Here is a 57,671-nt window from a genome sequence, read left to right as displayed (position 1 = left end):
TCGGCGCCCGGGGCCGACGCGGCCGCCTCGACCAGCGCCTGGGCGTACTCGTGCAGCACCACCTCGTGCGGCCACGTCCTGGCCGGCCGCTTCTCCGCCGCCAGCTCGGCCAGCGCCTGGACCGCTTCGGCCGGACGCCCGAGCTCGCGGGCGGCGCGGGCCTTCGTCAGCCGCTGCACCGCGAATTGCAGCGAACCGGCGGGCGCCGGCTCGAGAGCCAGCCGCGCCAGCGCGGCCTCGGGCTCGCCACGCGCGAGCAAGGCGGCCGCGGAGACCTCCGCAGGGGCCTGGGTCAGCGCGGCGGCGGGCGGTGGCGCCTGGGTGGCGGCCGCCGGCGGGCGAGCGGTGAGCGGGATCTGGTTCACGCCCCGATGCACGCGCTCGGCCTCGGGGGTGAGCGCCGCGGGGCGACAGGCGAGCAGCGCCCCGGTCGCCATGCACAGCGTCAGGGCAGACATCCGCTTCGTCCGGCTCGCCAGCGCCATGGTCCTCTCAAACTAGCACAGCCGCCGAGATGCGCCGAGAAACCGGTCCGCCGCCGCGGCGGCGAGATGCCTGTCCCCAGAGACCGGTCTGCTCGCGGCTCGGTGCGTCGGTTGCGAGGACGAGGCGCATGCCCGCGGTCGCGGCGACCTCCCCGTGCGCGCCGGCGTGAAGGAGATCGATCGCCCGGCGCCCGAGGATGATGACGAGGGCGTCACCCGCCATGTCCCGTTCGCGCCGAGGCGAGAGCGGCCGATCGCGCCGGCGCAGCGAGGCCGCCCCGCGGTCGCGGCCTCTTCGCGCCGGCGCCGGCGCGGCCGATCGCGCCGGCGAAGCGGAGGCGCCCGCGGTCGCGGCGGCCTCCCCGTTCGCGGCCGCGTGAATCCCCCGCGCGACGGCCGGCGCGCGGGCGATGGGCGCGATCATGGCCCGCCTCGGGCCGATCACGAGCGCGCCGCTCTGGGGCCACGCGGCGCGCGGGCAAGTGACAGTGGACGCGCGCGACATGACCCTACAGACATGTCCGAAGGGCTCCCACGCAATCGCATCAGGCCGGCCCGCCGGCGATTCACCGTAGTGGACGCGGTTGCGGTCGAATTCGTCGCGCGCGGGGGCCTCGGGCGAAAACGTGGGGCGTCCGCGTGCGGACCCGAAAATGCACGGAGCGATAATGTTGCGACTGCTGTGCTCGCTTTTTCGGTTTGACAAGCACCGGCGACACGGACAAGAATGGAAGCGTCGGTCGGTCCTCCTCTCTGCACCCCGGTGCACGGCTGCCGGCCGCGATTCAAGCCCGAGCATCTCGGTCTTGATAAGCCGGCAGTCTTCGGTCCTTCGCGGCTGAAGGGTCCACCGTGGTGAGAGGAGGCCCGATCGAATTCGAGGTGTGTGTTGTTGAGGCGTGAGCGGGCACGGATGAGGACCGTGCCCGCTTTTTTTCGTGCTCGCGGTGGTTGTGCCTACATCATGACTCGCGGTTTCGGCCGGCTGTCACGTGGAGACCGCCCCCTGCCGTGCGAGGCCGGGCGGCGGCGGTCTGCCCGGAGGCCGACCGCCGCGGGCGGGCGCGCTCACGGGGCCTTGAGCGTCACCGTGTAGTCGCCCGCGCCGCTGGCCGACACGACCTGCCAGGTGTAGTAGCCGGCGGTGCCCTGATAGCTGACCGACTCGCTGTTGGTCGGGCCCTCCGACTTGGCGACCTTGGCCCAGGCCGAGCCGTTCCACTTGTAGAGGTAGAGGTCGAAGTCCGCTCCGGCCGGGCCGACGAGACAGCCGGTGTGCGTCCCGCTCGACTTCGCGGCGTAGTACGAGCCGTTCGGCTGGAACTGCTCCTCACCGCTGCCGCTCAGGTTGCCGGTGAAGGGCGTCCCCGAGCAGGTCTGCTCGCCGCCGTCGCCCTCCCCGCCGCCATTGGGGGCACCCGGGACGCCGACCGCCGTCCAGGCCGCGTGGACCGCCGTGGCCGCGTCGGCGCCGTAAAGCTCGGCGGCCGCCTGAGCCGTCGCGTTGCGGGCGTCCTGGAAGGTCGCGTTGGAGTTGAGGTAGTTCGTCAGCGCGCGGTAGAAGATCTGCGCCGCCTTGTCGATGCCGAGCGCCGGCACCACCGTGTTGGTCTTGTTGCGCGGGTGCTTGCCGCCCTGCGACAGCAGGTAGAACGCCAGGTTGGCGATGCCCGAATTGATGTGGACGCCGCCGTTGTCCTGCTGCCCGGTGTAGCGCTCCGGGTAGTAATCGTACGACTGCCCGTCCTGGGTCGGATTGGCCATGTAGCGCATGGCGTCATTGGCCACACCCGGGGTCCAACAGGTCTCGGCGAGCAGCCAGGTCTTCGCCGACACGCCGTTCTTGTAGGCGTCGGCGGCCGCCGCCATGATGTCCGACATCGCCTCGTTGAGCGCGCCCGACTGGTTCTGGTAGACGAGGCTGGCCTCGTACTGCGTGACCGCGTGCGTCAGCTCGTGGGCGACGACGTCGAGGTCCTGCGCGAACGGGCTGGCGTAGTAGCCGTCGCCGTCGCCGTAGACCATCTGCTGGCCGTTCCAGAACGCGTTGACGTAGTTCTTCGAGTAGTGGACGGTCGAGTGGATGGTCGCGCCGGCGCCGTTGAAGCTGTCGCGGCCGAACTGCGACGCGTAGAAGTCGTAGGTCACGCCGGACAGGTCGTAGGCGGCCTGGGCCACCTTGTCGCCCGTCGAGCCGCCCTCGCTGACGACCACGCTGCCCGGCAGCTTGGTGCCCGAGTTGGCGCTGTAGACCTTGCGGTTCTTGACGCGGTGGATCTGCGGGTGGCGGGCCACCAGCTCGCCGCTGACGGCGTCGGCGAACACGACGTCGCGCTGCGGCCCCTCCTCGTCCGCGTACTCGACGGCCGCCTGCCAGGCCAGGCGCGGGCCGGCCTCGGTCAGCACGTACACGAGCTCGGGCGCGTCGGCGCTGACCCACTCGTCGGCGAGGCCGTCGGCCACCGCCTTGATCGCGTCGTCGGGATCGAGCGTCGGCGCCAGCGGCAGCGCCTCGTCGGGGACGACGCGGCCGGTGACCGCCTGGACCTGGCCGCTGGCGGCGTCGGCGTGGACCGTCAGCTCGCCGCCGACCACCGGCAGGTCGTGGAGGTACTGCTGGAAGCGGACGTGGACCTTGCCGAGCGAATCGGTGGTGTGGCGGACGGCCTCGAGGTCGGCCTCGTCGCCGAGGCGGAACACCGGCGCCATGTCGGCCAGCCAGCCGCGGGCGCTCTCCCGCACGTTGCCGCCGCCGGTCAGGGTCCCGAGGTCGCCGGCGATGAAGCGCGGCACGCCGGCCTCGTCGGCCTCGACCCGGTCGACCCGCGGCATGCGGCCGATCGCCTGGCTCTGCGACCACACGAACGTCGCCACCCGGCCCGCCGCGCCCGCGGCCTTGACCATGCCCTCGTCGAGCTCGAAGGCGAAGTCCGCGGCCGCTCCGGCGGTCTGCACGCCCCAGCGCTCGCCGTGGCGGACCAGCAGGTCCTGCACGAGCGCCGGGCGCTGGTCGCCGCTGCGCACCGATACCCGACTGAAATCGATCGGACCGTCGGCCAACGCGAAGCGCACTGCCCCTTCGGACAGGTCGAGCTCGAGGACCTCGCCTGGGCCGAGCGCCGCCAGGTCGTCGGCGGTGACGGTGCGAAGCTCGGGTTCGGCGGCAGTTCCCCCCTCGTGACAGGCGGACAGCAGACAGGCAGAGACGGCAGAGACGATGACGCGACGCGCGGACATGAGACCCCCTTGGGCCACCGGACAGGATCTAAAGACCCTGGCCGAACGACCATGGTGAAAAGAACATTGCCGGAGAGGCAGCCTCAGGTCAGTTCACCTGAGACCGCACCACCATACTTGTCGCGCGCTGCGCAGCGCAACCACTCGCGTCCGCCCGGATCACGACTTTCTTCGACGAGACGCCGAGCACACGGACGCCGCTCGGACGAACTCCACGCCGACGGACACGAAAGCCAAATTACAAATTTTTCGCGCCTGGACAGGTTGTAGCGGGGGCTACGACGATCACAGGATCGGCGTCCGCGGCGCCGACAAGAAAATTGTAGATCAAATTACATATTCTTTCTCTATTGATTAGAGGCGCACCTCACCGCAATGCATGATCAACAAACCATGCTCACAGGTCTGAACGCAGAGGAGATCTCCTCTACGCACGCGCGGCGGGGTTCTCGCCGCGGTCTTCAGCGGTCGGCGCTCTCCGCGACCACAACCAGTAGACAGGCACGCCGGACAGCACCACGGCGCAGTCGACGACGAACTCCCGCGGCTGCGACCACGCGTAATTGCCGAGCAGGAACACCGAGGCGGCCAGGAACAGCAGCGGCACCCACGGGTAGCCGAGGGTGCGGTACGGCCGCGGCAGCTCGGGGCGCCGCCGCCGCAGGACGAACACGGCGGCCACGCTGAGCGCGTAGAACGGCCAGATCCCGATCACGAATTGCCCCGCCAGCTCGGCGAAGCTGCGCACCGAGACGAACACGATCCCCAGCGCGGCGCCGAGGACGATGCTGGCCGAGGGCGTGCCGTGGCGCGGGTGGACCTGGGCCAGCCGGCGGAAGAACAGCCGGTCCTCCGCCATCGCGTAGAACACCCGCGGCCCGGTCATCATCGACCCGTTGAGCGTGCCGAAGGTGCTGATCATGACCGCCGCGGCGACCAGCGTGGTCCCGATCGGGCCGATCAGCGCGGCGGCGACATCGGCGGCGACCAGCGGGGCCCCGGCCATCTGCTCCAGCGGGATGACCCGCAGGTACACGAAGTTCGCCGCGAGGTAGAGCGCCACCACCGCCGCGGTCCCGAGGATGAACACGCGAGGCAGCGCGCGCTGCGGATCGCGGACCTCGCCGCTGACGAAGCCGACGTCGCACCAGCCGTCGTAGGCCCAGAGGATCGCGACCATCGCCAGCACGAACGCCCCGTCGGCCGCCGGCGGCGCAACCGCGGGCGCTGCGGTCGCCGGCTCCGGGGCCAGCAGGAGACCGAGCGCGACCAGCCCGAGCAGCGCCGCGACCTTCAGCGCGGTGCTGATGTTCTGCACGATCGCCCCGAACTCGACGCCGCGCCGGTTGACCGCGGCGACGGTGGCGATCATGGCGACGGCCACCACCTGCGCGCGCGACAGCGGTCCGAGCAGCGGCGCCGCCCCGTCGACCTTGAGCGTGCGCAGCAGGTATTCGGCCGAGGTCACCGCGATCGCGCCGTACGCGGCCGGGCGCAGGATGAGCAGCTCGGCCCAGCCGAACAGGAAGGCCGGCAGCTTGCCGAAGGCCTCGCGCAGGTAGACGTAGATGCCGCCGCTGCGCGGATAAAGGATGGCCAGCTCGGCGACGGTGAGCGCGCCGGCCAGCGCGACCGCGCCGCCGGCGACCCACGCGAGGACGAACAGGGTCAGGTCGTCGATGTGGCCGGCGATCTCCGCCGGCGTCCGAAAGATGCCGCTGCCGATCGTCGACCCGACCAGCACGGCGACGGTGCTGGCGAGCCCGAGCTTGCGAGGCAGCCGCTCGCCCCAGGGGTCAGGGGCCTGCATGGGCGACTGATAGCGCAGTTCGCCGCGGCGCAGAAGTTCCTCGCGCGGGCCTCCCGGGGCGCGCAGCCGCGTTCGCGGCCGGGCTGTCTCTCGGGTCATGTGGAATCCGACAGGGACGCGGCGTGGTCCGCACGGAGAGGTCGAGCAGCCGCCGCGCATCGCCAGGCCGGGCTCGGGCAGCATTCGCGCGCAGTCGCGCAGCGGAGTCTGCCTGTCTATCCGGACATGTCTCGCCTTCCACCACTCCGTGACCGTCAGGCGGGTCGACCGCCGGCTGTGCCGGCGCGACTGCTCGAGCGGCGACGGCACGGGCGCTGTGCGGCGAGCAGTCGCCTCGGCGCCGACGAGCGCGGCTTTCCCGGCACCTGCGAGCTCGCATCGACGACGATCGACGACTCGCGGCCGCGAGCGCGAGCCCTCCCGGCACCGACCGCGACGAGCGGCGGCCGCACGCGAGAAAGCGCCGAAGGCCCGGCGCGTGCCTGGCCTCCTGGCCTTTGAGACAGGCTGTCCCTCGGGACAGCCGACCGATCAACCCGGCTCGAGGACGAACGGGTACGAGACGATGACCGAGCCGCCGCCTTCCGGCTTGGGGAAGGTCCAGCGCTTGACCGCCTGGGCGATGCAGGAGCCGACGGCCGGGTCCTTCATCGTGCTCTCCTGGACCACCGCGGTGGGCACCTTGCCGGTGCCGCCGATGGTGAACTGGACGGCGACGCGGCCCTTGGCGTTGGGGTCGCGGGCGAGGGCCTGGTTGTAGCAGTAGCGGACCTCGTTGATGTGCGCGCGGACGATGCGGCGGATGATGTCCTTGTCGAGCGCGCCCTGGACCTCGGCCTTGGCCTGACGGACCGTGGGGACGCGGGTGCCGCGGCCGCCGAAGCCGGCGCCTGCGCCACGACCGTAGCCGGAGCCCGTGCCGCCGCCGCCGCCCTTGCCGATCAGGCCCGTGTTGCCGAGGCCGATCGTGCCCTCGCCGGTGCCACCGCCGCCGCGGCCGGTGCCGACCAGGCCGAGGCCGCCGACGCCGTACGCCTCGCCGATCTCGGTGCCGGTGAGGCCGCCCCACACGTCCGCGTCGTCGTTGCCGACCGCGAACGCGCCGCCGTACGGCGAGGCGAGGAAGTGGCCGCTCTCGGCGCTCATCACCCCGAGGATGCCGGCCTGGCGCGCGGCCATGTCGGGGTCGAAGTTACGGGCCATCTGCGGGATGGCGTCCTTCGGACCCTTCATGGCGTAGAGGCCCGACTTGTTCTTCGAGGTGGGCTTGCCCATCTTGCCCTCCTCGCCCTTGTGCCGCTGACCGGTGCCGCCGGCCTCGTCGTCGGAGTTCTCCATGTCCTCCGGCGGCGGCTCCTCCTCCTCCGGCGGCTTGTCGGGCTGGTTGAGGTAACCGACGAAGCGGTTCTCCTCCATCATCTCGTCGAGGCTGAGGTTGCCGGCCTCGTTGGGGATCAGGTGCGTGAGCACCAGCAGGCTGCCGATGACCACGAACGACGCGCCGTTGTAGATCCAGAACGGCTTGTCGGTCTCGCTGCCGCCCTTGATCACCGCGCCCGGGGCGACCGAGTTCACGTAGAAGGTGACGTCCTGGTACTTGACCCGCGCCGTCGCTCCGGGCGGCAGCGGGAAGCTGAACGACGAGCCCTGCGAGCCCGCGCGACCGGTGGCGACCAGCTGCTGCAGCGTGATCGTCTGGCCGTCGAAGGTGACCTCGCCGCTCATGTTCTGCGTGAAGTTGAGCGCGAACTCGTGGTCGCTGCCGCGGACCAGCGGGAAGCCGTTGGGCTCGGGCAGGCCGGCCGGCGGCACGTGGAACGACGCGCCGTGGCCCTCGCCGATCGTGAAGTTCTTGTTGACGTAGTCGCCGGTGCGGATGAGGCCCATGCTGAACGGCACGAGGCCCGCGATCGCCAGCAGCATGCCGATCGCCGCCAGACCGTTCCCGGGCGGGGTCGGCCGCGGCGTGCCCTGCTCGATCGACTCCTGGACCTTCTTGCCGTAGCCGGCCCAGTCCTGGTTCACGTCGCTGAAGAACACCGCCGCGCCGGCGACCAGCATCGCCCCGCCGATGGCGAGGAAGATCGGCGCCTGCGACTTGCGGTTCTTCAGCTGGCCGACGTGCTGCACGTCGAGCACCGTCGTGCCGTACATCGCCACGACCTCGGCCACCCGCGAGCCGCTCTGATTCTCGACCTCGCTGAGGTCGATCTGGATCGGTGCCCGCGTCGCCATCGGCGCCGCAGCGATCGGCGCCGCCGCCGCCGCGGCCGCCGCCACGGCCACCGGCGCGACCGGCTGCGCCGGCGCCGGCGCGGCCGCGACCTGCTGCTTCACGAAGCCGACCTCGAGCCGGTACGGCCCGAAGTTCAAGGCGTCGCCGTCGTGCAGCACCGCGTTCTTGTCGATTCGCTGGCCGTTCAGCACGGTGCCCGCCGCGCTCCCGAGATCGATCACCCGCACCTCTTCGCCGGACACCTCGATCACGGCGTGCATGCGGGCCACGGCCTCGTCATCCAGGCAAACGTGGCTGCTCTTCAGTTTTCCGATCTTGATAACGTCTTGCGTCAGCGTCTGCGTATCGACGAGCTGATCGCCGTAAAACACTTTGATGGCGAGCGTCTTGGTCGTTGACATCGTCCTTGCCCCGGTCGTGTGGCGCCTCGGACACGGCGCCCCGGAGCTTGTTCCCGAGGCCCGCGAGCTTTTTTCGCGCTCACGCGGGCCGTCTGCGCCGGCGCACGTCCGCGCGCGGCCCCGACCCTCGGCGCGCCCCCGCGTCCGCGGCTCGCGGCCGGCCGCGGCGGCTTCGTGATACCGTGGTCCGCGGCGCCGATCGTGCCCGGATCCGGGCGAGGCGCGCCTGCGGCCTCCCTCACGCCTTCGCCCCGGCATGACCTCCGAACCCGCGCCTCCCTCACCTCCCGGCCCGAGCCCGATCCTCACCCTCCGGATCAGCGTCCGCGGGCTATATGACAGCTGGACCCATTGCCAGCGGCTCGCCGATTACATCGCGCGCTTCGTCGCCTCCGATCGCTTCGATCCCGAGCAGCTGACCACGCGCCTCTCCACCTATCTCAACGAGGTGCTCGAGTACGTGTTCCGGGCCCGGCCGAGCGAGGGCGAGATCGTGGTCGAGGTCGGGCGCACCGACGAGCACGTGATCGCCGAGCTGACCATACCGACCGACGTGGCGCTGGCGCAGCGGCTGCGCGACGACCTCGGGCGGGTCGCGCCGGCGGACGCGCGCGCGCGCTACGAGGCCGAGTTCGAGTCGATGCTCCTGCGTCCGCCGGCCGAGGTCGGGCTGCTCGAGTTGGTCGCGCTCCACGGCGTCGGGCTCGCGCTCCGCGAGGGCGACGGCACCGGCGTCATCGTCCTGACTGTCCCGCACGAGTGAGCCGACCTGGGTATGGAGAACGAGCAACCGTTTTCGATCCGCTTCAGCGAGAACGACCAGGAGGTCGCGCTCGAGGGGGCGCTGCGCCCGGCCGGGGCCGAGGACTTCGCGCCGGTGCGTTCCCGCCTCGACCACGCCGCCGACGCCGTGCGCGGCGTCCTCTACCTCAACTTCAAGCGCCTGCGGTACCTCAACCACACCGGCTTCGCCGAGCTCGCGCGCTTCATCGCCGCCTGCGCCGAGCGCCACCCGAGCCTCAAGCTCAAGCTCGTCGTCTCGAGCGTCGTCCCGTGGGCACCGCTGCGGTTCGGCTTCCTCGGCGCCAAGTTCGGCAACACCATCGTCGAGCAGTACGACAAGGCGTTTTACCCCGGCCAGGGCGTGATCGAGAACGATCGATTGGTCCCGGTGCTGCGGACCCAGACCAACATCGTGTGGTCGCACGAACGCGAGCTGCTGCGCCGCCACGGCCTCGGCAAGCGCATGCGGATCGCCGACATCTGCTGCGGGATCGGCGACTTCGCGGTGCTCGTCTACAAGGAGTTCGAGCCCGAGTACATCGTCGGCGTCGACCACTCGCGGCCGTTCCTCCAATACGCGCAGCAGATCGCCCGCGAGTTCGGCATCACCGACATCGAGTATCAGTTCGGCGACGCGACCCACCTGTTCTTGCCGTCGAACAGCTTCGAATTCGTCACCTCGCGCCTGGCGCTGCAGATCTTTAACGACCCGTCGAGCATCTTGCGCGAGCTGATGCGGATCTGTAGACCCGGCGGTCGGGTCTACCTGACGAACGAGATGACGGCGCACAACTACGGCTACCCGCGCCACGAGTCGGTCACGTGGACCTACCAGCAGGCCGTGAAGATCGCCCAGAGCCTCGGCATGGACATGAACTTCGGGCCCAAGATGTTCTCGCTGCTGACCGACATGGGCTTCGAGGACGTGCGGATGGAGCAGATCCCGATCACCAACAACAACACCGCGATCGACGACTTCGCGCGGGTGATCGAGAGCTGGGAGGAGTACGTCACCGGCGAGCTGTCGACCGCCACGCAGCAGCCGCCGGAGGTGGTCGAGCGCCTGCGCATGGGCTTCCGCGATCACGTGTACGCGATCCGCAGCCGCCGCGGCTTCGCCACCTGGCCGATCTACGTCGCCTCCGGCCGCAAACCGGGGCGCTGACGGCCCTCGCCCTCGACCGCATGGCCACCACGGGCTCCAGGTTCCGCACCAAGTTCGTCCTCGTCGCCGGGGTCGGGCTGGTGATCGGGCTGACGCTCGCCGCCCTCGCCTCGCTGCAGGGCATCCGCGTGCTCGGCGGCGACGCGTCGGAGGAGATCCGCAAGGGCCTCGAGCGCGCCAGTCGCGAGTACCTCACCAACCACATCGAGGACACCGCGCAGCGCGTCGGATTCCTGCGCGGGCGGGCGCGGGCCGAGCTCGGCGTGCTGGCGGCCGTGACCCAGACGCTCATCGATCAGCAGGCCGCGCTCGCGCCGCTGACCGCCGCCGCCGCCGCCGCCGGGCCGCTGCGCGACGCCCTCGTCTACGACCCGCGCGGCGACTGGTCGCAGACCGAGGCCGGCGAGCCGTCGGCCGTCGCCGTGTGGGGCTACCTGCACGCGCCGGCCGACCCGAACCGACCTGGCCTTCGGGACATCAGGCCCGAGGTCCGCGCCGCCGTCGAGCAGACCGCCCTGCTCGACCTGCTGCTGCCGGCGCTGCTGCAGTACGGGGCCGAGAAGCAGGCCATGTACTTCATCGGCCCCGAGGGCGCCGAGTACCTGCGGATCGCCCCCTACGCCGACGCGGCCGGCCACGCCGATCAACTCTATCCGGGCCACAACAACAGCCCGTTCTGGAGCTTCTACTTCCCCGGCATCGTCGACGGCTGGCGGCGCTGGCTCGCCGACCCCGCGCGCATGCGCGACCCGGCGGCGCAGGTCACCGGCACCGCGCCGTACACCGACGCGGGCGGCAACGGGGCCATCATGACCCTGTTCCAGCCGCTGTGGGACGCCTCGCGCGCGCGGTTCGCCGGCGCCGTCGGCGTCGACGTCACGCTCGGTCAACTGATCCGCTACGTCCAGGATCTGCGGCTCGCCGGCTCCGGCTTCGCCTTCCTCGCCCAGGAGAACGGCAACGTGTTCGCCGTCCACGACGACGGCAAGGAGGTCCTCGGGCTGCAGCAGGTCCGCGGCTCGTCGGGCGCCGGCGTCGACATCTTCCAGCAGTTCCTGCATCAGTCGCGCGACCCGGCGATCCGGGCGCTCGCGCTGCCGGGCGGCGACGCCGTCGATTACCGCGACCCGGTCGCGATCGGCGGCCGGGACTACGTCGTCGTGCTCAAGCGGCTCGAGCCGTTCAACGTCTGGTCGGGCTCGGCCGACATCGTGCCCGAGCGCTGGACCCTCGGCTTCGTCGTCCCGGCCGCCGAGATCTACGCCTCGCTGCTCAAGGCGCAGGACACGATCGCCGCCAGCAGCCGCGGGATCCTCAGCTCGCAGATCGTCATCACCCTGGTGGCGCTCGCGGTGGTGATGCTCGGGATCCTCCTGGTCTCGCGGCGCATGACCGGCGCGCTGGTCGACCTCGCCGCCGGCGCCGGCAAGATCGCCCAGAAGGACTACGACGTCCGCGTCGACGTGCGCAGCGACGACGAGTTCGGCGCGCTCGGCCGCGCCTTCAACCAGATGGCCGCCGAGATCCGCGCGCATACGCACAACCTCGAGAGCCTGGTCGAGCAACGCACCGCCGAGCTGCAGCGGGCCTCCCGGGAGATCATGGCGCTCAACGAGCGGCTCAAGCAGGAGAACCTGCGGCTCGGCGCCGAGCTCGACGTCGCCCGCCGGCTGCAGCTGATGGTGCTGCCGCCGGAGCGCGAGCTGGCCGAGCTCGAGGGCCTCGACGTCGCCGGCTACATGCGGCCCGCGGACGAGGTCGGCGGCGACTACTACGACGTCCTGCGCGACGGCGGCGGCGTCAAGATCGGCATCGGCGACGTCACCGGCCACGGGCTCGAGAGCGGCGTGCTGATGCTGATGATCCAGACGGCGGTGCGTACGCTGCAGGCCGCCGAGGAGCGCGACGCGGAGCGCTTCCTCAACATCGTCAACAAGGTCCTCTACCAGAACATCCAGCGCGTCGGCCTCGACCGCACCGCGACGCTCGTCCTGCTCGACTACTCGCAGGGGGTGCTCCGCCTCACCGGGCAGCACGAGGAGGCGGTGGTGGTCCGGCGGGGCGGCTCGATCGAGCGCATCGACACGGTCGACCTCGGCATGCCGGTCGGGCTCGAGGTCGACATCGCCGCGTTCATCGCCCGCACCGAGCTGCGGCTGTCGCCGGGCGATGTCGTCGTCCTGTACACTGACGGCATTACCGAGGCGGAGGACATCCACGGCGAGCAGTACGGCATCGACCGCCTGTGCGAGGTCGTGCGCCGGGCCCACGAGCGGTCGTCGGCGGAGATCAAGCAGGCGATCATCGACGACGTCATGCGCTTCATCGGCGCGCAGAAGGTCTTCGACGACATCACGACGGTGGTGATCAAGCGGCGCTGAGGCGCCCGAGGCGGACGGAGTGTATGGACGGCATCATCGGCGAGTACAGAGAGCCCACCGACGCTGGACCGCGCGTCACGCTGGTGTTCTACCCCGGGGCGTTCCCGGTCAAGTGGAACCAGTGCAGCGTGGCGGCCGAATTCTTCGCCGAGTACTTCGCCGACGTCGGCGAGGGCGGGCTCACCGAGGAGGCCGAGCGGCGCGACTTCGTCGGCAGCGTCGGCTACGTGCTCAACGAGCTGATCGAGAACGCGGTCAAGTTCTGCGCCGGCGGCACCGTCGTCATCGACGCGGGCGTCGACGCGGGCGAGTTCGTGATGGTCGTCAGCAACCAGGTCTGCGCCGACGCGGTCGACGGCCTGCGGGTCAAGTTCGCCGAGCTGCTCGACGGCGATCCCGCCGAGCTCTTGATGCAGCGGGTCGAGGAGAACGCCGCCAACCCCGACCTCACGACCTCCGGCCTGGGGTTTCTCACCATGCTGTCGGACTACAAGGCCCGGCTCGGCTGGCGCTTCGACCCCGCCCCTGGCAATCCTGACAACGCGCTCCTCAAGACCGCCGCCCGGCTACAGGTAAAATCGTCATGACGGACACAACTACGCGACCCTCCGGGTCGGACACCGACATCAAAGGCCCCGGCTATCGCGTGTGGTTCGACGCGCCCGCGCGCACGGTCCACTTCGAGGGCGTGCTCCGCCTCAGCACCAGCGAGTACAAGCCGATCGAGGACCTGCTCGACCGCGTCCTGCTGGACCATCCGGCGCTCGGCCTGCGCATGACCGAGCTGCAGTTCCTGAACAGCTCGGGCATCAACATGCTCTACAAGTTCGCCATCGCCGCGCGCAAGAAGGGCGACATCGAGGTCAAGGTCCACGGCTCGTCGACCATCCCGTGGCAGGGCAAGTCGCTGCCCAACCTCAAGAAGTTCCTGCCGACGATCGTCATCGCGCTCGACTGAGCGCCGGCCGCCCGCATGCTCACGGAAGACCCGCGCTGGCGGCGAGTGCTCGCCGACCCCGACGCCGCGGCCGAGCTCCTGGCCGACCCGGCGGCGCGCGCCGAATTCGTGGCCGCCGTCGCCGCGCTGCAGGCCGAGCACGACGATCTGGTGCTGCTGCACGACTCGACGCTCGAGCACGCCAACGAGATCGAGGAGCAGCTCGCCGTCAAGATCGAGCAGGTCGAGGCCCTGGTGGTCGAGCTCGAGCTGCGCAACGCCTTCATCCGCCAGGTGTTCGGCCGCCACGTCACCGACGAGGTCGTCAACACGTTGCTCGCCTCGCCGGAGGGCCGCCAGCTCGGCGGCGAGCGGCGCACGCTGACGATCCTGATCTCCGACCTGCGCGGCTTCTCGACGCTCTGCGAGGGCCTGGGCCCCGAGCAGGTGGTGGCGATCCTCAACATCTACCTCGGCGCGATGGCCGAGGTGATCGGCGAGTACCGCGGCTCGATCAACGAGTTCATCGGCGACGCCATCCTCGCGGTGTTCGGCGCCCCGGTGCCGCAGGAGGACCACCCCGAGCGCGCGGTCGCCTGCGCGATCGCCATGCAGCGCGCGATGGGCCGCGTCAACGCCGAGCTGGCCGAGCACGGCCTGCCCGCGCTCGAGATGGGCATCGGCGTGCACACCGGCGAGGTCGTGGTCGGCAACATCGGCTCCAACAAGCGCGCCAAGTACGGCGTGGTCGGCCGCCACGTCAACCTGACGTCGCGCATCGAGAGCTACACCGTGGGCGGCCAGGTGCTGATCTCCGAGTCGGCCGCGCGGGCCCTCGGCGACCGCCTCCGCACCCGCGGCTGCTTCGAGGTCCGGCCCAAGGGCGTGCGCGAGCCGATCACGATCCACGACGTCACCGGCGTCGACGGCCCGTTCGCCATCCACATGACCGAAGAGCCGGCCGAGTGGCGCGTCCTGGCCGAGCCGCAGCCGCTGGTGTTCACCGCGCTCGAGGGCAAGGACACCGGCGGCCAGGAGGTCCCGGCGCTGCTGGTCGCGCACGACGACCGCCACAACGCCGAGCTGCAGGTCGCCGCCCCGCTGCCGCTGCGCGCCGACCTCAAGCTCGTGCTCGCCGCCCTGCCCGGCGTCGACGCCTACGCCAAGGTCGTCGCCGCCGCCCCCGGCCGCGCTACGGTCCGCTTCACCGCCCTGCCCCGCGCGCTGCAAGAGCTGCTCGACGGCCTGCCCGCGCGGGCGTGAGGCGCGAGCGAGCGCCGAGCCGGGGCGGTCCGTCCCGCGCAGGCGCCGAGGACATGTTCTCATCGACATGTCCTGCTCGACATGTCCTCTTCACCATGCCGCGAAAGGCATGTCCCTGGAGTCATGCCCCTGCGGCCACCCCCCTGCCGCGCCTCAGTCGCGCCGGGCCAGCAGCGTCGCGTGCATGTCGCTGCCGTCCAGGCCCTCGTCGAGCGGCTCGTCGATGTCGATGATCACGCTCTCGCCGCCGGAGGCGGTCGGCGGCGGGCTCGGCGGGGCGGAGCGCGGCGGGGCGGAGATCGGCGCCCGCTCGACGGCGGCGCTCGTCCGCGGCGCGCGGCTCTCGACGCCGGCGAAGCGGGCCGCCAGGGTGCGCACGAACGCGCCCATCCACGGCTTCATCGACGTCAGCTCCTCCTCGATGAGATCGCTGGTGATCTTGGTGAGCGTCGCGTCCTCGACCACCAGCACGCTGGCGGTCCGACGCGAGGCGGCGAAGATCGACGTCTCGCCGAACACGTCGCCGGGCCCGAGCCAGCGCAGCGACACGTGGTGCCCGGCCTCGAGCTTGTACACCTCGAGCTTGCCGGCCAGCACGATGTAGGCCGCGTCGCCGATCTCGCCCTCGCGGATCACGTGGTCGCCGGCGGCGAAGCGGACCGTCTGGAAGCTGCCGCTGCCGCGCAGCAGACGGACGATGTCGGCCTGCAGCGCCGCCACGCTCGGGTAGCGGTCGTCGGGGTCGCGGCGTAGCGCCCGGGTCACGATGCGCACCAGCTCGCGCGGGAACGGCACCGCGACGTGCGCGTCGGGCGGGGCGAATTTGGCCTCGCGGGCGAGGATCAGCGCGTCCATGGCCGTCCGCGCCTGGTACGGCGGCTTGCCCACCATCACCTCGTAAAGGAGCGCTCCCATCGAGAACACGTCGGCGCGCTCGTCGAGCGGCTGGCTGTTGGCCTGCTCCGGCGACATGTACGACGGCGTGCCGAACACCAGCCCGTCGGTCTCTGACGGCGGCAACGGCGGCAGGGCGTCGCGGACCCACTGCTCCTCGGCGGCGCCTGGCCGAACGGGCAGGAGCTGGGCCCCGCCCCAGTCCATCAGGTAGACCTGGCCGTAGGCGCCGACCATCACGTTGGCCGACTTGATGTCGCAGTGGATCACCCCGCGGCTGTGGGCGAACGACAGCGCGTCGCACACCTTGACGAAGATCTCGAGGCGGTGGAAGAGGCGCTCGTGGTCGGTCGCCGGCTCGCCGCCGATCAGCGCCTTGAGGCTCTGGCCCTCGACCAGCTTCATCGTGAAGTAAAGCTGACCCTGGTCGTCGCGGCCGAGCTCGTGGATCGGCACGATGTTGGGGTGGTCGAGCTGCCCGGTCACCTGGGCCTCGCGCAAGAACCCGTGCACGAGGATCAGGTGCTCGTACGTCTTGGCGTGCATGGTCTTGGCGGCCATCCGCCGCTGCAGCACCTCGTCGAACGCGAGCCGCACCGAGCCCATCCCGCCGCGGGCCAGCTCGGCGCCGAACGACAGCCGCGGCACCTGCTCCGGCAGCGCCGCGCGGATGAGGGCCTCGAGCCGCTCCTCATAAGAGAGCGGGGAGTCGCGGTCGAACAGCCGCTCGAGCGCGACGCTGGGGGACGAGCCTCCGGGGCGACGACCTGGCATGCGGGGCCACGATACAATGGCGCCTCGGCGGTGGTACACCGTGACGGCCGGCATGGACCTGCGCACCGCCCTCGTCACGCTCCGCCTGCGCCACCCGTTCGGCCTGTCGCGCGGCACCGTGAGTGAACTGCCGAGCTTGCTCGTGCGCCTCGACCCGGGCGACCCGGACGGCGCGGCAGCGGACGGCCCCGATCGCCGCGGCCTCGGCGAGGCCGCGCCCGTGCGCTACCTCGGTCAGTCGGCGGCCGCCGCCGCGCCGCTGGCGGTCGCGATCGCGGCCGAGCTGGCCCCCGAGATCCTCACCGACCCGCGCGCGATCACGGCCGCCGGCGCGCGCATGCGCGAGCTCGCCCCCGCCCACTCCGCGGCCCGCTGCGCCGTCGACACCGCCCTGTGGGACGCGGCCGCGCGCGCCCGCGGCCTCCCGCTGGCCGAGCTGCTGGCCGACCCCGACGTGCTCGATCGAGCAGGTCTCGATCGCCATGTCCTTTCGGCCACCTCGGGGGCGGCAGTCACCTCCTACACGATCGCGCTCGACGAGCTGCCGGCGATGGCCGCCCGCGCGGCCGCGGCCGCGCATCTGCCGGTGCTCAAGATCAAGCTCGGAAAAGACCGCGATTTCGACCGCGCGGCCGCGCGTGCGGTCGCCGCCGCCGCCCCGCGAGCCCGGCTGCGGGTCGACGCCAACGGCGGCTGGACCCCGGACGACGTGCGCGACCTGCTCCCGCTCCTGGTCGATCTCGGGGTCGAGCAGCTCGAGCAGCCGCTGCCTGCGGGTCGGCCCGACCTCCTCGCGGCGCTCGCGCGCGACTGCCCGCTGCCGATCTACGCCGACGAGGACGTGCAGGGGCCGGCCGACGTGGCGGCGCTGCGGGGCCGGGTCGCCGGGATCAACGTCAAGCTGATGAAGTGCGGCGGGATCTCGCCGGCGCTGGCGATGATCGCCGCGGCCCGGGAAAACGGCCTGCGGGTGCTCGTCGGCTGCATGATCGAGAGCCGCGTCGGGCTCGCCGCCGGCGCCGCCCTGGCCCGCCTCGCCGACGAGGCCGACCTCGACGCCCACATGCTCACGCGGGCCGACCCGATGCCCCCGGGGAGCCAAGAGCGGCTCGCGCCCGACCTCCCGCGGCTTTGCGGCCCCGGCCTCGGCGTCCCGCCGGGGGCGTTGCCCGCGGACGGCGACCCGGAGCCCGCGCGCGTGGCATAATCCGCACTCCGCCCTTGAAGCCCGACGAGCCCCAGGCCCGCGCCTCGCTGCCGGTGACGCCACCTGTCCCTGAGGACATCCTGCCGCGACCGCTCGGCCGCTACGAGCTGGTGCGTCGGGTCGGCTCCGGCAGCATGGGCGTCGTCTACGCCGCGATCGACCGCGACAGCGGCCGCACCATCGCGCTCAAGACCCTGCACCAGCTCGACCCCGGCGCGCTGTTCCGCCTGAAGAACGAGTTCCGCAGCGCCGCCGGCCTGTCGCACCCGAACCTCGTCAGCCTCCACCAGCTCGTCTCGCACGACGACGAGTGGTTCATCACCATGGAGTTCGTCGAGGGCGTCAGCTTCGTCGACCATGTCCGTCAGGGCATGTCCGACAGGCCAGGCGCCGCGCCGCCGCCGGAGCGCCTGCGCCCCGCCCTGCTGCAGCTCGCCGCCGGCGTCAGCGCCCTGCACGCCGCCGGCAAGCTGCACCGCGACCTCAAGTCGTCGAACGTGCTGGTGACCGCCGACGGCCGGGTCGTCGTCCTCGACTTCGGGCTCGCCGCCGACGACGTCGCCGAGGGCGGCGAGGACGGCCTGCTCGGCACGCCGGCGACGATGGCGCCCGAGCAGGCCGCGGGCAACCCGGCCTCGCCCGCGAGCGACTGGTACGCGATCGGCGTCATGCTCTACGAGGCGCTCACCGGCCGCCTGCCGTTCACCGGCCCGCCGCTGGCGATCCTCCACGCCAAGCAGCACGAAGATCCGCCGCCGCCGCAGGAGCTCGCGCCCGGCGTCGACCCCGAGCTGGCGGCGCTGTGCATGGGCCTCTTGCTGCGCGACCCCGCCGCGCGGCTCGGCGGCGCCGACATCCGCGAGGCGCTCGGCGAGGCCCCGCTCGGCCCGACCGAGTCCGGCGCCCGCTTCGTCGGTCGCGACGATCTGCTGTCGGCCATGCGCGACGCCTTCCAGCTCGCGCTCGCCGGCTCGCCGGTGTGCGTGTACGTCCGCGGCCGCTCCGGCATCGGCAAGACCGCCCTCATCGACCGCTTCATCGCCGAGCTGCGCCGCAGCGACCGCGCCTTCGTCCTCCAGGGCCGCTGCTACGAGCGCGAGAGCGTGCCCTACAAGGCCTTCGACAGCGTCCTCGACGCGCTCGCGCAGCACCTCCGCCACCTCCCGCAAGAGGAGGCCGCGGCCCTGTTGCCGCGCGAGATCCACGAGCTCACGCGGCTGTTCCCCGTCCTCGCGCGCGCGCCCGTGGTCGCCGATCTGCCGCAGCGCAACTTCGTCGCCCCCGACCCGCAGGAGGCCCGTCGTCGGGCGTTCCGCGGGCTCAAGGAGCTGCTGGCGCGGATCGCCGATCGCCGCCCGCTGGTGCTGCGGATCGCCGACCTGCAGTGGGGCGACGAGGACAGCGCGCGCCTGCTCGCCGAGCTGCTGTCGCCGCCCGATCCGCCGGCGATGCTGTTCATCGGCTCGTACCGCATCGACGAGGACGACGCGCCGATGCTCCGCGAGCTGCGGCGGCTCGGCGCGCGGCCCGAGCTCAAGGCGCTGGTGCGCGACCTGCTGGTCGAGCCGCTCTCGCCCGATCAGGCCGAGGAGCTCGCGCTGGCGCGGCTCGGCCGCGACAGCGACAGCGCCCGCGCCGATGCGCGCCGGATCGCCGCCGAGTCGGGCGGCAACCCGCTGTTCGTCGAGGAGCTCGCGCGCCACATCGCCGGACACCGCGGCGCCGCGCCGGCCGAGGTCTCGCTCGACGCCGTCGTGCGCACCCGCCTCGCCGGCCTGCGCCCCGCGGCGCGGCGGCTGCTCGACATCGTCGCCGTGGCCGGGCGGCCGATCCCGCCGAGCCTCGCGTTCACGGCCTCGGGCGTCACCGATCGCTCGGTCCTCGGCGAGCTGCAGGCGCAGCACCTGCTGCGCACGCTGGCCTCGCGCAGCGGCGACACCGTCGAGTGCTACCACGACCGGATCCGCGACACCGTGCTCGCGCAGCTCGGCGGCGAGCGCCTGGCCCAGCTGCACCGCACCCTCGCCGACGCGCTCGCGCAGTCGGCCGACGACCCCGAGCTGCTGGCCCACCACCTCCACGCCGCCGGCGCCCTGAAGGAGGCCCACGCCGCCGCCGTCGCCGCCGCCGAGCGAGCCGCCGCCGCGCTCGCGTTCTACCGCGCCGCGCAGCTGTACGGCCGCGCCCTCGCGTGGGCCCCCGACCTGCCCGACGACGAGCGGCGCGCCCTCCTCCGCCGCCGCGCCGACGCGCTCGCGCTCGCCGGTCGCAGCGCCGAGGCGGCCCCGGTCTACGCCAGCGCCGCCGAGGGCGCCGCCCCGGCCGAGTCGCTCGAGCTGCGCCGCCGCGCCGGCGAGCAGTTCCTCGTCAGCGGCAACATCGATCAGGGCGTACAGATGCTGCGCCCCGCGCTGGTCGAGGTCGACCTCGGCTATCCCGCCACACCTGGCCGGGCGAACATGTCCATCATTACACGTTCGACGCAGCTCAGCCTGCGCGGGCTCGGGTTCGCCGCCGTGCGCGAGGACCAGGTCCCGCCGGCCGACCTGCTGCGCCTCGACGTGTGCCTGTCGGCGGCCGTCGGCCTCGCCTTCGTCGACCCGATCCGCGGCTACAGCTTCTACCAGCGCGGCCTGCTCCTGGCCCTTCAGACAGGTGAGCCGCAGCGGATCGCCCGCGCCCTCGCCGGCGTCGGCGCGATGGTGATGAGCCGCGGCACCGCCAACGCCGTCGGCCGCGGCACCACCCTGCTCAAGGAGGCGCGCCGGCTGGCCGAGCAGCTGTCGGACCCGCGCCTGCTCGGCCTGTGCGAGATCGTCGACGCCATCGCCGCCGTCTCGCTCGGCCGCTGGCGTCGCGCGCTCGAGCACAACGAGCAGGGCGCCCAGATCTTGCTCGACCGCTGCGTCGGCGTCGGCTGGGAGCTGGACATCGCCCGCATGAGCACGATGCGCGGCCTGTTCATGCTCGGCGAGCTGGCCGAGCTCGGCCACCGCGCCCACGCCTGGCTGCGCGAGGCGGAGGACGCCGGCGATCTGTGCGGCGAGGTCTGGTCGGCGCTGTACAGCGCCTACGCGCTCCTCGGCGCCGACGACATCACCAGCGCCCGCGACCGCGTGCGCGGGGCGATGCGCCGCTGGTCGAAGGACGGCTTCCACTTCCAGCACATGCTGGCGCTGATCCTCGAGACCTCGTGCGACCTGTACCAGGGGCAAGGCGGCTCGGCCTGGCAGCGCCTGGCGGAGAACTGGGTCGCCGTCGAGAACTCGTACATCCTCGGCTGGCAGGGCCAGCGGATCCTCTTCCTCCACGCGCGGGGCCTCGCCGCCATCGCGGCCGCGCGCGAGCAGCCGCACAACGCCGGCGTCCTCCTCGCCGCCGCCGAACGCGACGCCGCCCAGCTCGAGGAGGACCGCGCCCTGCGCCACGACTCCGTCGCCATGGCCGCGCTGATCCGGGCCGGCATCGCCGCGCAGAACGGCGACATCCAGCAGGCGCTGGTCCGCCTCGAGGCCGCCGCGGCCAGCTTCGACACCGCCGACATGCCGGTCCACGCCGCCTGCGCCCGGCGCCGCCGCGGCGAGCTGCTCGGCTCCAGCGGCGCGACCCTGATCGCCCAGGCCGATCAGTACCTCGCCTCGCGGGCGATCCTCCGCCCCGCGCAGTGGAGCGCCATGTACAACGGCAGCGCGCCCACCTGAAGCGTCCGCGGGTTCATCGGCCGTCGCCTCGTGTGGCTCCGCTTCGTCGCGGCTTCCGTCGCGTCCGCGAGCGCGTGTCGCCGCGGCGCTCGCTCGCCTGGGAAGTTCCACCGCGGCTCGGTTCGCTCGCGGTGGGCGGGTCGGCGGCCGCGACCGACCGGCGTGAGCTCCGCACGCCGACGGGCGTGAGCCCCGCATCTCCCGCGGATCCGCCCGCGCGAGGGCCCGGCCGACGCGTGTGACCTCGCGCCCGCGGCGCCCGCCTTGCCGCGCGCGACAGTGCGCCACTATCCTGCGCGCGCTCGCCATGGATCTCACGCTCGGCACTCCCCTGTCTCCCTCGTCCACGCGGCTGCTCCTGCTCGGTTCGGGCGAACTCGGCCGCGAGGTTGCGATCGAAGCCATGCGCCTCGGCGTCGAGGTCATCGCGTGCGACCGCTACGCCAACGCCCCGGCGATGCAGGTCGCGCACCGCAGCCACGTGTTCGACATGCAGGACCGCGACGCCGTGCGGGCCGTCGTCGCCCGCGAGAAGCCGCACTACATCGTCCCCGAGATCGAGGCCATCGCCACCGACGCCCTGGTCGAGCTCGAGAGCGAGGGCTGGAGCGTCGTCCCGACCGCGCGCGCCGCCCGGCTCACCATGGACCGCGAGGGCATCCGCCGCCTCGCCGCCGAGCAGCTCGGCCTGCCGACCAGCCCCTACGCCTTCGCCGACACCCGCGAGGAGGTCGAGGCCGCGGTCGAGCGCCTCGGCCTCCCGTGCGTGATCAAGCCCGTCATGTCGAGCTCGGGCAAGGGTCAGAGCACCGTGCGCACCGCCGCCGAGGTCGCGACCGCGTGGGAGTACGCGCTGTCGGGCGCCCGCGGCCGCTCGGCCCGCGTCATCGTCGAGGGCTTCGTCCCGTTCGACTACGAGATCACGCTGCTCACGATCCGCACGCGCCACGAGGGCACCCTGTTCTGCCCGCCGATCGGCCACCGGCAGGAGCGCGGCGATTACATGGAGTCGTGGCAGCCGCACGCGATGGCGCCGAAGGCCCTCGCGCGCGGGCAGGAGATCGCCGCCGCCGTCACCGAGGCGCTCGGCGGCGCCGGTCTGTTCGGCGTCGAGCTGTTCGTCGTCGGCGACGACGTCATCTTCAGCGAGGTCAGCCCGCGCCCGCACGACACCGGCATGGTCACCATGATCACGCAGGACCAGAGCGAGTTCGAGCTGCACGTGCGCGCGATCCTCGGCCTGCCGATCCGCGAGGTCCTCCTCCGCGCCCCCGGGGCCTCGGCCGTGGTCCTGGCCGATCGGCCCGGCACCAACCCGCGCTTCACCGGCGTCGGCAAGGCGCTCGCCGACCCGCGCACCAAGGTCCGCCTGTTCAGCAAGCCCGACACCCGCAAGTACCGGCGCATGGGCGTCGTGCTGGCCTACGGCGACGACGTCGCCGAGTGCCGCGCCCGCGCCGAGGCGGCCGCCGCCGAGATCCGGGTGGTCGTCGACGCCGGATGAGCGCCGGCCTCGGAGGACATGTCCAAACGGGCATGTCCCCTGCAGCATGTCCCTCACGTCATGCCCGAGCGGCCACCTGCCCGGGCGCCGCCGCTCACGCCGCCGCGCGTGCGCGGGCGTGGGCGAGGGCGCGGAAGCTCGGGTCGTCGCGGCGGAACGCCAGCGTCGCCAGCAGCGCCAGCGCCCACAGCACCGCGATGTGGAGGAACATCGTCTCGCCGCCGTAGTGCTTGAACAGGAAGCCCGACACCAGCGGGCCCGCGAGCGTGCCGAGCCCGTACGAGCCGTTGAGCAGCGCGTTGCTGCGGCTGAAGTCGCGCGGGTCGACGATGAGGCTCTGCAGCGCCAGGCTCATCGGCCAGATCGGCGCGAGCGAAGCGCCTGCCAGCAGCACCGCCACCGCGACCAGCCCGAGCGTCGGCAGGTAGACCAGCGACGCCGTCAACACCACCCCGAGCCCGACCAGCGAGCGCACCGTCTTGAGGTGGCCGTAGCGATCGCCGAGGCGGCCGACGAACACCACGCTGGCGGCCATCCCGATCGAGAAGCTCGCCACCAGCAGGCTGGTGTCCTCCTTCGGCACTTCCCGAGCCTCGATGAGGAACAGCGGCAGGAACAGCACCAGCGACGCCTGGAAATAGCCGTAGCAGAACGTCGGGATGCAGGCCGTCTTGATCTTCCAGTAGAGCGAGAAGATCGGCGGCCGGACGTCCTCCGCCGCCGGCTTGACGGGCTGCGCACCGGGCTCGTGGCCGTGATCGCCGCCGTGGTCGCTGCCGGCGACGGGCTGGATGTCGCGGTCGAGGAACACGTAGGCGATCAGCGCCGCCAGCGACGCGAACATCCCCGCGGCCACGAACACCATCTGCATCGGATAGAGCAGCATCACCGCCCAGCCGAACACCGCCCCGAGGCCGTAACCGGTGGCCATCGAGATGGTGTAGAGGCTGGTGATGAGGCCGCGGTGCGCCGTGGTCGTGCGCATCAGCAGGATCGTCTCGAGGCTGACCCACACGCCGACCGAGAACGCGCCGTCGATCCCGCGCGCCGTCGCCAGCCCGCCGAAGCTGAGCAGGAACGGGAAGATCGCGGTCGCCCCCGCGTACACCAGCAGCGCCGCCGCCAGCATCGTCCGCGGCGACAGCTTCTTGATCAGCAGCCCCATCGGCACGCTGAACGCCGCGATGCCGAGCGAGAAGAAGATCGCCAGCTCGCCGATCGTGAGCTCGTCGACCCCGCGGACCTTGTTCAGGTAGACCGCGACGACCGCCGTCACCATCCCGTACGCCGTTCCGGTCATCGCGCACACCACGTACGCCGCGCGGATGTTCGAGTCGCGCAGCTCGGTGTGCCACAGCTGCTGCAGCTCGTTGCGGACCTTGGACCACTGCCCGGCGGGCGTCGGGGGCGAGACCGTCGTCGTCATCGTGGGGGGCCGTGATGATCGGGCCCGGACCGGCGAAAAACCAGTCCCCTCACGCGTGCTCTCCCGTGATTCTGCGCGGCATCGCGCTCATTCCATGTCGCGGACCGTCTGGCGCATGCAGTTCTTGGTCACGTCGAGGGGGAGCACTGCTGGATCGGCGAGGCGCACCGCGGCGAACGTCGAGCCCTTGAGGGTGGACATGAGGGGGCTCATCAAATCACCCTCGATCTCGCCGCAGTAGAATTCCTCGTCGACGATGGTGCCGATCATCTTCAGCGTCGCCACGATCTCGCCGCCGGTCACCGGGTTGGCCATGCCGGTCACCATCACCACGCCGGCGTCGATCTCCAACGTGCCGTCGACGATCGGGATGTCCTCGTAACACAGCGGGTCGCCGATCGGCTCGCGCGGCACGTTGACCTTGCCCTGCATGAGGCTGAGCGGCTGCAGGCAGGCGGTGAGGAGCGTGTTGCCCATCTCGTCGGTGGTCACCGTATTGGTGGCGATGAACTGCAGCGGCAGGTCGGGCGCGATGTTCGTCGACACTGCCAGCAGGAAGTCGCCGCTGATGTCCGCCTGGGCCGGCATCACGTCCGGGGGCGGCGGCGGCATGAAGTCGCGGTCGTCCTTGGTGTTGTCGAGGAATTCGTTGAACTTGGCCTCGGAGTCGGGGCACCCGGCCATGAGCGGGACCAGCAGCGACAGACCGAGCACCGAGCCGGGGACCCGAGGACAGGGCACGCGGCGGACAGAAAACGATCGGGACATCCTGCGCATCACTCTGCCGTGCATTTTGTCCGCCGTAAAGAAGCGACCTCGGTGTAAAGTGGCGCCGGTTTGTCGCCGTACGAGGTCTCCTTCATGTCGCTCGCTCGTCATGCGTCTCGCTCGCGCACCCTCTTCGCCTGTGGCCTGTTGACCGCCGCGCTCGCTGGCGTGAACGAGGCCCGGGCATCCGGCCTCAGCACCGCGCGATTCGGCGGCGAGCACGGCCACGTGACCACCGACAACCCGACCGCGATCTACTACAACCCCGCGGGTATCGCGCTGAAGCCGGGCACGCGAATCTTCGTCGACGGCAGCTTCGCCGCCCGCTGGGTCAGCTACGACCGACCGGAGTCGGCCATCAACAGCGAGACCGGCACGCCCGAGGGGGCCACCGACGCCAACGCGGGCGTCGCCAAGCTGGCCAACTTCATCGCCGGCCCGTTCGCCGGCGCGAGCTCCGACTTCGGCACCAAGTTCTTCTCGGCCGGCGCCGCGGTCTACTTCCCGTTCGGCGGCCAGTCGACGTGGAAGCCCAACGAGAAGTACCGCGGCAGCCAGGACTACCCGGGCGCGATCGACGGCGTGCAGCGGTGGCACACCATCGACGGCAAGCTGCGCTCGATGTACATCACCGGCGCGGTCGCCTTCAACATCGCCAAGATCGGCCTGTCGATCGGTCTGTCGGGCAGCGCCATCCGCAGCGAGATCGACACCATCCGCGCCCGCAATGCCGACGGTACCGACGATCTGGTGCTGTCCGATGGCACCCTCAAGGAGGGCCGCAGCTGGCTCAAGGCCTCGGGCTGGCAGGGCAGCTTCGGCGTCGGCGCGATCTGGAACTGGCGCGACAAGCTGTGGATCGGCGCGTCGTACACCAGCCGGCCCAACATCACTGGCAACATGACCCTGAAGGGCGACCTGAGCAACGCCTTCGGCACCGCGCCCGTGTCCCCCGCCACCCCCATCGAGCTGACGCAGCGCCTGCCCGACATCGTCCGCTTCGGCTTCCGCGTCCGCCCCGTCCCCAAGCTCGAGCTGCGCCTGTTCGGCGACTTCACCAACTGGAAGGTGATGGACAAGCAGTGTGTCCTCGACGCCAGCGTCGCCGATCGCCAGTGCGACTTCGCCAACGCCGACACCGCCCTCACCAACCCCGAAGCGTTCGGCGGCGACACCCCCGACGACAACGTCAAGGGCGTCACCCAGCACATCCCGCGCTTCTGGAAGCCGGCCGGCGGCGTCCGCTTCGGCGCCAGCTACTGGGTGATCGAGGCCGTCGAGCTGTACGCCGGCGTCGGCTTCGACTCGACCGCCGTCCCGGTCCAGACCATCGAGCCCGCCCTGCTCGACTCCAACAAGATGACCTTCTCCCTCGGCGGTCGGTTCCGCCTGCACCAGCGGCTCCACCTCGGCTTGACGTTCACCGACATCGCCTACTTCAAGGTCGACACCAAGGGCCAAAACGTCCTCAACAGGTTCCAGGCGCCGACGCGGGCCGCCAGCGCCGACGGCATCTACAAGCAGAACATCTTCTTGACGAACCTGTACCTCGACGTGAACTTCTGAGGCTGGCGCTCGGGACATGTCCCTCGGGTCAGGCTGTGCGCTGAGGGCCTTCGCGGACGAGCTTTGGCCCGGTGAAGGACGCAGGCGGAGTGTAGCGCGCCCGGTGATGATCGCGGGCGAGGCTTGGCGCTCGCCGGGCGATGGTCGCGGTGTGGCGCTTGGGAACGAGTCGGCAGTAGCCGCCGCTGCTTCCTCTCGCGCAGATCATAGGTGTCCTTCGAGACATGCGCCGACGTGCGCCTGGCCCTGCGGCTCGGTGCTCCGCGCTAGCGAGAGACTTCAATGCGCCGCGCGTCGCTCTCCGCCGCTGCGGAACAGCTTGCGGTAGGTCATCGGCGAGGTGCCCATGACGCGGGCGAAGCGGTTGCGCAGGGTCGAGGCGGCGGCGAAGCCGACGTGGCCGGCGATCTCCTCGAGCGACAGCGAGGTCGACTCGAGCAATTGCTGGGCGCGGGCGATCCGGGCGGTGAGGATCCACTTCAGCGGGGTGGTCCCGGTCTGCTCGCGGAAGCGTCGACTGAGGGTCCGCGTGCTCATTCGGGCCCGGCGCGCCAGCGTGGGCAGCGTCAGGTCGTCGCGCAGGTGCCGGAGCATCCAGTCGAGCAGCGGGGCCAGGCTGCTGGTCGACGTCGGCGGCTCGTGGACGATGTACTGCGCTTGCCCGCCGCTGCGCTCGAGCGGCACGACGGCGAGCCGCGAGGCGTGGGCGGCCACCGCGGCGCCGTGGTCGCAGCGCAGCATGTGCAGGCACAGATCCATGCCGGCGGCCCCGCCCGCCGAGGTCAAGATCCGCCCGTTGTCGACGAACAGCACGTTGGGATCGACGGTCAGCGACGGGTAGCGCTGGGCGAGCAGACCCGCGGCGACCCAGTGCGTCGTCACCCGCAGCCCGTCGAGCAGCCCGGCCTCCGCGAGCACGAAGGCGCCGCTGCAGATCGACGCGACCCGGGCCCGCCGCCGCGCCGCAGCCCGTAAGGCGTCGAGCACGGCCGGCGAGATCGGCCGCGACGGGTCCATCACGCCGGGTACGACCACCGTGTGGGCCCGCGCCAGATCGGTCAGCCCCCACCGCAGCGCCAGGCGGAACGCCCCTGCGTCGACGCTCCGCGTCTCGCCGCACACGCGCACCTCGTAGGGCCGCGCGCCGCCGGGCACCTCGGCGCGCCCGAACACCTCGCACGGCATCGTCAAGTCGAACGCGACCACCCCCGGCAAGGCCAGCACCGCGACCACGTGCGGACGCACCGTCATGCCCCCACGCTCGCATCCCGGCCACACGCCGACAAGTGGCGAAAACGCCAAAGGGTGCTCACTTCTCGCCATCGTCGCCTTCGAGCGGCAACCGGCCGCGCCGCGAAACGCCGCACGGCGCTCACTTCTCGCCAGCCTCGCCGCCTTCGAAAGGCAACCCGGCGAGCGGCGAAACGCCGCACGGGGCTCACTTCTCGCCAGCCTCGCCGCCTTCGAAAGGCAACCGGCGAGCGGCGAAACGCGGCAGGTGCTCTCCTCGCCACCCTCCCCCGCAACCCGGCCCGCGGCAGACGTGGCCGCTCGGGTGCGGCGAGGATCGCCTCACACGCGAGACGAAGGTCACCGGCATCCGCCCTCACTCGACGGCAGCGCGGCTCGCCCGGGCCTCCCAGCGGACCGAGCCGGCGCCCCAGCGCCGCCCACCCGCGCCTGGCGCCCTCGCGTTTCGCCGCGCGCGGGCTTAGCCTTGGCGCATGGACCCACTCGACGAACTCGCGGCGCTGTTGCGCCCTGCCGGCGGCGGGCTCTTCCTCGTGTCGACCGGACGGGCGGAGCAGCTGGCGATGCAGCGTCGGCTCTACGGCGCCAGCGACGAGGCCGGGGTCGACGCGGCGTTTCGCCGCAACCTCGCCGCGATCGCCGACGCGCGCGTCGTCATCCTCGGCTGCCCCTCCGACGTCGGCGCCGGCTTCCTGCGCGGGGCCAACGTCGGTCCGCAGGCGATCCGCAGCGGTCTCCTCGCCGGCGACCCCGACTGGCCGGCCCGGGCAGCGGCCGCCGGGGTGCTCGACATCGGCGACGTGTTCGTCATCCCGCAGCTGCTCCACGACGACATGCTGAGCGCCGGGCAGCTCGCCGCCAGCCGGCGCGCGCTCTACGGCCACCTGCCCGAAGAGACAGCCTCGACCTTGCCGGTCTCGCCGCTGTCGATCGCCGAGCGCGCGCTCGACCTCGTCTACCAGCTCAACCCCGCCGTCGTGCCCGTCATCCTCGGCGGCGACCACTCCAACGCCTGGCCCGTGGCCGCGAGCCTGGCCCGCCACCGCCGCGATCGCTGGGCGATCGTCCAGCCCGACGCGCACACCGATCTGCTGGCCGAGCGGCTCGGCATCAAGATCTGCTTCGCCACCTGGTCCTACCACGCCAACGAGCTGCTCGGCCGCGACGGCCGGCTCGTGCAGGTCGGCGTGCGGGCGTCACGACACGATCGCGGCCACTGGGAGCAGGGCCTCGGCGTGCGCCAATTTTGGGCCGAGGAGGTCAAGGCCGACCCTGCCGGCACGATCGCCGCGATCGTCGCGCACCTCAAGGGCCTCGGCGTCACCTCGGTCTACTTCTCCAACGACATCGACGGCACCGACTCGCACTGGGCCGACGCCGCCGGCACCCCCGAACCGGACGGCCTCGAGCCCGACTTCGTGGTCGAGCTGATCCGCGCCCTCGGCCGCGAGATCGGCCTGTGCGCCGCCGACGTCGTCGAGGTCGCCCCGCCGCTCGCCCGCGACGGCGGCGAGCAGACCGTCGCGCTCGCCGTCCGTTACCTGCGCGAGAGCCTGGCCGCCGTCGTCGGCCCCAGCCTCGCCCCGTGAGGCACCGGCTGTCCGCGAGGACAGCCGGCCCTCACCTGTCCGCGAGGCCAGCCGGCCGCCCTCCTCACCCATGAGCGCGAGGGCGCCCCGGCCCCAGCGCGCGCATGTGTCCCCGAGGCCCTATCGCCTCCTTCGCGGTACATGTCCGCGAGGACAGCCAGGCGCCGACCGCCCTGCGAGCAGCATCGCCCCTCGCCGCGCGGCCGGCCGCACCTGTCCTTTAGGCCAGCTTCAGCCCGCGCGGCCCTGCTGCAGCTCGGCGATCCGCTTCTTCGCCACGTTGTTGCTGAAGTCCGAGCAGCAGTCCATGCGGATGTAGGTCGACCACTCGTCGATCGCCTTCTGCGTCTCGCCCTTGGCCTCGTAGACCTGGGCGGCGCCGGCGTGGGCCGTCTTGTCGCCCTGGTACTTGATCATCGCCTTGGCGTAGGTCGTCAGCGCCTCGTCGAGCTTGCCCTGCTCGCGGAGCACGTCGCCGAGCTCGCTGTACACGAACTTGACCGCCTCGTCGTTCTTGATGACCTCGCGGAACACCGCCTCGGCCTGCTCGTACTGCTTGGCGCGGCGCAGCGCCTGGCCCTGGTGGAGCCCGTAGTTGCCGTTGTCGGGGTCGAGCTGCGACGCCTTGCCCCACGACGCCGCGGCGTCGGCGTCCTTGCCGCTCTTCTCGAGCGCCGAGGCGCGGGTCGCGTGGTAGTCGGCCACGTCGCCCTTGCCGGCGATGGCCCTGTCGATCAGCTCGAGCGCCTTGCCGGCGTCCTTGTCGCCGAACAGCCGCACCTTCGCCATCAGCGCCAGCGCCTCCGGGTTGCTCGGCTCGGCCTCGAGCACGCGCGTCAGCATGCCCTCGGCCTCCTTCCACTTCTCGTCGTTGACGCGCGCGGCCGCGTTGGCGAGGTCCTTCTTGATCTGGGCCGCCTGCTCGGCGGGGTCGACCGCGGGCGTGGAGTTGCACGCCGGCGCGAGGGCCGAGGCGGCAGTCAGGACGACGGTCAGGGCGCAGGCGGCGAAACGGGGCACGAAGAGACCTCCAGCGACTTCGGTATCACGCGGCGGGCCGCCGGCACAAGGGCGCCCCGCGCCGGCCTTGTGGGTGCGGCGGCGTGAACGGCCGCGCCTTCGTCGAGCGCTCGCGGGCTCGATCTCCCCGGTGGCCGTTTTGGCGCGCGGATGATACGCTGGCCGCCTTCCGAGGCCGATGTCCGGACGCGACTCCCACTCCGAAGACCCGCGCGGGCCCCGGCCGCTGCACCCGCACGTCGGCCTCGCCGAGCCGGCCGACGACCACGGCGGCGGCCTCGAGTTGGGCGCCGCGGCCGCCGATCCCGGCCTGTCGGGGCTCCTCCGCCGCGGGGTCAAGGCCGCGATCGCGCGCTGGGCGGTGCTGCGGCGGCCTGCCGCCGAGTGGCCGCGCCCGCAGGACGAGGCCCGCCACGCGTGGGACGGACGGCCGCACTTCGCCGAGGAGTTCGTGTTCGCCGCCGTGCAGTCCGAGCTCGGCGTGCTCGCGCGGCTCGAGTGGTTGCCGGGCCGCGACGCGCACCGCGTCTGGCTCACCCTCTTCACCCCCACCGCGGTCTACTGCCTCCCCGGCGGCCAGGCCCTGCTGCGCGGCGACGGCGAGCGCGGCTGGTCGGTCGGCGGCCTCACCTTCGACTGCGTCGAGCCGCTGCGCACCTGGACCCTGCGCTACCGCGGCGCCCTCGACGTCCACGACCCGCGCGGCCGCCCCGTGCGTCCCGCCGGCGACGCCCCCGCCGAGTCGATCGAGGCCCGCCTCGACCTCACCTTCCTCGCCGGCCTCTTGCCGTTCGTCCCCGGCACCGACGACGACCCCGACCTGCTCGCGCGCCAGCTCGGCGCCGCCGCCTGGGACACCCGCCTGCTCCGCACCGTCCGCCGCCACCCGCTCCGCGGCTACGTCCAGGCCGGCGATCTCCACGGCACGATCACGCTCGGCCGCGACCTCCGGGCCTTCGGCGGCGCCGCCCTGCGCGTCCACACCTGGGGCGTGCGCGACTGGGGCGCCAGCGACGCCGCCATGCAGTGCTTCGCCGCGCTCGGCCCGCTGCGCACGTACGTCCACACCGCCCGCTTCCCGTGGGTGAGCCTGTACGGCGGCTTCGTCCAGCGGCCCGGCGGCGTCGTCCCGATCCGCGACCTCGGCGTCACCCAGGAGCGCCGCCCCGGCCGCGCGCCCGCCCGCACCGGCCTCGCCGTCGAGGCCCCCGGCGGCCCGCTCGCCCTCGAGGCCGAGACCGTCGCCGAGCTCCCGCTCGACATGGACGGCCGCGGCCACCTCGACATCGCCCTCGTGCGCGTCCACGCCGGCGGCGAGCGCCCGCCCCCCCGCGCCGAGGGCCCGCGCCTCGTCGGCGCCCCCGGGCGCCCGCACGAGGAGCCGCACGGCTGGGGCCTCTGCTTCACCCAGCGCCGCCTGCTCCCGCGCCCCACCCCGCGCCCCACCTGACCTGACTGCTCGCGCATGTCCAGGAGAGCATGTCTCCTCGGCCATGTCACGACGAGCATGCCCTTTTGCGCATGCTCCCGAGCGCATGTCTCTTCGAGCAGCCCCGTCCGCTCGCGCTGGGTCCGCGCGGCTCGGGCCGCGGGCGTTCCGCACCGACGGCGCGGCGCTCAGCCGGCCTGCTCGTCGAACTCGTCGGCGAACGCGTCGGCCGTCTCGGCTTCGGCGGGCGCCTCGATGTCGGGCGCGTCGGTGCGGACGAAGTCGAGGGTGCCGAGCCCGCCGTAGCGGATCTCGCCGGTCAGCGCCGAGCTCTCGCGGTTGATCAGCGCCCACCCGCCGCCGCGGCCGCCGCGGCCGTCCTGCCACTGGAACGTCACCAGGTTGCTCGGCAGCATCGCCCCGCCTTCGGCCGGCGTGGCCCGGATCTGGCGCAGGTTGCAGACGAAGCGGACAAGGCCGTCCTCGCTGGTGAAGCGGCCGTAGTAGCGGTCGCTGGCCAGCCGCTGGATCGTCAGCGTGCCGAAGATGCCCGCGCTCTCGCCGACCCACTCGCCGGTGAAGTCGCTCGCCCCCTCCGGATAGACCTCGCCCGCGGGCGGCGCCACGTCGACCACGTCCGACACCAGCGTGCCGGAGGGCCTGCAGCCGCCGGCGAGCGCGAGCAGGAGCGCGGCGCGAAGGAGGCGAGCCATGCGAGGGATCGTGGATACCACGCGGCCCGATCCGACGCGGTTCGCAGCGACCGCGCCGGTGGCAAAAGTCACACGTTCTGGCCGCGTAGGGGCGCCGGAAACGCACGAGCGTCGCGGCGGCGACCTGACTACAATCCCGCCCGGCGATGGGCGCACGATTCACAACGATGTCCGCGCGGGCCTTCGGCCTCGTCGTCGGCATCGCCGTCGCCGGCGCTTCGCTGCCCGTCCACGCGCAGGGACCGGGCGCCCCTGCGACGGCCCCCGCGCCTGCCCCTGCGTCGACGCCCGAGCCCAGGGCCGCGCCTGCGCAGGACGCGGGCAAGCAAGATCCCCCCGCGCCCGGGCCCGACGCCGAGGAGCCCGTCCCGGAGACCCGGCCGGACACCGCCCCGCCGGCCGGGCAGGCCGAGCTCGTCGCCCCGCCGAACAACGTGTCCCAAAGCGCAGGTCTCGGCAGCGCCGTCGCCACCACCGACCCCGAGGCCAAGCGGGCCAAGGCGGAGCTCGAGGGCACTGCTCTGCGCGACAAGCCGGTCGAGGGCGTGCCCGAGCGGCTACCGCCGCTGCAGCGCGCCGGCTGGTGGTGCGTGTTCGGCGGGTTCGCCCTCGCCTCGACGGGCGGCGTGTTCGCCGGCCTCGCCGAGACCGAGGAGGACAAGGCCGCGCGGCTGATCGCCCAGATCGACCCCGAGACCGGCGCCTCGCTGCAGTACGCCGACGTCAAGGGCGAGTACGACGACATCCTCGCCCGCGGCCGCCGCGACGCCGTGCTCGCCCGCAGCTTCCTCATCGCCGGCGGCGCCGTGCTGGCCGCCGCCATCGGCCTGTTCATCGCCGACCGGGTCAAGCGCCGGCCCGCCCGCGTGCAGGCCGGCCTCGGCGGGCTCCAGGTGCGCTTTTAGATGGCCGAAGGAACAGGACCCATGCGCCATGTCGCGAACGCCATGTTGTGCGGCCTGCTGTTCGGGTCGGCCGCGCTGTCGGCCTGCTTCAACGCCCCGAGCGACGCGGTGCAGTTCGCCTGCGAGCCCGACGACGCGGCCGAGTGTCCGGACGGCTACGAGTGTCGGATCGACGGCTGCTGCCACCGCAAGGACACGCCCGACGACGACTCCGTGGGCGCGTGCAAGCTCGGCGCCACCGGCGCGAACGCCAGCGGTCCACCCCCGCCGCCCGAGCCGACGACCACCGGGACCGGCACCGACAGCGACGGCACCGGCGGCGCGACCGACGCGACCGACGCCACGGGCGCGACCGCCACGACCGGCGCAACTTCCACCGGCGGCGACACCACCTCCTGAAGCCGCGGGCGGCTCCTCCGCCTCGGCGCTCGCGCCGGGCCTGCCTCACGGCGCCTCGCCCTCACGGCGCGCGAACCTGCCTCCCGGCCCCCTGGGCCAGAAACTTCGCTTCACGGCCCACCGGGCCACTTGCACGCGGGCACCTCTGGCCCGATCTCATGGAGCCCCTTCCCGGGGCTCTTGCTACGCGGCCCCACCGGGCCGAAAACCGCGGGCTCGCGGGGCCCGCAGCGACACGGGGACGATCGTGGGATTCAAGGACCTCTTCAGCAGCGCGGGTCGCAGCAAGAGCAAGCTCGACAAGCACATCAAGACTGTCCAGAACCAGTACGCGCAGTCGGCCGACCGCTACTACGCGATGGAGCAGCTGCTCGAGATGGGCGACATCCCGGCGATCGTCGGCCTGATGAAGCGGTTCACGATGAACGCCAGCAAGAGCATCGAGGACGAGGAGGAGAAGGGCTGGCTGTACAAGCGCCTGCTCGGCCTCCCGCTCGACACCGTGCTGCCGGCGGCCAAGGAGTTCTGCCTCCAGAGCGACAACATCGCCTGGGTCCTGCGGGTGGTCGAGGAGCTGGCGAGCAAGCAGCAGGAGTGGGACATCCTGAACGCGCTGCTGGCCCACCACCCGCCGGGCTACGAGCGCGACCCGAGCGCCAAGCTGCAGCTGCTCACGCACCTGCAGGAGATCGACGACCCGCGCGTGCCGGACATCCTCGCCGGCTACCTCGAGGATCCCGACGAGGGCGTGCGCTTCTTCGCCGTCGAGGCGCTGCTCGACATCGGCGAGCAGCGCTCGCTCGGGCCGCTGGTCGCCCGCCTCGGCAACCCCGCCGAGGACTCGCTGCGCCTGCGCACCCGGATCCTCACCGGCCTCGCGCGCCTCGGCTGGGACGTCAGCGCCCACCGCGACGTCATCCACAAGGCCATCGGCAACGACCACACCTTCGACGGCACCCACATCAAGGAGCGCTGATCTTCCATGCCGCGCCGCAACGACTTGCGTCGGATCGTCGTCCTCGGCTCGGGCCCGATCGTCATCGGTCAGGCCTGCGAGTTCGACTACTCGGGCACCCAGGCGACCAAGGCCCTGCGTGAAGAGGGCTACGAGGTCGTCCTCATCAACTCGAACCCGGCGACGATCATGACCGACCCCGATCTCGCCGATCGGACCTACGTCGAGCCGCTGACGCCCGAGTTCCTCGAGCGCGTGATCAAGGCCGAGCGGCCGCAGGCGGTGCTGCCGACGGTCGGCGGCCAGACCGCGCTGAACCTCGCCATCGAGGCCGGCAAGCGCGGGATCTTGGCCAAGTACGGCGTCGAGCTGATCGGCGCCGACCTCGACGCCATCGAGCGGGCCGAGGACCGCGACAAGTTCAAGGCGTCGATGAAGAAGATCGGCCTCGACGTCCCGCGCAGCTTCTACTGCCACTCGGTGGCCGAGGCGTGGGCGGCGCTCGAGCAGATCGGCTTCCCCACCATCATCCGCGCCAGCTTCACCCTCGGCGGCAGCGGGGCCGCCATCTCCTACAACCGCGAGGAGTTCGAGGCCCACGTCCAGCACGCGCTGGCCGAGAGCATGCGCGGCGAGATCCTGATCGAGGAGTCGGTGCTCGGCTGGAAGGAGTACGAGCTCGAGGTCATGCGCGACGCGAAGGACAACTTCGTCGTCATCTGCTCGATCGAGAACCTCGACCCGATGGGCGTCCACACCGGCGACAGCATCACGATCGCCCCGGCGCAGACGCTGACCGACAAGGAGTACCAGCGCATGCGCGACGCGGCGCGCGCGGTCGTCACCGAGATCGGCGTGTCGACCGGCGGCTGCAACATCCAGTTCGCCGTCGACCCGCGGACCGGGCGCCAGATCGTCATCGAGATGAACCCCCGCGTGTCGCGCTCGTCGGCGCTGGCGTCGAAGGCCACCGGCTTCCCGATCGCCAAGTTCGCCGCCAAGCTGGCCGTCGGCTACACGCTCGACGAGCTGCAGAACGACATCACCCGCGCGACCCCGGCCAGCTTCGAGCCGAGCATCGACTACGTCGTCACCAAGATCCCGCGCTTCGCCTTCGAGAAGTTCGCCGGCACCGACGAGACCCTGACGATCCAGATGAAGTCGGTCGGCGAGGTCATGGCGATCGGCCGCACCTTCCGCGAGTCGCTCGGCAAGGCCATGTGCGGGCTCGAGACCGGCACCCACGGCTTCGACCTCCCGCTCGAGGGCGACGGCCTGGCCGCCGCCGAGGCGCCGCTCGGGCGGCCGCACCCGCAGCGCCTGTGGCACGTCGGCAACGCCCTGCGCGCCGGCGTCTCGCCCGAGCGCGTCCACGAGCTGACGCGCATCGACCCGTGGTTCCTCGCCCAGATCCAGGCGATCCTCGCCGTCGAGGCCGACGTCCAGAGCGCCCCGCCCGGCCCGCTCGGCGCCCCGCTGCTGGCCCGGGCCAAGCGCTCCGGCCTGTCCGACCGCCGCCTGGCCCAGCTCCGCGGCGTCCCCGAGCGCGAGCTCCGGGCCGAGCGCGAGGCCGCCGGCCTGCGCCCGGTCTACAAGCGCATCGACACCTGCGCCGCCGAGTTCGCCGCCGGCACCCCTTACCTCTACTCGACCTACGAGGAGGAGGACGAGGCCGAGGTCACCGCCCGCAAGAAGGTCGTCATCCTCGGCGGCGGGCCCAACCGGATCGGCCAGGGCATCGAGTTCGACTACTGCTGCGTCCACGCCAGCTTCGCCCTGCGCGAGGCCGGCTACGAGACGATCATGGTCAACTGCAACCCCGAGACGGTCTCGACCGACTACGACACCAGCGACCGCCTGTACTTCGAGCCATTGACCGCGGAACATGTCCTCGAGGTCCTGGCCCATGAGTCAGCCCGCGGCGAGATCGTCGGCGTGCTCGTGCAGTTCGGCGGCCAGACCCCGCTGCGCCTCGCCGCCGAGATCGAGCGGGCCGGCTACAAGCTGCTCGGCACCTCGGCCGAGGCGATCGACCTCGCCGAGGACCGCGGCCGCTTCGGCGAGCTGCTGCAGCGCCTCGGCGTCCGCTGCCCGCGCTGGGGCGTCGCCCGCTCCCCGGACGAGGCGCGCGGGATCGCCGAGCGGATCGGCTTCCCGGTGCTGGTGCGCCCGAGCTACGTCCTCGGCGGCCGGGCCATGCGCGTCGTCTACGACCGCGCCGAGCTCGACGAGTACATGCGCACCGCCGTGCTGGCCTCGCCCGATCACCCGGTGCTGGTCGACGAGTTCCTGCACAACGCCGCCGAGTTCGACGTCGACGCCGTCGCCGACGGCAAGGACGTCGTCATCGCCGGGGTGATGGAGCACATCGAGGAGGCCGGCGTGCACTCGGGCGACTCCGGCTGCTCGCTGCCGCCGGTGCTGGCCCCGCCGGGGGTGCTGGCGGAGATCCGGCGCACCACGGTGGCGCTCGCGCGCGAGCTCCGCGTGGTCGGCCTGATGAACGTCCAGTTCGCCCGCCAGGGCGACGCGGTCTACGTGCTCGAGGTCAACCCTCGCGCCAGCCGCACCGTCCCGTTCGTCGCCAAGGCCACCGGCGTCCCGTTCGCCAAGATCGCCGCCCGGGTGGCCGCCGGCGAGCCGCTGGCGTCGATGGGCCTGGAAGAGCGCATGCCGGCCCAGGTCAGCGTCAAGGTCTCGGTGTTCCCCTTCCACAAGTTCCCGGGCGTCGACACCATCCTCGGCCCCGAGATGCGCAGCACCGGCGAGGTCATGGGCGTCGCCGCCGACTTCGGAGCGGCGTTCTACAAGGGCCTGCTGGCGGCCGGCGTCGCCTTGCCGCAGTCGGGCCGGGTCTTCGTCAGCGTCCGCGACGACGACAAGGACCTCGTCATGCCGGTCGTCCGCCACCTCGTCGACCTCGGCTTCGGCATCGTCGCCACCCGCGGCACCGCGGCCGCCATCCGGGCCGCCGGCCTCGACTGCGAGCTCATCAACAAGGTCAAGGAGGGCCGCCCGCACATCGTCGACGCGCTGGTCAACGGCACCATCGCCATGGTCATCAACACCACCGTCGGCGCGCAGGCCATCCGCGACAGCTTCAGCATCCGGCGCACCTCGCTGATGCAGAAGATCCCGCACTTTACGACGATCTCCGCGGCGATGGCCGCGGCGCGCGCGATCCAGGCGGTGCGCAGCGGCGAAAAAACCCTCGTCGCCCGCACCCTGCAGGACTATCATCGAGAGCCTGCGCCTCCGTCCGCGACTCAGGACACGCCATGACCGAGCAGAAGATCCCGATGACCCCCGCCGGGTACGCCAAGCTGCGCGCCGAGCTCAAGCAGATCAAGGAAGTCGATCGCCCCGAGAACGTCCGTGACATTGAGACCGCGCTCGGCCACGGCGACCTGCGTGAGAACGCCGAGTACCACGCCGCCAAGGAGCGCCAGGCCCAGCTCGACGCGCGCATGCGCTACCTCGAGTCGCGCCTCGGCCTCGCCCAGGTGATCGACCCCGAGACCGTCAAGGAAGACAAGGTCACCTTCGGCGCCACGGTGACGATGCTCGACCTCGAGAACGACCAGAAGGTCGTCTACCAGATCGTCGGCGAGGACGAGTCCGACGCCAGCAACGGCAAGATCTCGCTCGGCGCCCCGATCGCCCGGGCGATGCTCGGCAAGCGCGTCGGCGACGAGGTCCTGGTCAAGCTGCCCAAGGGCGACCGCGAGTACGAGGTCGTCCGCATCGAGTACAAGGCGATTTCGTGACGCCCCGACGCCCGCGCCAGACCTTCGCCCCCGGCGTCGCGCTGGCCATGCTGGTCGCGCTCGCGGGCTGCCGGCCCAAGGCCGGCGATCCGTGCCGCTGCGCGAGCGACTGCGGCGTCGGCCTCGAGTGCTACGCCGAGGGCGAGAAGATCCTGTCCGGCGACGCTTGCTTCAAGCCAGGCGTCATCGGCACGTGCGTCGTCTCCGAGAGCGTCGACACCGACTCCGCCGGCCCCGGCCTGCCCGACATGCCGATCCGCGACGACCTCCCGTCCAAGCGCGACATCGCCGGCCCGGGCAGCAACAGCATCAGCGAGAGCGCCACCGGCCCGACCGACGGCTCCGCCACCGCCTCGTCGATGACCGGCACGACCACCGACGGCACCGCGACCGACGGCACCGCGACCGACACCACGACCACCTCGTCGACCACCGACACGACGACCACGTCGACCACCGACACGACCACGACCTCGAGCACCACCGACTCGAGCACCTCGTCCACCACGAGCACCTCGACCGACTCGACCACCACCACGGGCTCGACCACCGAGTCGACCAGCTCGACCGGGTCAACCAGCTCGGGGAGCTCGTCGGGATGACGGAGGCCGAGGCCCACTGGCTGTGGCGCCTCGATGCGGACGCCTGGATGCGGTCCGCGCTGACCGAGCTCGAGGCGGGCGCCGACCACGTGGCCGTCCGCCGCACCGCCCTCACTCACGCCCGCCGCGCGGCCGGCATGGCCCTCAACGCCGTCCTGGTCGCCTGGGCCCGCGCCCAGGGCACCCCCGAGGCCCTGGCCGCCGCCGAGTCGCGCTGGGGCCGCAGCTACGTCGACCACTTGCGCCTGCTCGGCGACAGCGGCCCCGAGAACCAGGTCCCCCTGGGAACGCGCGCCGCCGAGTCCGCGCGCGCCCTGATGGCGATCCCTGTCGCCATCACCGCCGGTTCGGCCGGCGCCGAGGTCCTCGTCCAGATCCACCGCGGCCCCAACCAGGCCGCGCAGCAGGGCCTCGACCACGCACGCACGATCGTCCACGCCTGCGCGACCGCCATCGCCGACCTGCGCACCGCCGCCCTGTAGCTCGGGCGCGACCGACTCGCCGCGTCCCCGACCTTGCTAGCGGCGCCGTCCCCCGACGCATGGTCGAGCTCGGCTCGCCTCGGACGCAAGTCCGCCGAGCCCATGCGATCGCAGTCACCCGCGGACGCAAGTCCGCCGAGCCCATGCGATGGATCCTCGCGGACACGAGTCCGCCGAGCCCGTGCGACGGCCGCGCTCGCGGACACAAGTCCGCCGAGCCCATGCACAGCGACCACCTCGGTCGACCTGGGTCTGCATCACGACCCGTCGCTCCTTGCAGGTCCGCGGCGCCGAACCTCGATCGTCGCGCGACCTCGGCCTCGGTCCGCGATCGGACTCGACCGGCTCGCGCAGGGGGGCGCCGGGCCGGGCGCGCGGGCACCTGCTACTGTGAGCGCATGTTCGACGCGCACCTCCGCGGCCCGGGCGCTCGCCTCGCCTCTGTCCTTGTGTTCCTGTCCCTCGGGGCATGTCAGCGCGTCCCCTTCGACGACGACGACACGGCGGGGAACCAGGGCGACGAGGACGGCGACACGGACACCGAGAGCGGGGGTGACATGCAGCCGACCACTGGAGCGCCCGAGCCGCCGCCGGACCTGAACCCGGTCTACGACTGTGAACCGTCCGGAACTCCCGCATGTCCCGAAGGACAGAAGTGTACCGCCGTCAGCGAGGGCGGCCTGCAGAACCACTTCAAGTGCGTGCCCGACGACGGCGCCATCCTGCCGCTCGACGCGTGCGTGCCCGCGCCCGAGAGCGGGCAAGACGGGTGCGGCGCCGGCACCGTGTGCCTCTCGCTGACGCAGGACGATCCGACCGCCGGCCTCTGCTTCCCGATCTGCCGCAACGACACCGAGTGCGATCCAGGCCTGTGCGTCACCAGCCCTTTCAGCGGCACGACCTACTGCGCGGACAGCTGTGATCCTCTCGTGGCCATGTGTCCGTCCGGCCTCGGCTGTCGGCAGGGCACCGATCGTTTCGTCTGCGAGATGCTGCTCGACGTCGACATGGGCACCGAGGGCGCCAATTGTTCGGAGTTCAACGGCCGCGGCTGCGCCCCCACCTACGTGTGCATGCCCGGGGCGCTGGTGCCGAATTGCGGCTCTTCGAGCTGCTGCACCTCGACCTGCGACACGAACGAGGGCGACGCGCAGTGCGCGTCGCCCTCCCTCTGTGAACCGCTGTTTCCGAGCCCCTCGCCCGGGTTCGAGAGCATCGGGGCGTGCTTCGTGCCCGCCTAGCCCGCTCAGGGCTTGAGACAGGCGATCATCGAGACGATGAACTCGTCGACGAAGCTCTGCTCGTCCTTGCGGGGGAACGCCGGATGGGCCTCGCTGATGCGCCCCGACAGCAGCATCGTACAGAGCCCGTGGAGCGACATCCAAATACGGAAGGAGGCGAGCGACAGGTCGACGTCGCCGCGCCAGCAGCCGCGCGCCGCGCCCTCCTCCAGCCAGCCCTGGAACGTCTTGAGCGGGCGCAGCAGCAGGTCCACCTCCTCGGTGTTGTGCTGCGACCAATCGATCTGCTCGTTACCCATCATCACCGAGTACAGCCACTTGTGCGACTTGGCGAATTGCACATAGTTGCGCCCGGCGTGGACGAGGCGCTCTGCCGGGTCCTCGGTCGATGCTGCGGGCTCCAATACCTCGCTCTGCAGCAGTTCGGCCCCGTAGATCCGGATCTCGCGGAGGATCTTCGATTTACTCTCGAAGTGCTGATAGAGCGCGGTGGCGCTGACTCCGAGTCGCGCTGCGATGCCGCGCATCGTCAGCCCTTCTTCACCGCGTTCGCTCCCGATCTCGAGGCTGGTTTGGATGATTCCCTGTCGTAGGCCTGCTCGCTGAACACGTGACATTCCTCATGACTAGCAGGTTTTTTTGCCTGACGGAACCTTGGATTTCGCCAGGGGCGCAACTTGGAACAAGGTTCGTAACCCCCAAAAATGACGTTCAGCGAGAAAAATGCCAGCCTCGGGAGACGGCTGATTTCCGCTGTTTTGTCGCCAGGTTATTCAAAGATTGGCTCGTCTATCAGGCGTCTCCCGATGACCCGGTCCCGGCCGCGTCCTCAGTGAGATCTCGCCACCCCCTTCAGAGAGCGCCCGAGGGCGCCGGAAAGAGTTCCCCGCGTGGCCACTTTCGACCCCGAGCTCCGACTCGTCCTCTCACTCGCCCGCGAAGCCGGCGCCATCGCCCTGGCCTATCAGACAGGTGGCGCCGACGCCATGCAGGCCCAGGACAAGCCTGACGACGAAGGCCCGGTGACGCGCGCGGACACCGAGATCAACGCACGCCTCGTCGCTGCGCTGCGCGCGGCCTTCCCCGGCGACGCGGTCGTCGCCGAGGAGTCCGCCGACGATGCCGCTGCAGCCGCCGACGTCTCGCGCTGCTGGTACGTCGACCCGATCGACGGCACCGCCGAGTACGCGCGCGGCGAGACCTGCTGGGCGATCCAGATCGGCCTCTGCATCGGCGGCGAGCCCGTCCTCGGCGTCGTCTACGAGGCCGGCGCGGCGCGCCTCTCGTGGGGCGTCTGCACGCCCGATCGCCGCGAAGCGGTCGTCGTCGACGCAGGCGGCGCGGCCACCCCGCTGCGCGCGAGTCATCGCTCGCTCGCCGAGCTGCGCCTCGTCAGCAGCCTGAGCCACGCCTCCCCGAAGACCCTCGAGGTCATGCAGGCGCTCCGCATCCCGCCCGAGCGCAACCTCCGGCTCGGCTCCGTCGGCGTGAAGGTCGGCACCATCGCCCGCGGCGAGGCCGACCTCTACGTGCACCCGCGCAGCGGCACCAAGCTGTGGGACACCTGCGCGCCGTGGGCCCTGCTGCGCGCCGTTGGCGGCAAGATCACCGACTTGTGGGGCCACCCGCTGGTCTACGACCCGCGCCGGCTCGGCCACGACAATGGTTTGGTCGCCTCGCACGGCGCGCACCACGACGAGATCCTGGCGGCCATCCGTCCGCTCGTCGACGACTGGTTCCGCTCGCCGCACGGATGACCTCGCGGACAGGTGTCCTGGCACATGTTCTATTGGACATGTGTCCTGGCCCCTGTCCGTGCGGACATGCCCCCAAGCGCCGACCTCAGCGCGACTTTGCGATCACGACGATCGCCGCGATCACCGCGGCCACCGTCAGGACCGTCAGCACGATCTTGACCACGCTCCACGGCCGCTCGCCCGCGACCTCGCCGGTGCGCGCGTTGACGATGAAGCGGAACACTTTCTCCTTGTAGCGGAAGCTCGAGATCCACAGCGGCAGGAGCACGTGCTTGCACTTCACCGACTCGTGGCGGACCGACATCGACAGGATCTGCTGCACGTCGCCGCCGATGTCGCTGCGGATGGCGGAGCGGATCTCCGGCTGCATGCGCTCGTCGGCGATCTGGAACCCCTCCTGGAGCCCGATCCGGTAGCGCTCGGCGATGAACCCGCTGAGGTAGCCGGCCTCGAAGCCGCGCAGGTTGTGGAGGTCCCACGGTTCGAGCTTCTCGATCAGCGGCCGCGGCAGCGACGGCGACGCGCACACCAGCACGTCGTCGAAGCCGACGTGGACCGTCCCGCTCGCCGGGCGCCAGCGGGTCTTCTGCACCTGCCGCGTCTGCCGGTTGCCCTGCGCGTCGGTGTACGACTCGGTCACGTAGTAGTGGTCGCCGCGCAGCCCCTTGTAGCGCGTGGTCGTCTGCGAGTCGTAGGTCCAGTACGGCAGGTAGACCCCGTCGACCCCGTGCACCTGCGCCAGCCGCTTGAGGTCGTTCGGCGCGAACCACAGCTTGCGGACCCACTGCTGGAACGCCTCGCGCGCCTTCGGCCCGTCGATGCCGAACGGCAGCAGCGACTCGGGCGGCACGATCTCGCCGAGCTCCTTCACGTCCATCACCACCGGCGCGCCGCAGAAGGCGCAGCGACCCGCCTGGCCGGCCAGCATCGCCTGCGCGCCGCAGCCCTCGCACTGGATGCTGTGGCCGCCCAGCGTCGACGCCGGCGCCCGGGCGATCCGCTGCAACATGTCCTCGAAGTCATGTTCGAGGACCGCCTTCTCGCCGCCGATCGCCTGCGTGTGACCGCAGTGGTTGCAGCGCAGGTTGTCCGAGCCGGGCGAGTATTCGAGGGCCGAGCCGCACTGCTCGCAGGGGAACGTCAGCTTGCCCTCACCGAGGGCCACGGTCGTTTCGGGGTCGCGCTCGGCCATCGGCCGCGAGTGTACCCGAGCGCCCCGGTCGCCCGCGACGGCCCGGACCGCGCCGCTCGGCGGTGCGCGATCGTGCCTCCAGGACCGCCTCCGGCCGGCCCTTGCCTGCGGCCTCCACCCACACCACCGCGACCGTCCAGGAGCTGAAGGGACAGGTCGCTATGGACAGCTCGGACCCCTTCTTCGTCGCCTTCGCCCGGCGCGCGCGAGATCGAGATCGCCCGCGACGACCGCTCGCACCACGACATCGTCGGCTGGTGCCTCGTCGACCCGCACGCTGTGTGCCACGGCGGCAACGAGAACGCCGTCATCGGTGAGACCGGCACCTCGCTCCTGGGCCCTCGCCCGGATCGTCGGGGGCTCGGGGAGCGTCATCGTCGACGGGACCAGCTCGCCACGACGCCGGGCGAACACCTGTTCACCGTCCCCCCTGCGCCCCGACCTCGCCGGGCTCACCTGTCCTTTCGACCATCCTCGCCGTCACGCCGCCCGCAGCACATAGAACGAGTACCCGTAGTCGTCCCCGTGCGCGCGGAACATCGCCACCTCCGCCTCCATCGCGTCGATGATCGCCTGCATCGCCGCGCTCGCCGTCCCCCGGACCTCCTCGACCCGCCCCAGCCGCGGCCCGTAGTAGTTGTCCCACCACGCCCGCGCCGGCAGCCGACGCACCGCGAGCACCTCGAACCCCGCCTCGCGCGCCCGCTCGGCGTTCGCCGCCTCCGTCCCCATCGCCGGATAAGCGGCGGCCCAGAACTCGCGCGCCGCCGCGGCCGGCGTCTCGGTCCACCAGCCCGCCTCCGAGATCACCGCGATCCCGCCGCGAGCCAGCAAGGGCCGCCAGCGCTGCAGCGCGCCGGCGAACGTCAGGTGGTACGCGGCTCCCTCCGACCACAGCAGATCGAGCGATTCGGCCGGCCAGTCGAGCGCTCCGAAGTCGCCCTCCACCGCGCGCACCAGCGACGCGAGCCCGCGCTCGCGCGCCCGCGCCTCGAGCTGATCGAGGAACGCCCGCGACGCGTCGACCGCGACCACCGGCACCCCGAACGTCTCCGCCAGCAGCAGCGCCCCTGCCCCCGCCCCGCACCCCAGGTCGGCGATCCGCGGCCGCTCCGGCAGCGCCGGCAGGCTCGCCAGGATCTCCCGGCTGAACTGCGGATCTCCCGGCCCCATGCGCTCGAGCCCGCGGTGCAGCTCGATCAGCGCGGCCAACATTTCGTCCCCGGACGGCTCGGCGGTCATGCCTCCATGATACCACACCGCACCGCCGCGTCACCCCCTCGGCCCCTCGCGCGCACCGGCACGATCAGACGTCCATGCACCGCATGTCTCTTCCAACATGTGCCTTCGACCATCCAGCAGCGCCGCTCCCCGGTGTAGACTCGCGTGCATGTCCACGGACCGCCGGATCTCGACCCAGACAAACGGCCACGTGCGGATGATCGGCCTCGACCGCGCCCCCAAGCGCAACGCCTTCGACCTCGCCATGCTGCGGCAGCTGGCCGAGGCCTTCACCGAGTTCGAGGACGACCCGCAGCTGCGCTGCGCCGTCGTGTTCGCCCACGGCGATCACTTCACCGCCGGCCTCGACCTCGCCGAGGTCGGCCCCGCCGTCGCCCGCGGCGAGCCGCTGTTCCCGGCGGGCGCCGTCGACCCGCTCGGCCTCTACGGCCGCGTGCGCAGCAAACCGGTCGTGATGGCCGTCCAGGGCTACTGTCTGACGCTCGGCATCGAGTTGATGCTGGCCGCCGACGTCCGGATCGCCGCCGGCGACGCGCGCTTCGGCCAGATCGAGATCCGGCGCGGGATCTTCCCGTTCGGCGGCGCGACCTTGCGGCTGCCGCAGGTCGCCGGATGGGGCAACGCGATGCGCTGGCTCCTCACCGGCGACAGCTTCGACGCCGCCGAGGCGCTGCGGATCGGCCTCGTGCAGGAAGTGGTCGAGCCCGGCAAGCAGGTCGAGCGCGCCGCCGAGATCGCGGCCACGATCGCCGCCCAGGCCCCGCTCGGCGTGCGGGCCACCCTCTCGACCGCCCGCACCACCGCCCTGCGCGGCCCCGAGGCCGCCCTCGCCGGCATGATGGACGAGGTCCGCGCGATCATGGGCTCGGACGACGCGCGCGAGGGCCTGCAGTCGTTCATCGAGCGCCGCGCCGCCCGGTTCACCGGCACCTGACCTCTCGGCCAGGTCTCGCGGCGAGCCCGCGCAGCCCGCCCGTCCGCCGCTGCGCCGGTTCGATGGCGACCCGCGGCGACGGGGTTATACTCGCGCGGCACGGCGCGGCGACCGCGCCACGAAGGAGACAGCGATGAAGATCGACCTGGAGAAGTTCCTCGCGGCCACCATGCTGCTCGCCACAGCCACCACCCCGGCCTGCGGCAGCAAGGACGCCAAGAAAGTCGAGACCAAGGCCGACACCAAGACCGCGACCCCGCCGCCCGCTCAACCCCAGCCGACGCCCGCGCCGGTCGCCGCTCCGCCCGCCGCGCCCGAGGCCGCGCCGGCGACCCCGCCGCCCGCCCCCGCCGCCGACAAGCCGTCGGGCGCCGCCAAGCCCGACCCGGGCCCCGAGGAAGAGAAGCCCTCCTGGTGACCTTTCGGGCATGTCCTCGGCGACATGCCCCCAAGGCCCTGTCCTTTTCGACATGCCCGGAGCGTCCTGCGGACTCTCGGGCTCGCCCGCTGTCCCGCCGGCCTGTCCGGCGGGACAGCCGCCTCAGATCCGCGTCTCGCTGCTCGCCAGGCGCCTCTTCCCGAGCATCCCGGCGGCGTCGAACCACTCGTAGATGTCGCGCACGCTGTCGGGGAACGGCCGGACCGTGTAGCCGAGCGCGCGCGCGGCCTTGCCGTGGTCGAAGCGCGCGCGGGTCGCCAGCACCGACAGCGACTCGTGGGTGTAGAGCGGCTCCTGCCGCATCACCGCGCCGGCGACCCCGAACAGCGGCACGCCGAGGCGAGCGAACCAGATCGGCGCCACCAGCCGCGGCGGCTTCACGCCGGTGATCGCCTCGGCGATCGTCCCGATGTCGCGCACGTGCACCGTGTGCCCCGTCAGCAGGTAGTTCTCGCCGCTCTCGCCGCGGGCCTGCGCCGCCAGCATCCCGGCCACCACGTCGCGCACGTCGACGAAGTCGAACGCCCCGTCGATCAGGCTCGGCAGCGACCGGCGGTACAGCTGCAGGAACATCCGGCCCATCCGCGACGGTCCGAAGTCGTACGGCCCGATCACGCCCGACGGGTGGACGATCACCGCGTCGAGGCCGCGGCCCATCACCTCGCGGAGCGCCCGCTCGCCGGCCGCCTTCGAGCGGTCGTACGCGAAGTGGCTCGGCTCGTCGGGCACCCGCGGCCAGCGCTCGTCGACCTCCACGTCGCCCGTGCCCTCGCGATAGAGGTCGAACGCGTGGACCGAGCTGCAGTGGACCAGCCGGCGCACGCCCGCCGCCAGCGCCGCCTCGGCGATCGAGCGCACCCCGTCGACGTTGACCGCGCGCACCAGGCCCCGCGGATCGCCCGAGATCGAGATCTGGGCCGCGAGGTGATACACGACCTCGACGCCGGCGGTCGCGCGGCGCGCCGCGTCCGGATCGCGCACGTCGCCGGTGATGCGTTCGACGTCGAGTCCCGCGAGCGCGCGCTGAGAGTTGCGGACGAGCACGCGGACGCGCTCGCCGCGAGACAGCAACGTACGGACTAAATTCGCGCCGATGTGTCCCGCGGCGCCGGTGACGAGGACGGTCATGCGATCGGCGGGATGATACAGGCGCGCGGCATTGCGCCTCAAGCCCGGCACGACGGCGCCGCACCGCCGGGTTAACCTGGGCCCGCAGATGTCGCGCGCCGGCGGTGATCCCACCCCGCGGTCCTCCGGGCCGGACCCCGATCCCACGCTTGTCGGCGACCCTCCTCCGCAGCCGGATTTCGCCACCGACGAGACGCTCGCCGGAGATCTGTCGCCCGGCGCGCGGGCCTCGACGCCCCCTCCGAGCTCGCCGCCGGACCTCGACCGCTCGTCGCTGTCGCAGCGCGAGCGCGCGCTCCAGCTCACCCGTTACGTCCTCGTGCGTCGCCTCGGCGCCGGCGGCATGGGTGTCGTCTACCTCGCCTATGACCCCAGCCTCGACCGCAAGGTCGCGATCAAGCTGCTGCGCGTGGCCCCCGGCGACGGCCCGGCCCAGGCCGCCCACGCCCGCCTGGTGCGCGAGGCCCAGGCGCTGGCCCGCCTGTCGCACGGCAACGTCGTCGCCGTCCACGACGTCGGCAGCTACGACGCCGACGCGCTCACCACCCTGAGGATCGGCCCGCACCGCACACAGCCTGCCCCGAAGGACAGGATCTCGCAGGCCGCCGGCGTGTTCCTGGTGATGGAGTACGTGCCGGGCATCACCCTCGCGCAGTGGCTCGACGAGCGCGTCCGCGGCGTGCGCGAGGTCCTCGACGTGTTCCTCGCCGCCGGCCGCGGCCTGGTCGCCGCTCACGCCGTCGGCATCATCCACCGCGACTTCAAGCCCGGCAACGTCCTGGTCGGAGAGACAGGTCGGATCTGCGTGTTCGACTTCGGCCTGGCGCGGCCCGCCGGCGAGGTCGAGCCGGCGACCGCCGCCGCCCCCGAGGCCCGCGCCCCGATCGATCCGCTGTCCTCGTCGCTGGTGTCCGGCCCGCTCACCCGCGCGGGCACCCTCGTCGGCACGCCGGCGTACATGGCCCCGGAGCAGCGGGGCGGCGCCGCGATCGACGAGCGCGCCGATCAGTTCAGCTTCTGCGTCGCGCTCTACGAGGGTCTGTACGGCAACCGCCCGTTCAGCGGCGACAACCTGTTCGCGCTCGAGGCGGCCAAGGCCCGCGGGCAGATCGATCCGCCGCGGCGCCCGGCCAGGGTCCCGCCGGCGATCCACCGCGCCATCCTCCGCGGCCTCTCGACTGAACCGGGGGACAGGTGGCCGTCGATGCAGGCGCTGCTCGACGCGCTCGAGCGGCCGCTGCGGCGCGACCGCAGGCGCTGGGCCGTGGCCGCCGGCGGCGCGGCCCTGGTCGCCGGCGCCGTCGCGTTCGCCCTCGCCGGCGACGCGCCCGCGCTGTGCACCGGCGCCGCCGAGGCGCTCGCGCCGACGTGGAACCCCGAGCGACGCGCCGCCCTCGACGCCGCCTTCGCCGCCACCGGCCTGCCCTACGCCCCCGACGCGGCCGCCCGCGCCGGCGCCCGCGTCGACGCCTGGGCCGAGGCCTGGATCGCCGGTCACACCGACGCGTGCGCGGCGGCCAACATCCGCGGCGAGCAATCACATGACCTTTTGGACAGGCGGATGCACTGCCTCGAGGATCGCCGCCACCAGCTCGACGCCCTGCTCGGCGTGCTCACGGGCGCCGACGCCGACGTCGTCGCGCACGCCCACGACGCCGTCGAGGCCCTGCCGCCGCCCAGTCGCTGCGCCGACCTCGACGCCCTGCGCGCCGAAGTGGCCCCGCCCCCGCCCGCGCTCCTCGACGACGTGCAGGCGCTGCGCGACCAGGTCTCGGTCGCCAGCGCCGAGGTGTCCGCCGGCCATCCCGGCGCCGGCCTGGCGCTGCTCGAGGCCGCCGAGCAGCGCTCGCGCGACCTCGGCTACCGCCCGCTGCGCGCCGAGGTGCTCGCCCAGCTCGCCGAGCAGCTGTTCGTCGCCAGCAAGTACGACGACGGCGCCCGCGTTTACGGCGAGGCCTACTGGGAGGCGCTCGCCGCCGGCCACGACCGCCTCGCCTTCGACACCGCCAGCGCCTTCTCCGGCCGCCTCGCGCAGATCCTCGGCCACCCCGACGACGCCGGGCCGTGGCTGCGCAACGCCGAGGCCCTCTACGAGCGGCTCGGTCGCCCCCCGCGCCTCGGCGGCGACCTCGAGTTCCGCCGCGGCCAGATCGCCGAGGCCCGCCGCGAGTACACCACCGCCATCGAGCACTACCGGCGCTCGCTCGCCGACCTGCCCGAGCGCTCGGTCTCCGCCGTCACCACCCGCCAGAACCTCGCCAACGTCCACCTCAGCCTCGGCCAGCTCGACCCGGCGCAGGCGATCTTCGAGGAGCTCCTGGCCCTGCGCCGCGACATCTACGGCGAGGGTCACCCGAACAACGCCTTCTCGCTGTCCGACCTCGGCAACGTCGCCACCCTGCGCGGCGACTTCGACACCGCCGAGAAGCACCAGCGCGCCGCGCTGACGATCCTGCGCGCCGCCCTGCCCCCGCGCCACGAGCGGCTCGCCTACCCGCTCTCGGCGCTGGCCGACATCGCCGCCCAGCGCGGCGACTTCGGCGCGGCCCTCGACGCCTTCGACGAGGCGCGGGCGATCTGGGAGCACAACTTCGGCCCCCGGAGCACCCGCGTCGCCGCGATGCTCGAGCGCCTCGCCTCGGTCCAGCTGGTGCGCGGCGAGCTCGGACTGGCCGAGCAGCACGCCACCCGCGCGCTCGTCATCTGGAGCTCGGCGCAGAGCCCCGACCCCCAGGGCACCGTGCTGGCCCACCTCGCCCTGGCCCAGATCGAGCTCGCCCGCGACGACTACGCCGCCGCCCGCGACCACACCGACAAGGCCTTGCCCCTCTCCATCTCCGTGCTCGGCGAGGACAACCTCTATACCGCCGTCAGTCGAGCGATGCGGGCGGTCGCCCTCGCCGGCCTCGGCGACCTGTCCGGGGCCGAGCGCGAGGCCGACGCCGCCGTCGCCTCGATCGAGCGCAACTACGGCGCCGGCTCGCTGTGGATGTCCGAGGTCCTGACCCCCCGCGCCAGGGTGCGGCAGCTCCAGGGACGCTTCGACGACGCCCGCCGCGACCTCGAGGGCAGCCTCGCCTTGCTCGACCCGCGCAACGCCCCGATCCAGCGCGCCCACGCCGAGTTCCAGCTCGCACAGGTCCTCTGGGACAGCCGCGCAGACCGCGCGAAAGCGCGCACCCTCGCCGTCTCGGCGCAGACCCTGTTCCGTCAGGCAGGGGCGAAGCACTACCGGGCCGAAATCGACGCCTGGCTCGAGCGTCACCCGGGCTGATCCTCGCATGTCCTTTCCGCCATGTCGCAATCGACATCCGGCGGCGACCCTAGGGGAACGAGCGGGGGCGACGCTCCGGTGGTCGCGGCGACCTCTCGCCCCGGCTGTGCGCCCCGCGGACTACCTTGTGCGCCGGATCGCAGGCCGTCCGCTCGCCGGCCTTGCGAGCACGTCACAGAAATTCTGCAGGTCGGCGCTGGCGGAACGGCACACGTCGTGGGAAAGATCAGCGCATGTTGTCGTGCTCTGGCCTGGTCTCGCGCGCGTGCCTCACGGTCGCGTGGCTCGCCCTCGCCGGCTGTTACAGCGGACCTTCGGGCGCCATCGACGAGCAGTCTCCGCCGTCTCGCCCGCCCGTCGGCGACGGCCCGCTGGGCGGCCCCCAGCTCGCGCCGCTCGAGCTCGACGCGCTCTCGCCCGACCCCGCCCCGGGCGGCGTCGAGTTCGACCTCCACGTCACCGGCGCCGGCTTCACCACCTCCAGCGTCGTCGTCTTCGCCGGCCGGGAGCTGCCGACCACGTTCGTCTCGGGCGGCGAGCTGCACGCCCGCAGCGGCCCGCGCAAGCGCGGCGACTACGAGGTCGTGGTCCGCCGCGGCGACGAGGAGTCGCGGCCGCTGACCCTCGCCGTCGACCGCTCGGCCCCGCGGATCCTCGTCCCCGCCGAGGTCGGGGTCGACGAGGACACCGAGGTCGGCCTCGTCATCGACGTCGTCGACGTCGCCGATCCCAAGGCCCTGCGGATCCACCTGCTCGGCCTGCCGCCGGGCGCCACCTGGGACGAGTCGACCCGCACCTTCCGCTTCACCCCCGACTTCACGCAGGGCGGCGATCGCTGGACGGTCACCGTGCTCGCCAACGACGGCGAGTCGCGCGTCGAGACCGCCTTCGACGTCGTCGTCCGCGACACCATCCAGCCGCCGTGGCCCGAGGTCGTCGACACCGAGTTCCTCGACGCCAGCGGGTATGTCCGTTACACCCTGTCGCAAAAGACAGATGATTACCTCGACAGCCCGGGCTACGCCGGCCGCGAGTTCGTCGCCAAGGTCATGGTCCCGCTCGAGGTCCCGCCCGAGGGCGTACCGGTGCGGATCGGCCTGCACGGCTTCGCCACCGCCAACCCCGGCGGCACCGGCTCGGCGAACGAGATCCGGATCTCCCCGCACGACCCCGACAACACCTACTGGTGGGGCTACGCGTCGTCGCTGCCCGAGGCCGAGCCCGCGGCCGGCGGCGCGGCGCCCGATTACACCATGCGCCGCGTGCTCCACCTCGTCGAGTACGTGCTGCGCCACCACCCCGAGGCCGACCCGCAGCGGGTCTACGTCTACGGCAGCTCGATGGGCGGCGCCGGGGCGATGCTGCTCGGCCTGTTGCGCGGGCGTCACTTCGCCTACGTCGACGCGCGCCTCGGCCAGGCGATCGCGCGCAACCACCGGCCGTCGCGGATCACCCAGCTGTCCGGGTGGTGGGGCGCGCCCGAGCTCGACCTCGACGGCGGCGGCGGCCTGTCGGCGTGGGACCACATGGACCTGACGCGCGCGCTCGCCGAGTCGAGCGAGGCCCGCGACCAATTCCTGTTCCTCAAGCACGGCAAGGACGACCCGACCATCCACTTCGGCGCCACCGTGCTGCCGAGCCCGCGCACCGGCGAGAGCTTTTACGAGGCGCTGCAGAGCCGCGGCGTCGGCCACTTCGCCATCTGGGACGAGGGCGGCCACGGCGTCGCCGATCCTGTCCTCGGAGACAGCTGGTGGGCCGGCTCGTGGGCGCCGATCAGCGGCGACGAGGCCACCCTGCGCCGCGACCGGGCGTTCCCCGCGTTCTCCTACTCGTCGCTCGACGACGACCCTGGCGTCGGCGCCGGCAACGGCAAGCAGGACTGGAGCGCCAACGCGGGCTTCGCCGGCGAGGTCGCGGTCGCCGGCGACACCGGCTGGGACGGCGCCATCGCCGGCGCGCTCGGCCGGTTCCTCCGCTGGGACGGCGCCTCGGTCGTCGACACCGTCGACCGCCTGCAATTCGCCCTGCGTGTCCACGCCGGCGAGGGCGCCGACCCGCCCGCCCCGGGCTACCCGAGCGAGGGCGACCGGGTGATGGCCGAGCTGCCCGCCTTCGTCGACGTGACCCCGCGCCGCACCCAGGCCTTCCGCTGTCGCCCCGGCGAGCGGATCGCCTGGTCGTTCGGCCAGGACCACGGCGAGGTGGTCGCCGGCCCCGACGGCAGCGTCACGATCCCCGCCCTGCCGCTGACCGACACCTGGACCACCCTGGTGCTGCGCCGCACGGTCACCGTGATCGCCGCTTCGCACTGACATGGTTGAAAGGCCATGCCCTATCGAACATTTTCATAAAGACATGTCGATCGAGGCATGACCTGACGGGCATGTCCTTCGGGCCAGCGGCGAACACGGCCGTGGCGCACCTGCTCGAGTCGCACCTGCCCGCGCCGTGGCTCGGCCCTTCGGCCCTGGAGCAGCGGCAAAGCGTGGCCCGCAGCCAGCGCCGCTGAAACGCCCGGGCGCCGCACCACGGCAGGCACGACTCGACGCGTGCCCGCGCCCTGCCTCCTCGGCCCGCACGGGCTCGTCGCCGGACACCAGCGACGCGAGCATCGCCGGGCCGGCAACCCCGCCAGGCTCCTGCGGGACGGCGGCGGTCGTCGCGTCCCGGGGTACGACCGCGCGCCTCGACGAATCCGTCCGGCTGCGGTTAGATGCACGGCGTGCGCGGCCCACGGGTGCTCACGGCTGGCCTGGCGGCCGCGCTCGCGTGCGGCGAGCCGGCGCCTGCCGCTTTTCCCGAGCCCGAACCGCCTGACCCACCGCCCTCGCCCGCCCCGCCGCGCCCGGCCGTGCACCTCGAGCCGGTCGACGCCCGCGACGCCGACCTCCTGGAGCGCTGGCCCTCGCTCGCGCACTACCCCCGCGTCCCGCCGGCGCTCGCCTCGGGCCTGCGCGCCCGCGACCCCGCCGCGATCTTCCGCGGCCTCGAGCTCGCCTTCGAGCCCGATCGCTGGGCCGAGGTCGACGCCTGGGAGCGCCTCGGGCACATCCGCCTCGCCGAGCCCGCCGGCTTCTGCCGCACCGACGCCGGCCGGCCCGTGCGCCTGTCCTCCGGGACATACGACCTCGGCTGCCTCGGCGGCTTCCTCGAGGGCGTCCGCCTGCTGTGGTTGCCGCGGCTCGAGCTCGCCGACCTCGTGCCCTGCGAGCCGCCGGGCGGCTTCGAGTCGTGTCGGGACGGCGCCCAGGCCGGTCGCGCCGCCCTCCTGCAGATCGCGGCCCGCTTGCCCGAGGGCGTCCTCCCGCGCGGCCTCGAGGTGCTCGACCTCCGCCTCGCCGAGCTCGGCCCCGAGGCCCTGATCGCGGCCCTGGTCCCGGACGTCCTCCACCTCTGCAGCGTCTCGCACCGCGCCCGCGCCCGCGGCGGCGAGCGCATGTACCATCACATGATGATCGTCGACCCGCCCGCGATCGCCTCGGCCGTGTGCACGTGTTCGACACCACCGGGGCCGCCGGCGTCGCCTGGCGAGCGATGCGACCCGAGCGCCTCCACAGCTACGCGCGCCGCCTCCTGGCCCTCCACGACACCTTCCGCTACGACCCCGACTCCGCCCAGCTCAGCTGCCTGCCCGTGCGCCCGCCGGAGGCCGAAGTCACAGGTCCATGAGGACAGGTCCCATGCGCCAGGTGCGAACGTACATCCTCCGCCTCCTCGCCCTGCTGTGCGCCTGGGGCCTGGTCCACCTCCTGGTCCTCTGCGTCGACGGCTGCACCGACGAGGGTCGCCCCGCCGACGTCGCCGTCGTGCTCGGCAACCACGTCAGCCCCGCCGGCGAGCCCGCGCGTCGCCTGCGGCTGCGCCTCGATCGCGCCGCGCCCTCTACGCCGCCGGCCTCGTCCCGCGGCTCATCGTCAGCGGCGGCCAGGATCCCGGCAGCCCGTACGAGGCCGACGTCATGCGCGACTACCTGGTCGCCCGCGGCGTCCCGGCCGAGCGGATCGCCGTCGACCGCGGCGGCGTCAACACCCACGCCACCGCCCGCTTCGTCGCCGCCGACCTGCGCGCCCGCGGCGAGCGCTCCGCGATCGCCGTCAGCCAGTACTACCACCTCACCCGCACCAAGCTGGCGCTGCGCCGCTTCGGCGTCGACGCCACCGGCGCCCACGCGGATCTCGAGCTCGAGCTGCGCGAGCCGTGGTCGCTGCTGCGCGAGGTCGTCGGCTTCTACGCCTACCTGTTCAAGGACTACCGCCTCGACTGATCGGAGCGGCCCGCGCCGGCCGGCATCCTCTCCCGCGAGAGCGACGGCGTCACCGCGGCGCGGCGACGGGCGGCGCAGGAGCTCGCACGGCTGGCCGGCTGCCCCATACGACATGCTCCTTACGGCAATGCCCGAAAAATCATGCCCGTCCCGAACATGCTCGAACAGGCATCCTCGGTCGGAGCGCCTCGCCCGCTCAGAACTCGTCGAGGCCCTGCCCGAGCTCGACCCCGAGCGCCTCTTGCGCGGCGGCCGGGCACGGCGACGCGAAGCGCGCCTCGTAGCGGGCGGTGAACTCGGCGTTGGCCACGACCGCCTGCCCGTCGGCCTGCAGCTCGGGGAGCAGCCCGCGGACGCGTAGACCTCGATCTCGCCGACGCTGCGGGTCACCGTCGTCTGCAATGAACTCGAGCGAGAAGAACGGCTCGATGAGCTGACGGACCGCGCCCGACACGCACACCGAGTCGGGCTGGCCGACGCGCTCGACGTGGCTGGCGACGCTGACCGTGTCGCCCACAAGGTCGTAGACCGGCTTCTTGGAGCCGAGCACGCCGGAGATGCAGGGCCCGGAGTGGAGGCCGATGCGGAAGCTCCAGTCCCACTCGTCGACGCTCGGCGTCAGCCCCGACGCCACCACCTGAGCGCAGCGGAGCGCGGCGAACGTCGCGTCGACCGCGTGCGACAGGCGGCGGTGCGGGATGCCCGAGACCGCCACGTAGGTGTCGCCGGCGGTGCGCAGCTTCTCGACCCCGAACGCCGAGGTGATCTGGTCGAAGGCCGAGAAGAAGAAGTCGAGCTGCTTGAGGCAGGTGACCGGGTCGACGCGGGCGGCCAGGCGCGAGAACTGGACCGCGTCGATGAACATCACCGTCGACTCGCGGTAGGCCTTGGGCTGGAGCCGCTCGCCGAGCGGCGCCGCCGACTCGCGCGGCAGCACCGCCAGCGCCAGGCTCTTGTCGAGCAGGGTCGCGTGCGCCAGCTGCGACGCCAGCGCCCGCGGCGGGCGGATCGCCACGCCGACCGCCAGCACCGCATCGGATGGCTCCAAGGACAGGTCCCAGGCGACAGGTCCTTCCGGCCAGGGGTTCTCGGGCACCGCCTTGCCGCTGCTCTCGGCCAGGCTGCGCAGGAACGCCGGCGACGCGGCGCCGAACAGCGCGCCGAGGCTGGGCGCGCCGGGGCGGGCCGCCAGCCAGCGGGCCGCCGCGGGCGACGCCGGGGGTCACACGGCCGTCGGCATCGACGCGCAACGCGATGGGCTCCACCAGCTCGAGGATCGCCACCATGTCAGAACTCTCGCGCACGTCCTCGAAGGTCGTCCGGGCGGCGATCGATTCTTCGTCGAGGTTGAGCAGGATTCGGCAGCGTCTCCTGCTGCCAGTCGTCCTCTTGCAGGCGACGGACCAGCACCGGCCCGGGCAGCAGCAGATAGACCAGCTCGACGATGTCCATGATCACGTAGAAGCCGTTCGAGTTGCAGAACTCGAGCTCGGTGAAGTCGAGCACGCTGCGCTGGATCTCGCGCTTCGGCAGGATCTCGCGCAGGTCCTGCAGCAGGGCCGACAGATAGCGATAAGGGTTGTCGATCCGGACCACGCCCGAGAACGTGAGGGAGAAGTTCCCCTCGTCCTCGCGCGCGACGCAGTGGAACACACTGACGCCGCCGTCCATGATCTCGCCGTACGTGAGGACGTTCATTGCGCACCTCGCAAAGGAAACACCGCCTGCATGGTCAGGTTCTCGCCCGAATAGGTCGGACAAGCGGAAGCGGTTCTCGGACACCAGGCGGATGAGGCCGAGCCCGCCGCGCAGTCGCTGCATGCGACGGGCGCGGAGCGTGTCGGCGAACAGGCGCTTCGGGTCGGTCGCGGCCGTCAGCCGGTCGACGCGGTCCTTGACGTCCTGGTACTGCTCGGGGGTCGCCTTGTTGGTGACCTGGACCTGCAGCGCGTCGCCGTCGATGCGCAGGTCGACGCGCATCTGGCTGCCCGGATCGCTGACGTTGTCGATCACGTTCTGGACCAGCTCGGTGATGACCACGTTGGCCTTCTTGCACAGCGCCTGCGGTAGAACACCGTCAGCATCGCCAGCAGCGACTCGCCGACGGTCGTCGCCAGGTTGCCGCGGGCGTCGCCCATGGGCGCGACCGTCAGCGTCAAGCCGACGCTGGTCGTGATCGGGTCGTCGTCGAACTCGTGCTCACTCACGCTGCCCGCCTCCGAAGCACGATGAGGGTGATGTCGTCGGCGTCGACGCGACGGAACTGCCCGTAGTCGTCGAGGCACCGCTGGAGGATCTGGTTGGCCGGCAGCTCGGCGTTGGCGCGCACGAGCTCGTGCAGGCGGCGCGTGCTGTAGTCGGGCGCCGGCGCTGTCCTGGGCCTCGACCATGCCGTCGGTGTACAGCGCCAGCACGTCGCCTGTCTCGAAGGGCAGCTCGTACTCGCTGTAGGCGGCGGGCGCAGGCCGATGAAGGGGTCGCCCTTGTTGAACGTGTGGACCTCGCCGCCGCGGACCAGCACCCCGTAGCCGCCGCCGCACACGTAGC

The 57,671-nt window shown here is 72.3% G+C and carries 45 protein-coding genes and 1 pseudogene (1 of these 46 running past the window's edge); 27 read left to right on the top strand and 19 right to left on the bottom strand.

Features of this window, described 5'->3' with window-relative positions; genetic code table 11:
- The 5 genes from NAEX_RS44240 to NAEX_RS44220 all read right to left on the bottom strand — a co-directional run.
- Positions 1 to 485, bottom strand: the beginning of a protein-coding gene (locus tag NAEX_RS44240) for a lytic transglycosylase domain-containing protein (RefSeq protein ID WP_096333959.1). 2,062 nt of this gene lie to the left of the window's left edge; only the first 485 of its 2,547 coding nucleotides appear in the window; the start codon lies at positions 483 to 485; its stop codon lies off the left edge, out of view.
- Positions 486 to 492: 7 nt separating this feature from the next.
- Positions 493 to 909, bottom strand: coding sequence for a hypothetical protein (locus NAEX_RS44235; protein ID WP_143140206.1), 417 nt, complete (start codon positions 907 to 909; stop codon positions 493 to 495).
- 644 nt (positions 910 to 1,553) lie between these two features.
- On the bottom strand, positions 1,554 to 3,722 hold the full coding sequence (locus NAEX_RS44230) for a M4 family metallopeptidase (RefSeq protein ID WP_096333957.1): 2,169 nt from the start codon (positions 3,720 to 3,722) through the stop codon (positions 1,554 to 1,556).
- Positions 3,723 to 4,149: 427 nt separating this feature from the next.
- Positions 4,150 to 5,532, bottom strand: coding sequence for an APC family permease (locus tag NAEX_RS44225; RefSeq protein ID WP_170136554.1), 1,383 nt, complete (start codon positions 5,530 to 5,532; stop codon positions 4,150 to 4,152).
- Positions 5,533 to 6,063: 531 nt separating this feature from the next.
- Positions 6,064 to 8,169, bottom strand: coding sequence for an AgmX/PglI C-terminal domain-containing protein (locus NAEX_RS44220; protein ID WP_096333955.1), 2,106 nt, complete (start codon positions 8,167 to 8,169; stop codon positions 6,064 to 6,066).
- 256 nt (positions 8,170 to 8,425) lie between these two features.
- Between NAEX_RS44220 and NAEX_RS44215 the strand changes: the two genes are divergently transcribed.
- Genes NAEX_RS44215 through NAEX_RS44190 form a run of 6 tightly spaced genes read left to right on the top strand, consistent with a single transcriptional unit; the run spans position 8,426 to position 14,698 of the window.
- Positions 8,426 to 8,932, top strand: a complete 507-nt coding sequence (locus tag NAEX_RS44215) for a hypothetical protein (RefSeq protein WP_096333954.1) — start codon at positions 8,426 to 8,428, stop codon at positions 8,930 to 8,932.
- A 12-nt stretch (positions 8,933 to 8,944) separates the two neighbouring features.
- The gene (locus NAEX_RS44210; RefSeq protein WP_096333953.1) at positions 8,945 to 10,117 is read left to right on the top strand and encodes a methyltransferase domain-containing protein; all 1,173 of its coding nucleotides are present in this window, start codon (positions 8,945 to 8,947) and stop codon (positions 10,115 to 10,117) included.
- Between the two features lie 20 nt (positions 10,118 to 10,137).
- On the top strand, positions 10,138 to 12,498 hold the full coding sequence (locus NAEX_RS44205; protein WP_096333952.1) for a SpoIIE family protein phosphatase: 2,361 nt from the start codon (positions 10,138 to 10,140) through the stop codon (positions 12,496 to 12,498).
- Positions 12,499 to 12,521: 23 nt separating this feature from the next.
- A complete protein-coding gene (locus NAEX_RS44200) occupies positions 12,522 to 13,085 on the top strand; it encodes a slr1658 superfamily regulator (RefSeq protein WP_096333951.1) in 564 nt (187 codons plus the stop codon).
- Positions 13,082 to 13,456 carry a slr1659 superfamily regulator gene (locus NAEX_RS44195; RefSeq protein ID WP_096333950.1) on the top strand — a complete coding sequence of 125 codons (375 nt, stop codon included), beginning with the start codon at positions 13,082 to 13,084 and terminating at the stop codon, positions 13,454 to 13,456. Before NAEX_RS44200 ends, NAEX_RS44195 begins: the two co-directional genes overlap by 4 nt.
- 15 nt (positions 13,457 to 13,471) lie before the next feature.
- Positions 13,472 to 14,698, top strand: coding sequence for an adenylate/guanylate cyclase domain-containing protein (locus NAEX_RS44190; protein WP_096333949.1), 1,227 nt, complete (start codon positions 13,472 to 13,474; stop codon positions 14,696 to 14,698).
- Between the two features lie 153 nt (positions 14,699 to 14,851).
- Here NAEX_RS44190 and NAEX_RS44185 read toward each other — a convergent pair whose 3' ends face one another.
- Positions 14,852 to 16,366, bottom strand: coding sequence for a protein kinase domain-containing protein (locus tag NAEX_RS44185; protein WP_170136553.1), 1,515 nt, complete (start codon positions 16,364 to 16,366; stop codon positions 14,852 to 14,854).
- A 16-nt stretch (positions 16,367 to 16,382) separates the two neighbouring features.
- Between NAEX_RS44185 and NAEX_RS49145 the strand changes: the two genes are divergently transcribed.
- From NAEX_RS49145 to purT, 3 genes are all read left to right on the top strand, one after another.
- Entirely contained in the window at positions 16,383 to 17,573 is a 1,191-nt protein-coding gene (locus tag NAEX_RS49145; protein WP_211302626.1) for an enolase C-terminal domain-like protein, read from the top strand.
- A 14-nt stretch (positions 17,574 to 17,587) separates the two neighbouring features.
- The gene (locus NAEX_RS44170; protein WP_096333946.1) at positions 17,588 to 21,274 is read left to right on the top strand and encodes a serine/threonine-protein kinase; all 3,687 of its coding nucleotides are present in this window, start codon (positions 17,588 to 17,590) and stop codon (positions 21,272 to 21,274) included.
- A gap of 307 nt (positions 21,275 to 21,581) precedes the next feature.
- Entirely contained in the window at positions 21,582 to 22,778 is a 1,197-nt protein-coding gene (purT, locus tag NAEX_RS44165; RefSeq protein ID WP_096333945.1) for a formate-dependent phosphoribosylglycinamide formyltransferase, read from the top strand.
- Positions 22,779 to 22,872: 94 nt separating this feature from the next.
- On the opposite strand, the gene NAEX_RS44160 is transcribed toward purT, so the two are convergent.
- Positions 22,873 to 24,204, bottom strand: a complete 1,332-nt coding sequence (locus tag NAEX_RS44160) for an MFS transporter (protein ID WP_096333944.1) — start codon at positions 24,202 to 24,204, stop codon at positions 22,873 to 22,875.
- Positions 24,205 to 24,291: 87 nt separating this feature from the next.
- Positions 24,292 to 24,945: a hypothetical protein gene (locus NAEX_RS44155; protein WP_143141400.1), complete on the bottom strand. Its 654-nt coding sequence runs from the start codon at positions 24,943 to 24,945 to the stop codon at positions 24,292 to 24,294.
- 120 nt (positions 24,946 to 25,065) lie between these two features.
- On the opposite strand from NAEX_RS44155, the gene NAEX_RS44150 reads away from it, so the two are divergent.
- Complete coding sequence (locus NAEX_RS44150) at positions 25,066 to 26,538, top strand: OmpP1/FadL family transporter (RefSeq protein WP_143141401.1); 1,473 nt, start codon at positions 25,066 to 25,068, stop codon at positions 26,536 to 26,538.
- A 279-nt stretch (positions 26,539 to 26,817) separates the two neighbouring features.
- Here the strand turns inward: NAEX_RS44150 and NAEX_RS44145 are convergent, their stop codons facing one another.
- Positions 26,818 to 27,789, bottom strand: a complete 972-nt coding sequence (locus NAEX_RS44145) for a GlxA family transcriptional regulator (protein WP_096333941.1) — start codon at positions 27,787 to 27,789, stop codon at positions 26,818 to 26,820.
- A gap of 473 nt (positions 27,790 to 28,262) precedes the next feature.
- Between NAEX_RS44145 and NAEX_RS44140 the strand changes: the two genes are divergently transcribed.
- Positions 28,263 to 29,378: an arginase family protein gene (locus NAEX_RS44140; RefSeq protein WP_096333940.1), complete on the top strand. Its 1,116-nt coding sequence runs from the start codon at positions 28,263 to 28,265 to the stop codon at positions 29,376 to 29,378.
- A 231-nt stretch (positions 29,379 to 29,609) separates the two neighbouring features.
- On the opposite strand, the gene NAEX_RS51710 is transcribed toward NAEX_RS44140, so the two are convergent.
- Positions 29,610 to 30,398: a tetratricopeptide repeat protein gene (locus NAEX_RS51710; protein ID WP_096333939.1), complete on the bottom strand. Its 789-nt coding sequence runs from the start codon at positions 30,396 to 30,398 to the stop codon at positions 29,610 to 29,612.
- Positions 30,399 to 30,576: 178 nt separating this feature from the next.
- Between NAEX_RS51710 and NAEX_RS44130 the strand changes: the two genes are divergently transcribed.
- On the top strand, positions 30,577 to 31,848 hold the full coding sequence (locus tag NAEX_RS44130; protein WP_096333938.1) for a hypothetical protein: 1,272 nt from the start codon (positions 30,577 to 30,579) through the stop codon (positions 31,846 to 31,848).
- Positions 31,849 to 32,015: 167 nt separating this feature from the next.
- Here NAEX_RS44130 and NAEX_RS44125 read toward each other — a convergent pair whose 3' ends face one another.
- A complete protein-coding gene (locus NAEX_RS44125; protein ID WP_096333937.1) occupies positions 32,016 to 32,540 on the bottom strand; it encodes a hypothetical protein in 525 nt (174 codons plus the stop codon).
- A 167-nt stretch (positions 32,541 to 32,707) separates the two neighbouring features.
- Between NAEX_RS44125 and NAEX_RS44120 the strand changes: the two genes are divergently transcribed.
- The 8 genes from NAEX_RS44120 (at position 32,708) to NAEX_RS44085 (ending at position 40,891) form a co-directional block, all read left to right on the top strand.
- Positions 32,708 to 33,445: a hypothetical protein gene (locus NAEX_RS44120; RefSeq protein ID WP_096333936.1), complete on the top strand. Its 738-nt coding sequence runs from the start codon at positions 32,708 to 32,710 to the stop codon at positions 33,443 to 33,445.
- 21 nt (positions 33,446 to 33,466) lie between these two features.
- Positions 33,467 to 33,844, top strand: coding sequence for a hypothetical protein (locus NAEX_RS44115; protein ID WP_143141404.1), 378 nt, complete (start codon positions 33,467 to 33,469; stop codon positions 33,842 to 33,844).
- A gap of 247 nt (positions 33,845 to 34,091) precedes the next feature.
- Positions 34,092 to 34,820 carry a HEAT repeat domain-containing protein gene (locus tag NAEX_RS44110; protein ID WP_096333934.1) on the top strand — a complete coding sequence of 243 codons (729 nt, stop codon included), beginning with the start codon at positions 34,092 to 34,094 and terminating at the stop codon, positions 34,818 to 34,820.
- Between the two features lie 6 nt (positions 34,821 to 34,826).
- On the top strand, positions 34,827 to 38,081 hold the full coding sequence (carB, locus tag NAEX_RS44105; RefSeq protein WP_096333933.1) for a carbamoyl-phosphate synthase large subunit: 3,255 nt from the start codon (positions 34,827 to 34,829) through the stop codon (positions 38,079 to 38,081).
- On the top strand, positions 38,078 to 38,566 hold the full coding sequence (greA, locus tag NAEX_RS44100; protein WP_096333932.1) for a transcription elongation factor GreA: 489 nt from the start codon (positions 38,078 to 38,080) through the stop codon (positions 38,564 to 38,566). Before carB ends, greA begins: the two co-directional genes overlap by 4 nt.
- Positions 38,563 to 39,168, top strand: coding sequence for a hypothetical protein (locus NAEX_RS44095; RefSeq protein ID WP_096333931.1), 606 nt, complete (start codon positions 38,563 to 38,565; stop codon positions 39,166 to 39,168). Before greA ends, NAEX_RS44095 begins: the two co-directional genes overlap by 4 nt.
- Positions 39,165 to 39,650 carry a hypothetical protein gene (locus NAEX_RS44090; protein ID WP_096333930.1) on the top strand — a complete coding sequence of 162 codons (486 nt, stop codon included), beginning with the start codon at positions 39,165 to 39,167 and terminating at the stop codon, positions 39,648 to 39,650. The genes NAEX_RS44095 and NAEX_RS44090 overlap by 4 nt, the downstream gene beginning before the upstream one ends.
- A 398-nt stretch (positions 39,651 to 40,048) precedes the next feature.
- A complete protein-coding gene (locus NAEX_RS44085; RefSeq protein WP_096333929.1) occupies positions 40,049 to 40,891 on the top strand; it encodes a hypothetical protein in 843 nt (280 codons plus the stop codon).
- A gap of 5 nt (positions 40,892 to 40,896) precedes the next feature.
- Here the strand turns inward: NAEX_RS44085 and NAEX_RS44080 are convergent, their stop codons facing one another.
- On the bottom strand, positions 40,897 to 41,508 hold the full coding sequence (locus tag NAEX_RS44080) for a TetR/AcrR family transcriptional regulator (RefSeq protein ID WP_096333928.1): 612 nt from the start codon (positions 41,506 to 41,508) through the stop codon (positions 40,897 to 40,899).
- A 273-nt stretch (positions 41,509 to 41,781) separates the two neighbouring features.
- Here NAEX_RS44080 and NAEX_RS44075 point away from each other — a divergent pair, with 273 nt between their 5' ends.
- Entirely contained in the window at positions 41,782 to 42,648 is an 867-nt protein-coding gene (locus NAEX_RS44075) for a 3'(2'),5'-bisphosphate nucleotidase CysQ family protein (protein ID WP_096333927.1), read from the top strand.
- Between the two features lie 85 nt (positions 42,649 to 42,733).
- Here NAEX_RS44075 and NAEX_RS44070 read toward each other — a convergent pair whose 3' ends face one another.
- The gene (locus NAEX_RS44070; protein ID WP_096333926.1) at positions 42,734 to 43,840 is read right to left on the bottom strand and encodes a TFIIB-type zinc ribbon-containing protein; all 1,107 of its coding nucleotides are present in this window, start codon (positions 43,838 to 43,840) and stop codon (positions 42,734 to 42,736) included.
- A gap of 480 nt (positions 43,841 to 44,320) precedes the next feature.
- The gene (locus NAEX_RS54175; protein WP_096333925.1) at positions 44,321 to 45,082 is read right to left on the bottom strand and encodes a class I SAM-dependent methyltransferase; all 762 of its coding nucleotides are present in this window, start codon (positions 45,080 to 45,082) and stop codon (positions 44,321 to 44,323) included.
- 148 nt (positions 45,083 to 45,230) lie between these two features.
- Here NAEX_RS54175 and NAEX_RS44060 point away from each other — a divergent pair, with 148 nt between their 5' ends.
- Together NAEX_RS44060 and NAEX_RS44055 are read left to right on the top strand one after the other, a co-directional pair.
- Entirely contained in the window at positions 45,231 to 46,016 is a 786-nt protein-coding gene (locus NAEX_RS44060; protein WP_096333924.1) for a crotonase/enoyl-CoA hydratase family protein, read from the top strand.
- Between the two features lie 133 nt (positions 46,017 to 46,149).
- Entirely contained in the window at positions 46,150 to 46,434 is a 285-nt protein-coding gene (locus NAEX_RS44055; protein ID WP_096333923.1) for a hypothetical protein, read from the top strand.
- Between the two features lie 123 nt (positions 46,435 to 46,557).
- Here NAEX_RS44055 and NAEX_RS44050 read toward each other — a convergent pair whose 3' ends face one another.
- Complete coding sequence (locus NAEX_RS44050) at positions 46,558 to 47,583, bottom strand: NAD-dependent epimerase/dehydratase family protein (protein WP_100793503.1); 1,026 nt, start codon at positions 47,581 to 47,583, stop codon at positions 46,558 to 46,560.
- Between the two features lie 88 nt (positions 47,584 to 47,671).
- On the opposite strand from NAEX_RS44050, the gene NAEX_RS44045 reads away from it, so the two are divergent.
- The 4 genes from NAEX_RS44045 to NAEX_RS44035 all read left to right on the top strand — a co-directional run bounded on the left by NAEX_RS44045 (position 47,672) and on the right by NAEX_RS44035 (position 55,124).
- Entirely contained in the window at positions 47,672 to 50,857 is a 3,186-nt protein-coding gene (locus NAEX_RS44045) for a serine/threonine-protein kinase (RefSeq protein ID WP_100793504.1), read from the top strand.
- Between the two features lie 233 nt (positions 50,858 to 51,090).
- Positions 51,091 to 53,172 (top strand): alpha/beta hydrolase, encoded by a 2,082-nt coding sequence (locus NAEX_RS44040; RefSeq protein WP_096333383.1) that lies wholly within the window; start codon positions 51,091 to 51,093, stop codon positions 53,170 to 53,172.
- 71 nt (positions 53,173 to 53,243) lie between these two features.
- The gene (locus tag NAEX_RS54170; protein ID WP_256254122.1) at positions 53,244 to 53,369 is read left to right on the top strand and encodes a hypothetical protein; all 126 of its coding nucleotides are present in this window, start codon (positions 53,244 to 53,246) and stop codon (positions 53,367 to 53,369) included.
- 213 nt (positions 53,370 to 53,582) lie between these two features.
- On the top strand, positions 53,583 to 55,124 hold the full coding sequence (locus NAEX_RS44035; protein WP_143825757.1) for a YdcF family protein: 1,542 nt from the start codon (positions 53,583 to 53,585) through the stop codon (positions 55,122 to 55,124).
- A gap of 196 nt (positions 55,125 to 55,320) precedes the next feature.
- On the opposite strand, the gene NAEX_RS44030 is transcribed toward NAEX_RS44035, so the two are convergent.
- The 4 genes and pseudogenes from NAEX_RS44030 to NAEX_RS54845 all read right to left on the bottom strand — a co-directional run.
- Entirely contained in the window at positions 55,321 to 56,172 is an 852-nt protein-coding gene (locus NAEX_RS44030; protein ID WP_143825756.1) for an adenylate/guanylate cyclase domain-containing protein, read from the bottom strand.
- A 239-nt stretch (positions 56,173 to 56,411) separates the two neighbouring features.
- Positions 56,412 to 57,164 carry a hypothetical protein gene (locus NAEX_RS52575; RefSeq protein WP_211302625.1) on the bottom strand — a complete coding sequence of 251 codons (753 nt, stop codon included), beginning with the start codon at positions 57,162 to 57,164 and terminating at the stop codon, positions 56,412 to 56,414.
- Positions 57,134 to 57,331, bottom strand: a complete 198-nt coding sequence (locus NAEX_RS44020; RefSeq protein WP_096333918.1) for a hypothetical protein — start codon at positions 57,329 to 57,331, stop codon at positions 57,134 to 57,136. The genes NAEX_RS52575 and NAEX_RS44020 overlap by 31 nt, the downstream gene beginning before the upstream one ends.
- A gap of 189 nt (positions 57,332 to 57,520) precedes the next feature.
- A pseudogene (locus tag NAEX_RS54845) lies at positions 57,521 to 57,664 on the bottom strand (hypothetical protein); the annotation flags it as partial.
- Positions 57,665 to 57,671 lie beyond the last annotated feature (7 nt).

Source organism: Nannocystis exedens (genome assembly GCF_002343915.1).
Taxonomy (GTDB): Bacteria; Myxococcota_A; Polyangia; order Nannocystales; family Nannocystaceae; genus Nannocystis; species Nannocystis exedens.
This window is presented reverse-complemented; position numbering and strand designations above follow the sequence as displayed.

What these genes read in the sequence shown, in the direction of transcription:
- NAEX_RS44235 (WP_143140206.1), bottom strand. Translation starts at nt 909, where the DNA reads ATGATCGCGCCCATCGCCCGCGCGCCGGCCGTCGCGCGGGGGATTCAC.
- NAEX_RS44230 (WP_096333957.1), bottom strand. Translation starts at nt 3,722, where the DNA reads ATGTCCGCGCGTCGCGTCATCGTCTCTGCCGTCTCTGCCTGTCTGCTG.
- NAEX_RS44225 (WP_170136554.1), bottom strand. Translation starts at nt 5,532, where the DNA reads ATGCAGGCCCCTGACCCCTGGGGCGAGCGGCTGCCTCGCAAGCTCGGG.
- NAEX_RS44220 (WP_096333955.1), bottom strand. Translation starts at nt 8,169, where the DNA reads ATGTCAACGACCAAGACGCTCGCCATCAAAGTGTTTTACGGCGATCAG.
- NAEX_RS44215 (WP_096333954.1), top strand. Translation starts at nt 8,426, where the DNA reads ATGACCTCCGAACCCGCGCCTCCCTCACCTCCCGGCCCGAGCCCGATC.
- NAEX_RS44210 (WP_096333953.1), top strand. Translation starts at nt 8,945, where the DNA reads ATGGAGAACGAGCAACCGTTTTCGATCCGCTTCAGCGAGAACGACCAG.
- NAEX_RS44205 (WP_096333952.1), top strand. Translation starts at nt 10,138, where the DNA reads ATGGCCACCACGGGCTCCAGGTTCCGCACCAAGTTCGTCCTCGTCGCC.
- NAEX_RS44200 (WP_096333951.1), top strand. Translation starts at nt 12,522, where the DNA reads ATGGACGGCATCATCGGCGAGTACAGAGAGCCCACCGACGCTGGACCG.
- NAEX_RS44195 (WP_096333950.1), top strand. Translation starts at nt 13,082, where the DNA reads ATGACGGACACAACTACGCGACCCTCCGGGTCGGACACCGACATCAAA.
- NAEX_RS44190 (WP_096333949.1), top strand. Translation starts at nt 13,472, where the DNA reads ATGCTCACGGAAGACCCGCGCTGGCGGCGAGTGCTCGCCGACCCCGAC.
- NAEX_RS44185 (WP_170136553.1), bottom strand. Translation starts at nt 16,366, where the DNA reads ATGCCAGGTCGTCGCCCCGGAGGCTCGTCCCCCAGCGTCGCGCTCGAG.
- NAEX_RS49145 (WP_211302626.1), top strand. Translation starts at nt 16,383, where the DNA reads ATGGCGCCTCGGCGGTGGTACACCGTGACGGCCGGCATGGACCTGCGC.
- purT (WP_096333945.1), top strand. Translation starts at nt 21,582, where the DNA reads ATGGATCTCACGCTCGGCACTCCCCTGTCTCCCTCGTCCACGCGGCTG.
- NAEX_RS44160 (WP_096333944.1), bottom strand. Translation starts at nt 24,204, where the DNA reads ATGACGACGACGGTCTCGCCCCCGACGCCCGCCGGGCAGTGGTCCAAG.
- NAEX_RS44150 (WP_143141401.1), top strand. Translation starts at nt 25,066, where the DNA reads ATGTCGCTCGCTCGTCATGCGTCTCGCTCGCGCACCCTCTTCGCCTGT.
- NAEX_RS44145 (WP_096333941.1), bottom strand. Translation starts at nt 27,789, where the DNA reads ATGACGGTGCGTCCGCACGTGGTCGCGGTGCTGGCCTTGCCGGGGGTG.
- NAEX_RS44140 (WP_096333940.1), top strand. Translation starts at nt 28,263, where the DNA reads ATGGACCCACTCGACGAACTCGCGGCGCTGTTGCGCCCTGCCGGCGGC.
- NAEX_RS44130 (WP_096333938.1), top strand. Translation starts at nt 30,577, where the DNA reads ATGTCCGGACGCGACTCCCACTCCGAAGACCCGCGCGGGCCCCGGCCG.
- NAEX_RS44125 (WP_096333937.1), bottom strand. Translation starts at nt 32,540, where the DNA reads ATGGCTCGCCTCCTTCGCGCCGCGCTCCTGCTCGCGCTCGCCGGCGGC.
- NAEX_RS44120 (WP_096333936.1), top strand. Translation starts at nt 32,708, where the DNA reads ATGTCCGCGCGGGCCTTCGGCCTCGTCGTCGGCATCGCCGTCGCCGGC.
- NAEX_RS44115 (WP_143141404.1), top strand. Translation starts at nt 33,467, where the DNA reads ATGCGCCATGTCGCGAACGCCATGTTGTGCGGCCTGCTGTTCGGGTCG.
- carB (WP_096333933.1), top strand. Translation starts at nt 34,827, where the DNA reads ATGCCGCGCCGCAACGACTTGCGTCGGATCGTCGTCCTCGGCTCGGGC.
- greA (WP_096333932.1), top strand. Translation starts at nt 38,078, where the DNA reads ATGACCGAGCAGAAGATCCCGATGACCCCCGCCGGGTACGCCAAGCTG.
- NAEX_RS44090 (WP_096333930.1), top strand. Translation starts at nt 39,165, where the DNA reads ATGACGGAGGCCGAGGCCCACTGGCTGTGGCGCCTCGATGCGGACGCC.
- NAEX_RS44085 (WP_096333929.1), top strand. Translation starts at nt 40,049, where the DNA reads ATGTTCGACGCGCACCTCCGCGGCCCGGGCGCTCGCCTCGCCTCTGTC.
- NAEX_RS44080 (WP_096333928.1), bottom strand. Translation starts at nt 41,508, where the DNA reads ATGTCACGTGTTCAGCGAGCAGGCCTACGACAGGGAATCATCCAAACC.
- NAEX_RS44070 (WP_096333926.1), bottom strand. Translation starts at nt 43,840, where the DNA reads ATGGCCGAGCGCGACCCCGAAACGACCGTGGCCCTCGGTGAGGGCAAG.
- NAEX_RS54175 (WP_096333925.1), bottom strand. Translation starts at nt 45,082, where the DNA reads ATGACCGCCGAGCCGTCCGGGGACGAAATGTTGGCCGCGCTGATCGAG.
- NAEX_RS44060 (WP_096333924.1), top strand. Translation starts at nt 45,231, where the DNA reads ATGTCCACGGACCGCCGGATCTCGACCCAGACAAACGGCCACGTGCGG.
- NAEX_RS44055 (WP_096333923.1), top strand. Translation starts at nt 46,150, where the DNA reads ATGAAGATCGACCTGGAGAAGTTCCTCGCGGCCACCATGCTGCTCGCC.
- NAEX_RS44050 (WP_100793503.1), bottom strand. Translation starts at nt 47,583, where the DNA reads ATGACCGTCCTCGTCACCGGCGCCGCGGGACACATCGGCGCGAATTTA.
- NAEX_RS44045 (WP_100793504.1), top strand. Translation starts at nt 47,672, where the DNA reads ATGTCGCGCGCCGGCGGTGATCCCACCCCGCGGTCCTCCGGGCCGGAC.
- NAEX_RS44040 (WP_096333383.1), top strand. Translation starts at nt 51,091, where the DNA reads ATGTTGTCGTGCTCTGGCCTGGTCTCGCGCGCGTGCCTCACGGTCGCG.
- NAEX_RS54170 (WP_256254122.1), top strand. Translation starts at nt 53,244, where the DNA reads ATGTCCTTCGGGCCAGCGGCGAACACGGCCGTGGCGCACCTGCTCGAG.